This window comes from Paenibacillus humicola, assembly GCF_028826105.1.
Taxonomy (GTDB): domain Bacteria; phylum Bacillota; class Bacilli; order Paenibacillales; family Paenibacillaceae; genus Paenibacillus_Z; species Paenibacillus_Z humicola.
The window spans coordinates 4,342,368-4,400,038 of record NZ_JAQGPL010000001.1 but is presented as its reverse complement, the minus strand read 5'-3'; the positions used below and the strand labels follow the sequence as shown (position 1 = coordinate 4,400,038).

Sequence of the window (57,671 nt, the reverse complement as noted above, 5' to 3'; positions counted from 1 at the left end):
CCCGAACGGCAACGGCAAAGCCGACGAAATTCCGCTGACGGGCGCCCCCAACAAATACGTCTGGAACGGCAATATCGACGCCTTCCTGATGAACGCGTTTATTTACAACGACAACGACAAATATTTGACGGTATCCGGGGGCAAAGTCGACTTCGCAGCGAACAAGCCGCAGTGGAAGGAAGGCTTGGCCTACATGCATAAGCTCTACAAGGAAGGGCTTATCGATCCGGCGTCGTTCACGCAGAACGACCAGGCGCTGGGGCAGCTCGGCAACCGCGAAGGCGACGAAATCGTCGGTTCCGTCACGACGGCGCTGGTCAGCTATCTCGTCAATGTGTACGACGATACGATTACCCGCCATAAGCACTGGGTGATCGTGCCGCCGCTGAAGGGGCCGGAAGGCGTTCAGCTCGCGGGCGAGTCGCAGGGCATCAGCGAGTTCGAGTTTGCGATTACGAACAAGGCGAGCGAAGCGCAGCAAATCGCGGCGATCAAAATCGCGGATTATGCGTTCAGCGAGGAAGGCGCGCTGTACAGCGAGTACGGGCCGGAGCAGGGCATCGGCTGGAACCTGGCCGGTCCGAACGAGAAAAATATCGAGGGCAAGCCGGCGAAATACACGTTTGAAAATTTGAAGCCGCAGGACCCGAACGCCGTGATCAACAACAGCTGGTCGCTGCTCGGCCCGAAGGATTTGTCCAAGGAATTCCGCGACCTGTTCGCTGCGTCGCAGGACCCGCTCAGCTCGAAAGGCTATGAGCGGAGGCTGGCCGACGCGACGAAGCAGTATGAGCCGTACGGACCGAAGGAGGTCTACCCGACCGGCGTCTACATCCGGCCCGAGGATGCGGACATGGCGGCTCAGCTGACGACGTCAATCAAGGATTATGTGCAGTCGAACATGGCGCAGTTCATCATCGGCGACAAGGATATCGACAAGGATTGGGACGCGTACGTAAAGGGCTTCGATGGCCTCAATCTGGCGAAATACATTCAAATTTACCAGGATGCGATCCAGAAATAATCATTGGCAGCGTTTGCAGCCCCTGAGTCCCGATTTACCGGGATTTGCCGCGTCACCCCCCGAAAAGAGGGACAGCCTCCCGAACGTTACTAGCGAAACCAGAACGTAAGGGAGAGTGACATCATGATGAGAAAAGGGACGATGAAGAAAGCCGCGATTACCTCGATGGCGTTGTTGACGCTTGCCGGAGGCGCTTCCAGTGCCTTTGCGGACGGCAAAGGCAAAGGGCACGGACAGGACGGCCACAAGGACGCCGTACGCGGAAACGGCAAAGCGGGAGCGTCGATCACCCTCCATTTCAAGGACGAGAAGGAGCTGAAATGGGCGCTGCAATATATCGTCCGCCTCGCGTCGAAAGGCGTTTTCAACGGCTATGAGGACGGCACGTTCAAGCCGCACCAATCGATTTCGCGCATCGAAACGATCGTGGCGGCGGTGAGATTGATGGGCCTTAAGGAACAGGCCGAGTCGCAGGCGGAGATGAGCACGAAGCTTAACTTCAAGGACGCCGACCTGCTGGCGAAAAAATATCCGTGGGCGGTCGGTTATGCCGCCGTCGCATTGGAGAAGGATCTGTTCGCCGAAACGGCCGATGCGATCCAGCCGAACAAGCCCGCAACCCGCCTGTATGCCGCGACGCTGCTCGTGAAGGCGCTTGGACTGGAAGCGGAGGCGCAGGCGAAAGCAAATACGCACCTTTCTTTCAAGGACGCGGATAAAATTCCGGCCGGCTCGGTCGGCTATGTCGCCGTCGCGATCGAGAAAGGCATCGTAACCGGCTACGGCGACAACACGTTCCGGCCGAACCAGCCGGTTACCCGCGCCGAGCTCGCGGCGCTGCTCGACCGGACCGATCAGGACATTCCGGATAACGACGGCACGGCGATTACGGGCAAGCTGAAAGCGGCCGCTTCGAACGGCGCGGTTACGATCGTGAAACCGGACAATACTGAAGTGACTGTCGCGGTCGATAACGGCGTGTTCATTTTCCGGGACAATATCCGGGTATCGCTCGGGGCGCTTCAAGCCGGCGACGAAGTGTCCGTGCGCACGGACGGCGGCAAAGCGATCTTCATCGAGGTAACGAAGGACGAGCCGCAAAGCGCGGTTGTCGTCCAGGCGGGCACGCTCAATTCGGTCATGCTGAACGCGCAGGGCAAAATCGCCTTCGTTTCGATTACGAAGGACGTTGCGAACGGGACGCAGGCGATTATCCTGAACGCGGACAAGAACGTTTCCGTCATCGGTGATACGGCGAAGCTGACGCAAGGCCAGGCGGTCGAATTGACGCTCGCGAACGGTCTCGTGACTTCGATCAAAATCGTATAACCGACCGGCTGACAGCACAAGCTCCCTGCCCTCGCTTTGGCGATGGCGCAGGGAGCTTGTTGGCGTTTAAGGCGTGCGTCCTCGACAGCCGCCCCGTTTCCATAGTATGGTAGTTGTAACCTGGATGAAATGAAGGGGGAGCGTGAAATGAACGGCTCGGAGACGCCCGGCAGGCCGTATGCCCCGGTGCGTAGACGGATGCTCGCTTTTTTGCTGGATTACATCTTCATTGCCTGCTATTTGGCGCTGCTGTCGGGAGCGGGGCTGCTCGCCCGTCCGGTTATGGTTTCACTGTTCACACACGGCGTGTGGACGGCCGAGCTGGCCGGTTTTCTGATGCTCACGCTGCCGGTCGCGCTTTATTTTGGTTTAAGCGAAGGCTCGGGGTCGCATGCGACCTGGGGAAAACGGAAAATGGGCATCCGCGTCGCGCGCGCGGACGGCAGGCCGCTCGGATTCGGCGTTTCGCTGCTGCGGTCGGCGGTCAAATTCGCGCCGTGGGAGCTCGCCCATTTTACGATCTGGCGGCTGGTACTGCCCAGCGGCTCTCCGGCATATGCGGTCAACGCGCTGCTGATCCTCGTTTATGTTCTCGTTCTGGCCTATCTGATCAGCCCGTTCCTGAACAAGCGCAGGCAGTCGCTCTACGACGCGGCTGCAGGAACGGTCGTCTGCCTGAACCGGGAGTCCGATAGCAGGCTGCTTCGCCAATGACGACGATTGGAGGAAAATGCTATGCCCTATACGCATTACGGGGAAATCGGGGACATTTGGAAGCACCTTCCCTTATGTTCGATTCTGAACGAGGAACGGCCGGCGTCCTATGTCGAAACGAATGCCGCTTATCCGGCCTATCGGCTGGACCGGACCGAGAACCGAAATTTCGGCATTTATTATTTGTTCGAGCAGGCTGGCCGCGATCACCGGCAGACGATCGGCCGGTCCGATTATATGAAGCTTGTCGGCCGCATTCCCGGCAACCAGGGAAATGAGCTCCATGCCTATCTCGGTTCTCCCGGCTTGGCCATGAACATGTTGAGGAATTCGAGCCGCTACCTGTTTTGCGATATCGAAAAGGAGCCATTGCAGCGGATTACGGAATACGCCGAACGGCAGGGACTGATCACGCAAGTGCGGACCATGCAGGGCGACTCGGTCGATCGTCTTTGGCATGACATCGACGGCATGGGGCCGGAGACGTTCCTTCATATCGATCCGTACCGTATTTTCGAGCGCAACGGCAGCGGCCGCTGTTATTTCGATCTTTTTGCAAAAGCCGCCGAACGCGGGATCAAAACGATGCTGTGGTACGGATTTGAAACGCTTGACGACCGGTCGGACCTCCATGCCAAAATGCGCGCCTCCCTGCCGGTTCGCGTCACGGAGCTGTACGGCCGGGAAATATATGTGGAGTCGATCGGGCAGTCCGTCATAAGCGTGAACCCCGGCGTGCCGGGATGCGGCATCCTGACCGCCAATCTGTCTCAAGCCTCGGTCACGGCATGCAGGAGACATGCGGCCGAGCTGGAGACCGTCTACCGGCAGGCCCGGTTTCAAGACCGGGCCGCGGGTTTGATTGTCGCGGAAATCCGCTTGTAAAACGACTGAATCGGCTCGCGGCAACGCGATTTCCGTTCCAAACGTCGAATTCGGTATAATGGTGAGCAGTGAGGTGAAGGGGCATGCATCCGGTATTGGAGGTTAAGGGGCTGACTGGCGGCTACAGCCAGCGGCGCCCGGTTCTGCACGAGCTGTCGTTTACCGTGAACGCCGGGCACATCGTCGGGTTAATCGGGCTGAACGGGGCGGGCAAAAGCACGGCGATCAAGCATATTCTCGGCCTGATGCATCCGCATCGCGGCGAAATTCGCGTGCTGGGGCATACGCTGGCCGAAAATCCGGAGCAGTATCGCGGCTCGCTCGCGTTTGTGCCGGAGACGCCGCTGCTGTTCGACGAATTGACGGTGGAGGAGCATTTGCGGCTGACGGGGATGGCCTACGATGTTCCGGAGGAATCGTACACCCGGCGGAGCGGGCAGCTGATGGACGAATTTTATATGACGGGAAAACGGAAGGCGTTTGCCGCCCATTTGTCGAAGGGGATGCGGCAGAAGGTCATGATCATGAACGCGCTGCTTGCCCGCCCGGCGCTGTATGTGATCGACGAGCCCTTTCTCGGGCTCGATCCGCTCGGCATCCGCTCGCTCCTGGACAAGCTGGCCGAGGTCAGGGAGGAAGGCTCGGCGGTCTTCATGAGCTCGCATATTTTATCGACGGTGGAGACGTATTGCGACCGTTTTATCGTGCTGCATCAGGGCTCGATTCTCGTGCAGGGAACGCTGGAGGACGTATGCGCCAAGGCGGGCGTCCGGACCGGCAGCGGCTCGCTCGAAGAAGCGTTCTACCGGCTGACCGCAAACGGAGGACCGCATGGACCGGTCGGCTAGTGCGCTCTGGCTCGCAAGAGTACGCGCGTTCCGGAGCGAGTCGCTGCCTTATTTCCGCGATATGGCGCGAAGCGGCGTGCCGAGCGTCGCCATGCTGCTGCTCCTCACCGGCCTGGCCGGTTACACGCAGCTGCTGCAAAACGTGCCGCCGTCCCTTCCGATTGCGGAGATCGGCACGGTGCTGCTGACGCTTGCCGTCTGCTGGAGTCCGCTGAGAACCTGGCTGCGCGAGGCGGACATTGTCTTTCTGGTTCCGCGCGAGGCGGAGATGGGCCTCTATTTGCGGAACTCTCTTCGCCGCAGCGCCGGCTTCGGCATCGCGCGTGCCGCCGCCGTCTGCGCGGCTTACCTGCCGCTGTACGCGCACGGCACCGGCCGGCTAGCGCCGCCGGCGGTGCTGGCGGCGGTGCTGGCGCTGAAGCTGGCGAACGACGCCGGCGCCTGGCAGGAGCGGCGTCTGGTGTGGAGCAGGCCGCGGCGCGGCATGCGCCTTTTGCGCTGGGCGGCGACGGCGGTCGCGCTGGCGGCGCTGTTGAAGGCCGCGCCGTGGTTTGCCGCCGCCTATATCGCGGCGGCTGCCGCGCTGGCGGCGCTGCTCTACAGCCGGCTGCAGCGTTACCAGCTGCCGTGGCTGCGGCTGATCGCCGAGGAGGCCCGGACGCGGCGGCGGTACTACGTCTTTTTCAGCGCGTTCGCCGACGTGCCGGCGGAGTCGGCGCGCGTCTCGGCGAGGCGGTACGCGTCTTGGGCCGCCGGGCGGATTCGCTACCGGCACCGGAGCGCGTTCGCGTATCTGTACGCGAATACCTTGATCCGTACGGAGATCGGCGGCGTCGTGGTCCGCTTCACGCTGTTCGGTACCTTTGCGGGCTGGCTCGCCGCCTATTCCGCGCTGTGGTCGGGCTGGGGCGCAGCCGGCGTTTTCCTGCTGTTCGTCTGGCTGACCGGCATCCAGCTCGGCGCGCTGGCCGGGGCGCACCGCCATTCCGTCTGGCGCCACGTCTACCCGCTGCAGGAGACGTACCGCCAAGCCGCGCTGCTTGCGATCGACCGCATCGCCATGCTGGCGTGCGCGCTTGTCCTCTGGGTGCCGCACGCGCTTCTGCTGCCTGCGCGGGGCGCCGGCCTGCCGGCCTGGATCGCGGGGCTGATTGCCGCTATCTACATCCTCGTCGCCCGGCCGGCCCGGCTGAAGCGGACATTCACCGCTATGGACGACGAATAGCGGCACGCAGTCATGCTCCGCGTGCCGCAATTTTCCCGCACGTGACGCTTAAATCGGAAAATTACTCCGCTTCTGCTTGAAGGTCACGCATTTCCAGCACGACGGGACAATGGTCGCTTCCGAGTACGTGGGCATCGATGCGGGCGTCGATCAGGTTCCCGCTCAGCCGCTCGGAAGCGAGAACATAATCGATCCGCCACCCGACGTTCCGCTCCCGGACGCCCGGCATGTTCGACCACCAGGAAAACGCATCGTCCCGCTCGGGATAAAAGTGGCGGAACGTATCGACGAAGCCCGCCTCCAGGAGGGCGGTCATTTTCCCCCGCTCCTCCGGCGTAAAGCCGGAATTGCCGTGGTTGGACTTGGCGTTCTTGATATCGATTTCCTGATGCGCCACGTTCAGGTCGCCGCACGCCAGCACCGGCTTCCGCGCATCGAGCTGTTCCAGGTAAGCCCGGAACCGGTCTTCCCATTCCACCCGGTAGGGCAGCCTGGCCAGGTCGCGCTTCGCGTTCGGCGTATAGACGGTAACGAGATAAAAGCGGTCAAACTCCAGCGTTATGATCCGCCCCTCCGGCTCGTGGTCCTTCTCCATTCCGTACCGGACCGAAAGCGGCTTGATTTTCGTAAATACGGCGGTGCCGGAATACCCTTTCTTTTGCGCGTGATTCCAGAATTGCTCGTACTCCTCGCCACACGCCAGCTCGATTTGGCCTTCCTGCAGCTTCGTTTCCTGCACGCAGAAAATGTCCGCGTCCGTCTGTTTGAAATAGTCGAGGAAACCCTTCTTCACGCACGCTCGCAGGCCGTTGACGTTCCATGAAACCAGTCTGATCATCGCGAATCTCCTTGCTCGTCATCGTTATAAGTTCGGCAAAGCTTCCATCCAAGTATACCACGAACGAACCGGCATTCGTCTCTCGGACTATGAGAATCGCAGACAAGCGAGATTCATAGCGGAATGGTGAAAATACCATAAAATACCATAAGTGAATCGATTCAGCTCCGTTCGGCCATGACGCCGCGGAGCTTTTTTTTTATCTTACAGGATGTAGTCCCAATATTTTACAATATCTTATCGTTTTGTTAAAACAGCGTAAATCATCCGGTCCCTATAATAAGGTCGGAGAGTGGACAAGAAACCAAAATTCGATCGGGAGGAAAACGATGAGAAAAAGTCTCGCATCCGCATCGGCGGCGGCCGTATTGGCAGCTTCGCTGCTCGCGCCGCTTTCGAGCGCGCAGGCGGTTCAGGCGCCGGCAGGCCTGAAATCGCCGATTAAACACCTGGTGGTCATCTATCAGGAGAACAGGTCGTTCGACAATTATTTTGGCACGTATCCGAAAGCCCCCGGGTTTATTGCGCTCCCCGGCACGCCTTCGGCGAACGTGATACCGGATGGCGCCTATAATCTGGACGAGAACGGCAGCAAGGTCGCACCGTTCCTGTTTTCCAACCAGGAGCTGCAAACGCTTGACGTCGATCACAGCTTCGACGACATGCAAAAAGCGGTCGACAGCGGAAAAATGGACGGCTTTTATATGTCGTCCGAAAATCATACGAAGGGCTCCGGCCGCATCGCGATGGGCTATTACGACTACAATTCGATTCCGGCTTACTGGCAGTACGCCCAGCATTTCAGCTTGGCCGACAATTGGTTCCAGCCGGTATTCGGTCCGTCCACGCCGGGCGCGCTTTATCTGGTCGCGGCGCAGTCCGGCAACGCCGGCAACCCGATTAAGGGCGATCCGGTTCCGGCATTCGGCCCGCTCGGCGGCGACGGCGGCAAACGATGGGAGCCGCTCACCTACAAAAACATCGGGGACGAGCTCTCCGCCAAAGACGTTTCCTGGGCATGGTATCAGGGCGGCTATGCGGCCGCGGACGCTTCTTATTCGTCGCATCATAATCCGTTCCAGTATTTCGCCAACTTCGATAAAGGCGCTTATACGAAAAATGTGAAAGATTATCACGATCTGCAGCAGGATATCGATGCCCATAAGCTGCCCGCCGTTACGTTCGTAAAAGGCGCTTACGGGGACGACGAGCATCCGGGCCTCGGCAACCAGAGCACGCCGACCGCCGAGGACTTCACGGTCCAGACGATCAATGCGATCATGAACAGCGATGATTGGAAGGATACGGCAATCGTCGTGACCTACGACGAGTCCGGCGGCTACTGGGACCATGCCGCTCCGCCGCAAATCAAGCCCGGTCCGGACGGGCTGGCCGGCGCAGGCCCGCGTATTCCGGCGCTGGTCATTTCGCCGTACGCAAAGCGGAACTATATCAGCCATACGCAGTACGACACGACGTCCATTTTGAAGTTCATCGAATGGAATTGGGGCGTAAGCGCGCTGAACAACCGGGACGCGTCGGTCAACAACATCACCGACATGTTCGATTTTAACCATCCGGATTTCCTGCCCTATCTGTATCAGCTGCAGAGCATCCGAAGCAATGCGAACGGGACGGCGGCTCCGGTCATGTTCAACAACGCGCCGCTTGCGCAGACCATTGACGGCGAGTATGCGTTCTATGACAAGGACCAGGACATTATGATTCCGATTACGGATATTGCCCGCAGCTTGAACGCCGACGTCTCGTTCGACGCCGGTACCCGGACGGTGACGCTGTCTTATGCCGGCCATAAAGTGTCTTTGAAGCTGAAATCGGATCAGGCTTCGGCCGACGACAAAGCGTTCGCGCTGGAAAAAGCGGTCTGGCTGAGCGGCAGCGGCCACGGCTATATTTCGCTCGGGGCGCTTCACCATTTGCCCGGCTTGACCGTGAACAAGAACGAACAGGGAACGCCCGTCATTACGGCCGGTTAAGCGCCGCAGCCGATCACGCGGGAAAATAACGCAAAATCCCTCCCGGCTTCGCAGCCGGAGGGATTTTTCATAAGGCAGGAGACAAAAGTATGCTGCGTATATGGAAAATAACTTCAATTTTGGCGGCGGCGGCTTGCCTGCTGCTTGGTACTTCCGCTTATGCGGATTCCGACGAAGCTTCGATGGGAATGGGAGTCAGTCCGGTCATGCAGCTTGCCGTCAACGGGAAGCTTATTGCCGGCATTCAGCCCGTCTGGGACGCCTCGATGGCCGACGAGATAGTTCCCCTGCGTCCGGTGGCGGCGGCGATGGGCATGACGGTCGGCTGGGACCGAAAGGACGGCGCCGTCGTGATCGACACGTTCGGCGCGCCGGTCATAACCGACCGGTCGGTCAAGCTGCCCGTCCTTATCGGCGGCAAACAGGCGCCGGCGGACATCAACGCCGCCGTCGTGAACGGAATCGCCATGGCTGCGGCAAAGCCGCTCGCCAAAGCGCTGGACGCCGATACCGCCATGAACGGCAATACGCTGCAGTTTACGTCGCATGCGGCGCTGAAGGAGTTCGACGCGGAGAACCGGGCGGTCGACGACGTTTTTAACGGGGTAGGGCTGACCCCGCATATCGCGGCCGACGGGACGAAGGAATTTACGCTGACGGCCGGGCTGCACGCCTGGGAACCGGAGAAGGGCGTCGAGGCGGCGGCCTGGACCTTCAACGGGCAGGCTCCGGGACCGACGATCCGCGTGAAGCAGGGCGATCATGTCCGGATTACGCTCGTCAACAATTTGCCCGAGCCGACGACGGTTCATTGGCACGGCCAGACGGTCCCGAACGCGATGGACGGCGTACCCGATATTACGCAGCCGCCCGTGGAGTCGGGTCAAAGCTTCGTCTACGATTTTACCGTCCGATCATCCCCCGGCACTTATATGTACCATTCGCATTACGACGATATGATGCAGGTCGGCAGCGGTTTGTACGGGGCGTTTATCATCGATCCGAAGGATGGCGCCGGCGCACCCGAATACGATCACGATTACACCTATCTGCTCAGCGGCTTCAGCATCAATTCGCCGATCGGCTCGGAAGAGGACGATTACACGATGGACGGGCGAAGCTATCCCTATACGCCGGATATCGTCGTCAAGCAGGGCGAGACGGTCCGCATCCGGCTCATCAATATCGATACGATGGAAATCCATGCCATGCATTTGCATGGGATGAATTTCCGGGTGATCGCCAAAGACGGGCAGCCTTCGGACGACAAGCAGGAGATGAACACGCTGCTGATCGGCCCGGGCGAGACGTACGATATCGCGTTTACGGCCGACCAGATCGGCACCTGGATGTTCCACTGCCATATGCTCGATCATACGATGCATCCGGACGGCACGATGGCCGGACTCGTTTCGCTGGTGAAGGTGCTTCCGGACTGATAGCGGTTCGGCAGATGCGCTTTTCGGATGGACGAGCCTTTCCAAGTTTCTGTACCGGGCGGCAAAAACAGGACCGGCTCGGCGCATTCTGCGCTTTGCCGGTCCTGTTCGTATGTCCGTCTATCGGATGCTGCGTGAAGCCCTTTTCTTCGCCGCCGAGGACGACGTTAGCCGTCAATCCCAGGACTGCGAACGCTTATTTGCTGGCCACGGTCACGTCCTGCACCGCTTTGTAAATCGTGTCGAACAGCTCCTCCAGGTTCGGCTCCTCGATACAGGAGAACGCGACGCGCAGGTCGGAACCGCCGAGCGCAATGGTGCCGACGCCGTATTCGTCCAGCAGTCGCTGCCGCACCGTTTCGGCTTCGGCCCCTTTCAGCTTCAGGCACATGAAGTAGCCGGAGTTGAAGGGGTAATAACCCCATACGTCGCCGTAGCGGCCGCTGTCGAGCAGCTCCTTGACGCGGTTGGCGCGGCCTTTCATGATGCGAAACTTCTCTTCCTTCTGCGCCTCGAAGTCCGGCGACTGCAGCGCGTGCAGAACGAACGTCTGCGACGGGTGAGAGCCGCTCGATATCGTTGCGCGGATGATGCCGAGCGTCTTCTGCTCGAGCGCACCCAGCAGCGCGGCGGAAGACGACGCATAGGTGATGAAGCCGACCCGGAAGCCCCAGACGTACTCTTCCTTCGTCGCGCCGTCGACCTTCACGGCGAGCACGCGCGGATGAAGATCGGCCAGCTTGCCGAACAGCGATTGATGCATGGAATTTTCGAAAAACAAACCGAAATAGGCGTCGTCCGTCACGACGACGACGTTGACGCCCGCTTCGGCGGCATCTTTGACCGCGGCGACGATCTCGTCGCCTTCCTGCGGGCCCGGCGTATAGCCGGTCGGATTGTTCGGGAAGTTCAGCACGACAATCGCTTTGCCCTTGCTTTTCTGAGCGAGCAGCGCATCGCGGAGGCCTGCGCTGTTGAATCGCATCCGGTCGTTGTACAGCGGGTATTCGACCATGACCGCACCCCGGCGCACGCCGAAGGTCAGCTCGTAGTTCTCCCAGTTTTTATTCGGAATGATGACCGCATCCCCCGCATCGGCGAACAGGTCGGCGACGATGGATAGCCCATGGGTGAGCGCGTTGGTGACGATCGGGTTGCCGAACGATTTGCCTGCGAGCGCCGGATTTTCCTTCACCATCTTTTCGCGCCAGGCGGCGCGCAGCTGCGGTTTTCCTTCCGGCGGTGCATACGGGTACAGATCGGCCGGCTTGTACGCGGACAGCGTATCCTGTATCGCCTTCAGATGCATCGGCTGGCCGCCCTCGGTCGCGATGCCGATCGTGGCGTTGAATTTATTCGCCTTCGTCTTCGCTTCGGCCGATTGGCTCAAAATGCCTACCTTCGGGAAATACATCGCTTTTCCGAGTGCGGACAGCATCGCATGCACATTCGCGTTCTCCCGCTCGATCGTCGCGTTCAACTGCTGGGCAAGTGGGTTCATGGACCTCATTCATCCTTCCAGAATTTTCAAGTCTAAGGTAAGATTCCGCTTGGAATCCGATTAGGTGCTATTATATCACTTTTCGAAGACGGAAGGCCATGAAACGGACTCGTTTTTGTAAAAAATAGCCGCGGGTCCGCGTCCGCTTGCGGGCGGCGTTTCGGGCGGTGTATGATGAGGGCGGGCAAAGAAGCGGGCCGTTCCCGGACACGAGGAGAAGGAGGTCGCCGTGATGCTGTATTGTTCGCCGTCGTCGTTCGTTTTGAAGCCTTCCTTCGCGAAAATCGTCTGCGAGCCGGGATGGAAATGGCAGAAGCGGGAAAAGCCGATGGCCAATTTCGATCTGTTCTATGTCTGGAGCGGGCAGGGCGAGGTCGTGCTCAACGGCACGCCGTTTCCGGTCGGCAAAGGAAGCTGCTTCCTGTTTCGGCCGGGCGACCACACGAGCGCGACGCACAATCCTCAGAAGCCGCTTGTGCTGACCTACATCCATTTCGACGTCGCCGAACCGGTCGCGCTGGTGCCCGAGCCGTATCGCGTGCTTCGCGACACGGTCGATTTCGAGCACCTGCTTTCGCGCTACGTCCGGCTTTTTCTGGTCAAAACGTATGCCGCCGAGGAAGAGGCGCAGCTTATCCTGAAGCAGCTTATGATTTACCTGCTGCGCGAAGACAATGAAAGCCCGGTCGAGCGAAAGGCGAGCAACCAGCTGACCGAGGCGATTCACGAGGTGGCCAACTACATCCGCCAAAATCCCGGTGCGCCGCACCGCGTCGAAGATTTGGCGATGAGGGCGCAGCTGTCGCCGCGGTATTTTTCCATTAAATTCAAGGAAATGATCGGGTCGTCGGTGCAAACGTATATGATCCGCATGCGGATCGAGCGGGCGCAGCATCTGCTCAAGCACGCCGGCATGAACGTCACGGAGGTGGCGGACGCGCTCGGCTACCGGGACATTTTCTTCTTCAGCCGCCAGTTCAAGCAGTATACCGGGAAAAGCCCGTCCGAAATCCGGTAGCGGGCGCTTTGCCGGCGCGATGCCGTGTCGAAGATGGGCCCCGGGATAACCGTCGTCAATCGCCGATGGCATGCGGGCAGTAGCGGCGCATCAGCTCGATCGTTTCGATGTCGAGCGGAAGGGCGCGGCCGGCGAGCCCGTCCGTGACGGCTTGTCTGCTCGTATCGGACAAATTTTGGCCGAACTTGAATTTGGCGCTGATCCGCTCGGCATCGAGACGCAGCACTGCTACTCCCTTCAGACGCGGAGCGTAATCGGGATCGCTGGCGTCGATCGGCTTGTGGCCGCCTTCCGGCTGCAGCTTGCGCATCAGCGCGCCGAGCGCCTCGGCCTTTTCCTGCGGGTCGTCCACGATACGGACCCGGCCGTCGATACGAACCGACTTGAAATAGGACGTTGCCGGACAAGCGAGCAGCGGGTCGGTAAAATAAGACGGGATCACCGCATACTCCTTCGCGGCTGCGAACGATACCCGTTCGTTCCCGGCAATGCTGCGCATTTTTTTCCCGATCCGGCTCCCGTGAAAATAAACCGTTCCTCCGGTGTACACAAAATTAAGCGGCGTTACCGCCGGATTTCCCTCGCTGTCGATCATACCGATGAACCCGAAGCTCATCTCCTCCAAAAATGCCTCAAGCTCTTCCGGATTCGTTTCCGGATCGACCGCAAATTCCGCTCTTCTCATCGTTTTCTCCTCCTTTGATCATGGGCTCAGTATAAAATGGCGATTGACAAAGAAAAAGATCCAATTATGATCAATTTTATTGGACCAGTTTGGATAAGCTCAGGTTCGAATGCGGAGCTTCGTTTGGAGGAGAGGCAGGGTGGATTTTCGTATTGCGTTCGACCGATTTTATATGGAGCTCGGCCATAAGACCGCGGCGCTGTATCAGGCGCTTCGCCATGCGATCGTAAGCGGAACGCTGACGGAAGGCATGCGGCTGCCTTCGAGCCGCGAGCTGGCGAAGCTGTACGGGATATCCCGCGGCTCGGTCAACCAGGCGTACGATATGCTGCTGGCGGAAGGATACGTCCGGACCGAGAGAGGGCTCGGCACCTTCGTGGCGGTCGAGCTGACGGGAGCGGACCGGAACGCGGAAGCAGGCGGGCGGGGTGATGACGAGCCGGAGCGGCGACAGTCGAGTGCGGAAAGAAGCGGAACGGATCAACCGTTCACGCGCGCACGAGGTCTCGGAATGGATGTCCCCGCAGGCAAAAATGAGGCGTACGAGAGCCGTCAATACGGGACAGCTTCGGAGGCGGGCTTCGCAAAGGCTGACCATACAGCCGAATCGCGGCCTTTTGTTCAATGGCAGGGTCCGGCATCCGCTTCAACCGTCCCGGCGCACGGCAGACCTGCCGCAGAGCGGCTGAAATTGTCGGCATGGGGCTCCAGGCTGCCGGAAGCTGCGCCTGAGCAGTACAAGGAGGCGGAAATAGGCGGCTTCGATGACCCCGTCGATTTTACCATCGGGAATTCCGATCCGAACCAGCTCCCGCTCGGGGAATGGCGGTCGATGCTTTACGGCGAGGTTCGCGCGATGACGGACGGGCTGCCGTTTTCGTCCGTTCCCGTGGAAGGCCATCTGCCGCTTCGCGAAGCGATTGCCAAGGAGCTGCGAAGAGAGCGAGGGATCCGGGCGGATGCGTCCCGGCTATTCATTACGAGCGGCTCGATGCAGGCGATCGCACTTCTGCAGATGCTGCTCCTCGAGCCGGGCGACCGGCTTGTGCTGGAAAATCCGTGCTACATGGGCACGTTTCGGGCAGCACAGGCGGCCGGTGCCAAGGTCGTGCCGGCTATGGTTGACGACCGCGGCATCGTACCGGACAATTGGCCGGCCGAGCTGCTGATCGTGACGCCGACGCGGCATTTCCCGACCGGAGCGGTGCTTCCCGTCGAGCGGCGAATCGAGCTTCTGGACTGGGCGTCGCGGCGGAACGCCGTTATTGTCGAGGACGATTACGACAGCGAGCTGCGCTGGGGCGGCCGGCCGGTCGAGCCGCTGAAGGCGCTCGACCGGGAGGATCGGGTCGTTTACGTCGGCACCTATTCGAAAACGATGTATTCGCAGCTGCGAATCGGCTATGCGGTGCTGCCGGAATCGCTCGCGGGTCCGTTCAAGCGGGCGAAAGCGCTGCTGGAGCCGCAGCCGCCCGGCGTGCCTGAGCAGCGGGCGCTCTCGCGGTTTATGGCAAGCGGCGGGTACGCCCGCCACATCCGGCGCATGCGCCGCAGCTGCGGACGCCGGCTGCTGCGCTTCGAGGAGGAAGCGGCGGCGAGGCTTACCCGCTGGTTCCGCTTTGTGCCGTCCGGCGCCGGGCTTCACCTGTGCGCGGTTTGGCGCGGCTCCGCCGAAGCGTACGCCGAGCTGCGCACCGCCTGTGCCGCGGAATACGGAGTGCGCTGGTCCGACGGCGCACGCTTCTGGATCGGGAAGCCGCCCTGCGAGACGGCGTTGTTCGGCTTCGCGCATTTGCCCGAGGAGCGCATCGCCGCAGGGGTGAAGCGGATCGAGGCCGCCGCTCGCGTCCTCTTCGGCGCCGAATAAAGCGTTGGCGGCATAAAAAGCGCCGGCGCTATTTTTTATTACAGGTAAAGGGATCTCAATAGATCTTATTCCGTTACCAGCATGCCGAGCTTTTCGCCCATCCGCACCTTCAGCCCCGGCTGCAAATCGTTCCGGGGGACAAACGTGCCGTCCTCGGTCAGCAGGACGACGGTGGAGCCGAATTCGAAGTAGGCAAGCTCTTCGCCTTTCGAGACCTGGTCACGCTTCGGCTCGGCGTATTTGATGCTGCTGACGTTCATGGCGCCAACCTTGACGACGGCCGCCTCGCCGCTGCCGTGCCGGATATAGGTGATGAGCCGCTCGTTGCGGCTGAGCACCCGGCGCATCTGCCGGAGGCCGAATTCGTTGACCGGGTACACTTTGCCGGGGACATGTTCCCGCTCCACAATGACGCCGTCCACGGGCGTATGGATTCGGTGGTAGTCGGTTGGACTCAAATAAAGAACGATATAATAGCCATCCTTATAGCTCTCGGTGCGCGGGGAACGGTTCAGCAGCTCGTCGATCGTATAATCCTGTCCTTTGACGTTCAGGATCGTTCCCGTCCGGATCGGGCCGGCCCCCGTAATTAGCGCGTCGACAGGGCTGATGAGCGCCGCCGGATCGGAGTCGACCGTTCGCATGCCGGGCTTCAGCCTTCTCGTAAAAAATTCGTTCAGCGTCGCATATTCGTCCAGCCGCTTTTCGGCTTCCTCCGTGCGGATTCCATACATTCGGGCAAATCTCGGGATAAAACGCCGGCTGGCAGGCGACTGGGCGAAACGGCCGGTCAACCGCGAAATCCATTTGCGGGAGCTAAGCTCGGTCATCAAACGAAGCAGCCAGTTGGCCATACCGGGAATTCACGTCCTTTCTCCTGTGAAACAGCATGCATACCCTGAAACTCTCCGACTAGTTTGACACATCGAGCCTTATTAATCAATAGAACGTACCAGGTATTGCTATTCCATCATGTTTAAGGAAACGGACGGAGGCGCATGCTGGCAATGGGGGTGAAAAAACGATGACGGTTTTATTAACATGCGTTTTCGCTGCGGCAGGCCTGCTGCTCCTTTGGCTGCGCGGTTTAAACCGCACCGCCCGGGCAATCGTCGACGGCGCTGCGGCGCTCGGCTTTCTGATTTTGTTCGTGCTCTCGGCCAAAAGCGTGCTGCTGACGCTGCTGCACGGCACCGTTTATTTAACGGAAGTGCACGGCTTTCTGCGGAAGCCGTTGTTTTTGCTCAGCGGGGCTTATCTGGGTCCCTATGTATTCGCATTAATTGCGGGCACGGCGTGGTCGGCGGGCAAACAGGCGGCAAGGCATTCGTAAAGGCATTCGTAAAGGCAGTCTGCTGTTACTGGCCGGGGCATCGAACGGACGGCGTGCCGCATGCAAATCCTTTGACTTTTTTCATCTGATCTGGCTGACGGACCGATTGGATAATACAGGGATATGGCTCAAAATACGAAGAAGTGTCCTTTTGTGCGCGACCAAGAAGCAAATGATGGGACAATGCCGGATTCGGCGGCGCACGCTGCTGCGTATGCTATAGCAACAAGCTTTCTGTTGAAGAGAGGAGTTGGTTGTTGGCATGCCGTCGCGACCGAAAATCGCCTTCGTGACGCCGGGGGCGTTTCCGCTGCCTTCCCCGAATAGCGGCTCCGTTGAGCGCGTCGTGGAAAAATTCGTCCCGCTGCTCGTTCCAACGATCGAGGCGCGGATTTACGGAAGACTGGGCGCGTCACTGCGCAGGAAAGGGATGCTCGGCGGCGCGGTGTGCGTGCGTTATCCGGCAGGGGACAAGAGCCGGTATGTCCTGAAGGTCGGCCGTTCGCTGAAACAGTACAATCCAGCCGTTACGCAGGTCGAGAACCGGCCCGGGCTGCTGCTGAAATTGAAAAAGATCCGGCCCGGAAGCCGTTTGTGGCTTCACCTGCACTCCGTAACGTTTATCAGCCGGAAGGCGATTCGGCCGGCGACCTTGAAACGAAGCTTCCGGGCAGCCGAGCGGATTATCGTGAACAGCGAATTTTTGCGCGATACGGTCGCTTCGCAGGCGCCGGAAATTGCGCATAAGCTGCGGGTCGTCTATCCCGGTGTCGATACCGGGCGGTTCATATCGCAATACAGTGGGCAGGGGAAGGCCCGCCGCGATCAGCTTCGGGAAGCCCGGGGCTGGAAGGGCAGAAACGTCATTTTATTCATGGGCCGGCTGCGGCGGATCAAGGGCGTTCATCATCTGCTGTCGATCATGCCCGAGCTGATCGCCCAACATCCGAACGTGCTGCTGGTGATCGTTGGCGGAGCCTTTTACGGCTCCCGGAGAGAAACACCATACGTGCGCGAGCTCCATCGCATGGGAAACCGGATGCGCAAACATGTGCAATTCGTTCCCTATGTGCCGCATTCCAAAGTGCAGGACTGGTTTTTGGGAGCAGACGTCGCCGCCGTGCCGTCGGACCGGCGGGAGGCCTTCGGCCTCGTCAACGTGGAAGCGATGGCCTGCGGGCTCCCGGTTGTCGCGACCCGCGCGGGAGGCATGAAGGAAATTATCGTGGACGGCGTTACAGGTTACCTGGTGGATCCGGAGCACCTCCGGGAGGAACTGAAAAACCGGCTGCTCACCCTGCTGAAGGATGACGCTTTGCGAAACAGCATGGGACAGCAGAGCAGGGCGCGGGTGGAGAAGCATTTTACCTGGCGCCATTCCGCCGACCGCTGGCTGGAGCTGCTTCGCGAAAGCGGGGAACAACTTTAAAAACAGGTCTTGAATTTTTGCCGCATGTGGCACTATAATTGGAAATAGATTTCGTAATTGTACCATTCCATGGAAACAGGAAGCACCTGTTTGCAGGCTTGTTTAAGCTTGCTGACGGTGCTTTTTTTATTGTTTTTTATGCCGGGACGAGGCGAGAGAGGGTAGAATGTGCCGAACAGATAACCGATAGAAGAACTATTCGAAATCAAGGGAGAGGTCTTTAGATGAAAAAACAAATAATTGCAACGCTGTTGGCATTGTCTTCGCTACTGTCCGTTGGAGTGGCAAATGCAGGTGCACCGATAAAAATCGTGAAATCCGATCTGCCGATCAAAGTTTTGTACAACGCAAGAAAACTTGCGTCTGATGTTGATCCGATCATTGTAAATGGAACGGTTCTGGTACCGATTCGTTTTGTTGCGCAGAAATTCGGCGCTTCCGTTCATCTCGATGGGAAACGAATTACGATCACGAAGGACGATAAGCAGCTTGTATTGAACATTGGCTCGAAAGACGCAACCATTAACGGTAAAGCACAACTGCTCGTTCAACCGGCCACGGTTATCAAAGGAAGGACGCTCGTGCCTATACGGGTGATAAGCGAAGGACTCGGATTGCCCGTTCGCTGGGATCCGGTTGCGCGATTCGTTTGGGTTGGAAATGAAGACATTCCTAACGCCAAGGATATTGCTAAAGAAGTCAATGTTGATCCATTCCGACCTTATTTTAGAGGGAGTGAGTCGATGTTAAATGTTTACGGCATCCCGGCTACGAATGCCTACATCCTAAAGGGTGAGGATTTTCCGGTCATAATTGGTGAATCCGTTTACTACCGAATGGATCTTGTGAAAGCTACAGACGGCAGTTCTTTCATCAAATATACGACTACGCAAGGTGGTGCGATGGGGGTTAATCTTTTTTATCTTATTAAAAAAGATTATGTGAAAGATTACACGATGAGGTTTCGCCCCGAAATTCCAAATTTACGCGAATCTATCGATGCGTTTCGAATTCATTATTATTCTGTTGTTGATTGGACAGATCGAGAAACAATTAAGGATGATCATTACGATAAATTTAAGATTAGCGATGCCGACTATATTGGAATGACGGCTGATATCACGGATAGAAGTTCCGATCCTGTTCTACTAGTTAATCCGTTTAAATAAGGTGATGCTGTGAAACGATGTTTAAATTTACTACTTATATTCTTGATCCTTGTAGGAATTATTCCACTTGTGGCTCCTATTCAAGCGGAAGCGGCACTTGGAGATAATGCGAGTGTTCAGACGATACTTGATAAAAATCAATTCGGTCAAGCCCGGTATTTTGCTGTGGCGTTTATGTATTACGAGGCTTGGAGTAAAAACGATGGGACATGGGACCCTGCAAAAGTGGGTCCCGGTTCCACGCCGAATGTTACTTTTCCATATACTTTTTCGTTTCCAGGGCGCAAGGTTCGCAATGTCATTATTTCAAAATATGATTATCAAGCAGATTCCACTGACTTATTTAATCGGTCACGGGCTGGTGATGCGAGCTATCGGCAGTATCAAAATTTTATAAGCACAAATATAAAGAATTACAATATCAGTAATAAAACTGGAATCGGGTCATCAACTATTAGTTTTACTGCTTCGGTTGATGCCCTGTTAGATTATCCTACTAAGCAAGTTTTTAATATGAATGCGCCTGGTAGTAACTATTGTCCAACAACTTGTACACCTTCAACGTTAATTTACCGTTATTTTATTCCGATTCTCATTGAATTCCAGTTAGACGGAAAGCTGGAGGTTCACCATTATACAACTGATGGGGCAAACATCGATAGCAGCTTTACGGATCAAAGTAGGGATATGCAACAAGGCTCACCCGTAAGCATTACGCCAGCGACTGATGCTGCTTACACCTATGCGGGCTACAAAAAAAGCACTGTCAGTCCTCCGACCTCGGGCGTCACTTTAACAACCGGAAGTCCGCCTATCTTTACCTATGACGGTACTTACGACAAATATTATTTGAACCTGTATTATACGAAAAAACAGGCTCAAACCGATAAACCCGATTTGGAAGCGACGAATATTTCGTCTTCGTCAGCCATTCAAGTCGGGCAGCCGACATCCTTTACGGGCACCTTTACCAACAACGGGACGAATATTAACACACCATTTAATGTCAAAGTGACGGATGAACGGGGGACCGTCGTAAAGCTTCAAACCTTCAGCAGTGCGGCGAGCGGTGCAACACTCCAATTGCCTTTTTCGTACACGTTTCCGAATACGAATTCCAAAACGTTTAAATTGTATGTGGACAGCGCCAATGCCGTTTCGGAATCGGACGAAACCAATAACGATGTGTCCGGAACGTTTACGCCCGGTCAATCTCCGGCACAAACTGACGTTACAGGCGATTTTGATGTACTGCCTAATACCATCACGTTCCGGGACCCATTTAAATTTCAGCCCAAAAATTTTCAGCTTCAAGGATGTACCTACCAATACCACTACTACAAAATCGAACGAAACGGTCTTTCTTGGACAAGCCCTAATGTTTACGGGCAAACGACAGCGACTTCTTTTACGAGAAGTACCTATCCGTCCGTCATCGGAGTCGGAACGCATGATGTTTATATGAGAATTGTTACAAGCTGCGGGACGACGAATTGGATCGGACCGAAACCGTTGGAGGTCACGTCGCCCACGACCAATCGCCCTCCGCAATTTCAAATTGCGTGGGTGCATCCTAATGCCGAAACGGTACCGGTCGATACCGCTGCCGAGGGACAAACGTTGAGTCTGGTTGTGATCCAAAATCCCACAATCCCGACGCCTTACGATCCGGACGGCGATTCGTGGACCTTTGACGGCTTTGATTTCGCCGGAAGCGGCGATGACTGGCTGCAACAAATCCCAGCGAAGTACCCGCAGCATCCGTATTTGTCTTATGAAAGCATTAAAATGGATGGAATCGGCTACCACCTGATTAAAGCGCAAATGCACGATCAATGGGGCGCGGTTGCTACCGCGTATGCCTCGATTACCGTTCTTCCGCCAAACCCCGTTCCCATCATCGACGGGCCGGAGAAGGTGGTGGAAGGCCGGCCTCTTTCCGAGCCGGTTACGGCGGATCGGAGCTACAGCCCGGCAGGCCGGAGCATTAATCACAGCCTTGATGAATGGACGAACAAAAAGGACGTCTATACGACGCCGGGTACTGAGATCATCAAGCTGGATGTGTATGACAGTATCGGATTAAAATCGCTTCAACCGGCGCAGCAGACGTTAACGGTTTTGGAGGACCTGCCGCCCGTCCCCGTGCTTCAATTTGCCTCGCCCTCCATTCGCGGCGCGACGACAACGTTCCAGGAGCGTTCGTACAGTCCGGACGGCGACAACATCGTTAAAACGGTTGTGTCGTATCGGCGGGATTCGGATAACGACGGCAATTTTGACGAGGAGACTGCGGTCAATGTGACGCTCGACGGCAGCCGAAACTTTACGCTGACGCCGACGAAAGTCGGTAAATACAAAATGACGGTTTATGTCAAAGAGGATTGGGGCAAAGACGCCAGCAAAGATTTTGATTTCGATGTGGTCAACACCAGTCCGAACGTATCGTTTGAGGTTTCGTCGGAAAGCAAATCCCCTGAGCCGATTGTGACCGTGCCGCTCAAGGCGAACGTACTGACGAATCCCGCAAGCGGATGGACAAACAGCGATTTCAGGAATGCATCGAAGCCGCCCAGCTGGGGGGTAAATCCAAGCAGCGGCGCACTTACGCTGGCCCAAACGTACAGGAATCGCTATTCGTTGTCACTCGGGCCGTCATCGAGTAATGTAACGATGATTCAAACGAACAATGAGTACCATGGTTATTACGCTAAACTTAACAACAATTATTATATTGGCACAAGTTATTGTGGGAATAGATGCCAGGTCCTTCGTGTTTACCGATGGACGAAAGATCCGGCGTCGACGATTGGAGGTTTCGGCGACAATGCGGTTGAAGTGGCGAAACATGATAACAACGGGGAGACCTACGGTGAAGGATTGGTCTATGTTGATTATTTAAACCAGATGGTTTATACCGAAACCCGTTCGCCAAGTTGCCGGATGGATCAACAGTGTAAAACCTTTGATACGTACAATCAATACACGTTTACGGACTTTATAAAGCCAGGAGGGACACCGATTCGGTCGTCCTCGGTCATGCGGATTAACGGCAGAATTTATGACGGGGCTGTTATGAAGCATTATGATAGTGCTTCTCCCCATTATGTTCCGCTGCCATACGGGGATGCCATTTTCGCTCTCGATGAGAACGCAGCCTATCCCAACTACCAAAAGAAATTTACGTATGCATGGGATAGCGAAGTACCGACATCCATTCAAACGCTGTATAGTTCAAATATTTATCAGAACCAACAGTACGATGCAACTTATAATTCAGATGATGCGGTGTCAGACAATCAATTAAAACAATATTCATTTTATTATCGCGACGGTACGGGCTCACAGGATTACGGATACATCATTTATAACCCTGTGACAGATAAAAACGAATATGGGGCAGGCGATTACAAAGAAAAAACTTCTGAAATTCAAGTGGGCTATTATTCTTCTCCCGAATCCTTAATCCCGAGCGGCGATGGGAAATATGTTATTGAGAGATATAGCAGTCCAGTGACCGTTTATCAGGCTTCGTCCGGCAAGAAAGTCAGCCATTTGCCCTCTGGGGAGAATTTTATGAATTTGACTGTGGATAATCGGCTGTTTTCCTCTACACCTATTGATACTTCAGGGAGGCAGACAATCAAGGAGTATCGATTGCAAAACGATGGCAGTTTATCGCTGCTCCAAAGCTTAGTGTTTAATCAAGCGGCTAGTGCCGGCACCGGGTCGGATAGTTTTAATGTCTATTCATCCACGCTAGATAACGGGAATAACTTTTATTACACGGTGTATGATCCCAATTTTACTGGCGTATCCGTGAAGCGAATGAATTTGGACACAGGGGCCGTTACAACACTTGCCACGGGAATACAAAAAGGGTCCAAAGAGGGTGTGGCTGACATTAATGTGCTGGATAACGGGGAACTGGAAGTCACCTTTTTCTATACATCCGGCTCGCTCTCTGGGCATGAACGCAGGATTTACATTGTACCGAACGATACTTCCCACAATAGGGATGGCTCGGACTCGCTTTTGTCTCAGAACCAATTATTGAGCGGGACTTCGATGAACAATATCCAGCTTCGGTACGCGATCCGGATGAATAGGAGCGTTTCCGGCAATGTGTTCTCCGGCTTCAGCTTCGGTGCCCAGGATAACTCGAATATGTATCGTGTCGAACAGAACCATGAAAAAATTCAGTTGACGAAAGTAGTCGGCGGCAAGCGGTATGTGCTGCAATCCGTGCCATATCCGTTTACCGATCATCAAACGTACGGCATCACCGTCTCCGATTTGGATCACCGGATTAAAGTCAGCGTCAACAATGTTCCGGTTATCGATTTGACGGATATGACCTATGACGGCGGGAAGTTCGGGCCGTTTGCGGAGCTGCCGGAAACCGAATTTCTGGCTATGAGCTTTGCGAACCTGGACGATCTTAGTTCGTCGTCCCATGTTAACGGCGTCGCCATCGTCGATCAGCCGGTTGTATATACCTTGACAAGCAGCGACCTTGAAAACGACCCGTTCATTTCGGATAAAACGGAATGGACGTACACGAAAACGGACGAAAAATTCCTGGATGCCGGAGACGGGAAATCCGGTCCGTCGCCGCTAGAGGGGAATCTATACCACGCTCCCGTCACGAAAATCGGTAAAGTGGGCGTGTACCAAATTACGGAGAAGACCGAGGACGATCCGAACCCGGATTATCCGTATCCTTCGATGACCTTTAACAGCTATCGTCAGCAATCGAATGTGGCGGTGAGGAACCTGATCGTGCATCGGCCTCCGGTCGTCGATTACGATCTTGGACTTAACCCGGATCATACGATCAAATGGACCGACCGCAGCCACGACCCGGACCGTTACTTAAGTTCAACAAATTTCTCGACGGAGAACACCGGAATCGATTATAAAGCGACCAAGGGCATTATGGAGAAAAGGTTTTATTACGTTACGCCGTCCGGCGATACGGTGCAGACGAAACTGGTGACGCCAACGGAAAAAGGGACTTATCTTGTGGGGATGGCCGTGAAGGACGAGTACGAAGCGTGGAGTCCATTTCTGGAGAAGTCCATCACCGTTAACGCGCTTCCGTCGCCTGACGACCCGCCGCAAGCGGGGTTTACGGTTACACCGGGCACGACGTACCGCGGGGTTAATGTGACGATGAATTCAACGGCCCGCGACAAAGAGGACGGCGGGCGCGAGAATTTACCGCACGAATATTACATCAAGAACGTAAACGGCGGCACCGAAACGCTGCAAAGCACGGCTCGAACGACGTGGACCAAATCGTTCAGCAGCTTGGGTACGTTTCAAATCCGGCAGGTCGTGGAGGATCATCTGGGCCAAGTCGACCAGTCCGTGCAAACCGTGAAAATCGTGAACCGAATTCCGGCTGCGAACGTTACGGACCCGGCCAGTTCGGACTCAAACAACCCGTCCAAGCTAACGGTTCTGCGGCCGACATTCCGGTGGACGTACGGCGACGCGGATTCCGATCCGGAGACTAAATACCAGATTAAAATTTACCGCTATGGCGGATATTTGGAGCAGGACTCCGGCATTCAATCCGGCAATGCCGTCTCTTGGGCTTCCGTCTCCGATTTGCCGGAGCATGTCAATCTGTATGTGCAGGTCAGAAGCTACGACGGCTACGATTGGAGCGACTGGAGCCCGGCGAAGTTTTTCTATATTGAAACGAATCGGCCCCCGGCCGCCGATTTTGACTGGGCGCCTAAGCCGGTTTACGAGGGCGATACGGTTGCGGTCAGTCTTGCGGTCGAAGATCCGGACAACGACAAGCTTGCCGTGCAGATGACGATGACCGGCCCCGACGGTGAAGTACAGACCTTCGGTGACAATCTCATGCCGCCATACGGGAAAACAGGCCCGGTGTTGAACGGCGTGAAGGCCGGCAATTATCGGCTGAAGCTGACCGTTTCGGACGGTAAAGCCGCGCCGGTTATCGTCGAAAAGACGCTGTCTGTGCTGCCGCTGTCCGTGACCGGACAAGTGAAGCATACCGTTTTGTGGGATGAGCGCCGAAAGCAGTACAACAAACAGGCAAGCGGCAGCGAGGACAGCCCGCGCGGGTACAACGTTTTTTGGGCCGGCGAGAAGTTCGTATTGGCTGCGAAAACCACGGAGACCGGCACGGCTACGATGACCGAGCGCGTGGAAGTCACGATGAACGGAACGACCGTCGGTCTGAAGACCGGCAGCCCGGCACAAACCGCATGGACCGGAGAAATGTGGGAGGAAAGCTACATCGACCTGCCGGACGGTCCGCTAACCTTTGTGTTCAAGGCGACCTATACGAACGGTACGGTTAAAACGGACAGCGTGACCGTTACGCTGGATGGCAACGTCCTGGAAACGGTCGGCGTGCATCGCAGGCAGTAGCGGGGCTTTGCGGCATGTACTGCGGTGTCCGTCCCGTCTTGAGAAGAGCGTCCGCCAATCGGCTGGCGCGCAGCTAGGGTCCGCTAGACTGCACAAGATCCCGAACAATTCTTGACAATCGTTTCCGCCAGCGGTATAGTCGTACCAGGAAATCCACTAGGGGCGCCCGCACGGGCTGAGATAAAGCGCTTGACCGCTTTGGTCCCTTTGAACCTGATCTGGGTTATGCCAGCGTAGGAAAGTGGGAACGTGTGCGACGAAAGGCATTCGGCGAAGACATGAGGCAAACGGATATTGCCTGCTAAGCCTGAATACCTTGACCCGGGAACGAAGCGACCGTTTCGTTTCCGCGGGATGGACCGCGACATGGACCGCTCCTTCGCCGGAGCGGTTTTTTTCGCTTTCGGCGGCAAGAGCGCGTTTCGGAAAAGTGTCGCTGCGGAAAACCGCCGGGCTTGCATCGGCGGACTAACGTATCTTTTTGGGAGTCCGGCGTTCGTAACAACATCCATTTCACCTTGCGAGCCTCCTGGGGGATTTTCCAATCCAACCCTTGGGAGGTTTTATTTGTTATGGCCATTTTGACGACGCCGCTGCCGGGAAGCCGGAAAGTTTATGTAGAAGGAAGCCGCCGCGATCTGCGCGTGCCGATGCGGGAAATTGAATTGAGCCCGAGCACGGGGCGATTCGGCGAAGAGCCGAATGAGGCGGTGCGCGTTTACGATGCCAGCGGGCCTTATACCGATACCGATTATTCCAGCGATGTCCGCAAAGGACTTCCGGAACTTCGACGTGCCTGGATCGAAGAAAGGGGAGACGTCGAGGCTTACGAGGGACGTTCGATTCTACCGCAGGATAACGGTTTTCATTCGGAGGATACGGCGACCGAGAAAGGCGCCGAAATTTTTCCCGGCCTCCATCGCAAGCCGCTTCGAGCCCGGGAAGGACGGAATGTGACGCAGCTTCATTACGCCCGTCAAGGTATCATAACGCCGGAAATGGAATTTATCGCCATACGCGAGGGGATGGATCCGGAATTCGTGCGCGACGAGGTGGCCGCGGGACGCGCCATCATACCGGCCAACATCAATCACCCGGAAAGCGAACCGATGATCATCGGCCGGCATTTTCATGTTAAGATCAACGCCAACATCGGCAATTCCGCCGTTGCGTCCTCCATCGAGGAGGAAGTGGAAAAAATGACGTGGGCGACCCGTTGGGGCGCCGATACGATCATGGACTTGTCGACCGGCAAAAACATCCATACGACGCGGGAATGGATCGTCCGCAATTCGCCGGTTCCGGTCGGCACGGTTCCGATTTACCAGGCGCTCGAGAAAGTGGACGGCAAAGCCGAGGACCTGTCGTGGGAGGTGTTCCGCGATACGCTGATCGAGCAGGCGGAGCAGGGCGTCGACTATTTTACGATCCATGCCGGGGTGCTGCTGCGCTACATACCGCTTACGGCGAAAAGAGTGACGGGCATCGTGTCGCGCGGCGGTTCGATTATGGCTGCGTGGTGCCTTGCGCATCACAAGGAAAATTTCCTGTATACGCATTTTGAGGAAATCTGCGAAATTATGAAGCGTTACGACGTCTCCTTTTCGCTTGGGGACGGCCTGCGGCCGGGTTCGATCGCCGATGCCAACGACGAGGCGCAGTTCGCCGAGCTGGATACGCTGGGCGAGCTGACCCACATCGCCTGGAAGCATGATGTGCAGGTGATGATCGAAGGACCCGGCCATGTGCCGATGCATTTGATCAAGGAAAATATGGACCGCCAGCTCGAGGTGTGCAAGGAAGCGCCGTTCTATACGCTCGGGCCGCTGACGACGGACATTGCGCCGGGCTATGACCATATCACTTCGGCGATCGGTGCGGCGATGATCGGCTGGTTCGGCACGGCGATGCTGTGCTACGTGACGCCGAAGGAGCATCTCGGGCTGCCGAACAAAGAAGACGTCAAGGAAGGGGTCATCACGTACAAAATCGCGGCTCATGCGGCCGACCTTGCGAAAGGTCACCCGCGCGCCCGTCTCCGCGACGACGCGCTCTCCAAAGCACGGTTCGAATTCCGCTGGCGCGACCAGTTCCATTTGTCGCTCGACCCGGAGCGGGCGATCTCGTACCACGACGAAACGCTCCCCGCCGAAGCGGCCAAATCGGCTCATTTCTGCTCGATGTGCGGACCGAAGTTTTGCAGCATGCGGATTACGCAGGACATCCGCGATTACGCGGCGGAGCACGGGATGGAAACGAAGGAAGCGATTGAAGCGGGCATGAAGGAAAAGTCGGATGCGTTCAAGGCGGCGGGCAGCTCGATTTATGCGTAACGAGCGGAAGTCCGCGGGCCCGGAACACGAGCTGACGGACAGCCGGCCGGACCTGGCCGCCGACCAGGATCAATGGGCGGACCGATATTCCCGGCAAACGCGGTTCACCCCGATCGGGGCGGCCGGCCAGCAGCGGCTCGGCGGAGCCTGCGTCCTGATTGTCGGCAGCGGGGCGCTTGGCGCCTCGCTGGCCCAGCATATGACGCGCGCCGGCATCGGCACGGTCCGCCTGGTCGACCGCGATTTTGTCGAGCCGAGCAATTTGCAGCGGCAGATGCTGTTCGACGAAGCCGATGCGCTGGCTTCGCTGCCGAAAGCGGTCGCCGCCGCTGCCAAGCTGCGCCGCATCAACAGCGAAATCGTCATCGAGCCGCATGTTGCCGATGTGACGGAGGACAATGTGGATACGCTGGCCGCCGGGGCCGATCTTGTGCTGGACGGGACGGATAACGCCCGAACGCGGCTCCTGCTGAGCGATGCCTGCTTCAAGCTCGGCATCCCGTTCCTGTACGGCGGGGTTGCCGGCGCGCAGGGCATGAGCGCCGTGCTTGTCCCCGGGGAAACGGCATGCCTCCGGTGCCTGATCGGCGGAACGGAGGACGGCGAAGCGGTCGATACGTGCGATACGGTCGGCGTCATTTCGCCGATTGTGGAATGGATCGCTGCGCTGCAGGCTGCCGAGGCGCTCAAATGGTTGAGCGGAAATCGGGGTGCGCTGCGCCGCACATGGCTGACGGCCGATCTGTGGCCGTTCCGCATTCATGAATCGGCGCTTCCGGGCCCGTCGGCGAGTTGCCCATGCTGCGGATTGGCGGAAATTAGCGCTTCCCAGCCAGGCACCAAGGAAATGGGGGCTTCCATTCGAGGGACAGAAGGAATGGGGGCTCCAATTCGAGCCGAACAAAAGCTGCCGGACGGGCAAACCGCCATCGAGCAGCGGAAGACGGCCCTGCGTACTAAGTCGGCCGAATCGGCCGGGCAGGATGCCGGTTCCTTGGAACCGGTCCCGGTCGCGGCAGAGCGCGGGAGAAATGGTATGGAACCGGCCGCGACAGAAAGCGGGAGAGCCGGTAAGGAACCGGACGCGGCAGAGCGCGAGCGAAATGGCATGGAACCGGGAGCGGCAGAGTGTGGGCGAACTGCTACGGAACCAGCTGCGGTTGTGCATGGGCAAACCGGTAAGGAACCGGTCCCGGCTGAGCGCGAGCGAAACGGCATGGAACCGGCGGGGCGCGATGCCGTGGAAAGCGACGCCGGGATTTACCCGGAACCGCCGCAATACGAGCCGGACCGTACGGCCGATCTGCCTCCGCGAAGCGCCGCGATTTGCGGCCGGGATTCGGTACAGGTGACAACGGACCGTTCCGTTGACCTGGAACGGCTGCAGGGCACGCTCGAATCGGCAGGCTGCGCCGTGACGTCGAACCCGTATTTGATCCGCGTTTCGGTCCCAGACGGGCTGCGGCTGGCTATTTTTCCGGATGGGCGCGTTCTCGTCCAGGGAACGCAGGATACGCGGCTTGCCGAGACGGTCTGCATGCGTTATTTGACGCCTCAGCGGATGGAAAGGAGCGAGACAGGTTGAAAAGGGACTGGAAAGATTTTCAGCTGTACGTCATCACCGGTGAAAATTATCATCCCGGCCGTCCGGTGACGGACGTGATGGAGCAGGCGCTGCTCGGCGGAGCGGATGTTGTGCAGCTGCGTTCGAAGGACGCGCCGAAGCGCGAACTGCTGGCCCAGGCTTATGCGCTGCGGGAGCTGACGCGCCGGTACGGCGTGCCGCTTATCGTGAATGATCATATCGATATCGCGCTGGCCGTGGAAGCCGACGGCGTCCATCTGGGGCAGGAGGATTTGCCGCTGGCCGAAGCAAGGAGCATCCTCGGTCCGGGCAAAATCATCGGCATCTCAACGCACAGCATCGGGCAGGCGCTGGAAGCGCAAGCGGCCGGGGCCGATTATATCGGCGTCGGTCCGGTCTACCCGACCGGGACGAAGCCCGGCCGGAAGGCGGTCACGACGTCATACGTCAAGGAAGCGGCCGGGCAGGTCGCCATACCGTTCGTCGCCATCGGCGGCATTACGCTGGACAATGTCGATGACGTCCTGGAGGCGGGCGCGCGCCGGATTTGCGCCGTTTCGGCCGTGGTCGGCAGCGAGGATGCCGCCGGTACATGCCGCGCTTTTTTGCACAAAATCCGGGCGAAGCAGACGGAAGCGGCACCGGCTGCCGCCATCGAGGTTCGGCTGAACGGCCGTCCGGAACGCACGACTTCGCGAAGCGTAGCCGAAATGATCGGGCAGCTCGGACTTGCGGGCAAACGAATCGTCGTGGAAATGAACGGAGCGATCGTCGCCAGGGAAGCCTGGGAGACGACGAAAATCGAAGAAGGCGCGGCGCTGGAGCTGGTGCATTTTGTCGGAGGAGGATGACGAACATGACCGATTGGAAAAGACCTGGCGACCCGCTTGTCATAGGGGGCAAGCGCCTGTTGTCCCGTTTGTTTCTCGGAACGGGCCGGTTTCCGAGCCCGGCCGTGCTGCAGCAGGCGCTGGCCGCGTCCGGCTCGGAGGTCGTGACCTTCGCGGTCCGCAGGGTTAACCTGGACGAAGTGGAGGACGACTCGGTTTTGCAGCATTTTGCGGACCGGGAGCTGACCTATTTGCCGAATACGTCGGGGGCGGCGAACGCCGACGAAGCGGTGCGGATCGCCATGCTGGCGCGAGCGGCCGGGCTCGGCAGCTGGATTAAAGTGGAAATCAGTGCCAATTCGCGGACGCTGCTGCCGGACCCGGTCGAGACGTTAAAGGCGACGGAACGCCTCGTCAAAGAAGGCTTTACCGTTCTGCCGTATACGTCGGACGATCCGATTTTGTGCAAAAGGCTGGAGGAAGCCGGAGCGTCCGCGGTTATGCCGGGCGGCGCGCCGATCGGCACGGGGCTCGGCATCCTGAACCCGTACAACATCGGGCTGATCGCCGAGGAAGCCGGCGTGCCGATCATTGTCGACGCGGGCATCGGATCCGCGGTTGACGTCGTCCAGGCGCTGGAGCTCGGAGCGAGCGGCATTCTCGTCAATACGCCGGTCGCCAAGGCGCAGGACCCGGCCGCAATGGCGGCTGCGATGCGGATGGCGGTCGAAGCCGGCCGCTTGGCGTACCTGGCCGGGCGCATTCCAAAGAAGCGGTACGCCTCCGCCAGCAGCATGGAAGAGGGCGTATCCAAGCCGACGATTCAGGCTGCCGGGACAAAAGACAACCCGGCTTACGCCGGTGCGGCGCCGGCAGCCGGAGCAGGTCTGCCCGCTGCCGCAGCCGAAAGGGGCGTCTGAGCCATGCCAGCTTCGGTCGTTATTTTGGGCGGCGGCATTATCGGGCTGAGCTGCGCGTTCGAGGCCGCGAGCCGGGGCAAGCGCGTCACGGTCGTGGAGCCCGGCGCGTTCGGCGGGCAGGCGTCGGGCGCGGCGGCCGGGATGCTGGCGCCGTATACGGAAAATCCCGAGCAGCCGGATCCTTTTTTTCACTTGTGTCTGGATAGTCTGAGACGTTATCCCGACTGGATCCGCCGCGTCGAGGAAGCGTCAGGCAAACGCGTCGAGCTGCTGCATACGGGCAGCCTGACGGTCGCGATGCACGAAGCGGACGTGCTCCCGCTGCAAACCCGGCTCGCCTGGCAGCGGGAGCACGGCGCGGAAGCGGAGCTGGTGGCGGGCGAACGGCTGCGGCAGCTCGAGCCGCTGCTCTCCAAGCAGGCGGCTGCGGCGCTTTATTGCCCGGGCGAGAGTCATGTCCATGCGCCGAAGCTGGTCGTCGCTCTCGCAGAAGCTTGCCGGAAGCTCGGCGTCCGGCTGCTTGGCGGTGCGGGGACGATTGACCTGACGGATCCGGGAAGCGCCGGCGGCGTTGCCGTAACGACAGGCGCCTACGGCGTCGTCGAAGGCGACAGCCTGCTTATCTGCGCGGGCGCGTGGGCCTGCCAGTACGCGGAAACGCTCGGATTTCCGGTTCCGGTACATCCGATTCGCGGGCAAATCTGCTCCTTCGACGTGCCGTTCGGCGGCGTCCGCCACATGGTCTTTTCCAGTCAGGCGTATTGGGTCGGCAAAATGGACGGCGCGCTCGTATGCGGCGCATCCGAAGATGTGGCCGGCTACGACGCGTCCGTCACGGAGCGCGGCATTGGCCGGCTCGTCCGCTGGGGGCCGCGGCTGTTTCCGTTTCTGGAGGGAAGACAGCCGTCGCTCAGCTGGGCTGGACTTCGTCCCGCAACGCGCGACGGCTGGCCCTTGATCGGTCCCGTACCGGGGCGGCCGGAAATCGTGATGGCGGCGGGACATTACCGGAACGGCATCTTGCTCAGTCCAGCCACGGCGGCGCTTGCGGCGGATATATTGGAAGGCAAAGCTTCGGCGGCACGTTCGGCGGCGTTTGCGCCGGACCGGTTTGCGCAGACGGCGGGGATCGCGTCGTTATGAACGGACGAAACGGCTCCAGCGATAACGGGGCAAGCGGCGGAGCGCAGCGGACGTATGACGTAACCGGCATGCCGGGCGCGGCCGGCGCGGACGTCCAGCCCGGCGCATCCGCCCAAACCGGCACAGCCGCCCAGCCCGGCGCATCCGCCCAAATCGGCGCAGCCGTCCAGCCCGGCACATCCGCCCAGATCGGCTCGGCTGCCCAAACTGGCACAGCCGCCCAACCCGGCGCATTCGCCCAGCCCGGCACAGTCGTCGGACAGGGACCCGCCGGCCCCAGCCGGGCGTTTCCGCCCCGCGCGCTGACGGTCGCGGGCTCCGATTCGGGCGGCGGCGCCGGTATCCAGGCCGACCTTAAGACGTTTCAGGCGCTCGGCGTGTTCGGCATGAGCGCCATTACGGCAGTGACGGCGCAGAACAGCCTGGGCGTGCAGGCCGTGTACGCGCTCCCGCGTGAAGCGGTGCGGGCTCAGCTCGATGCGGTGCTCGGCGATATTGGCGCGCATGCGCTAAAAACCGGGATGCTGTGCTCGCCGGACATCGTTGAGACGGTGGCCGAGGTTATCGCCGATTACGGCATCCGGCATGTTGTCGTCGATCCTGTTCTGCACGCCAAGGACGGCTCGGCGCTGCTGCGCAGGGAAGCCTTATCGTCGATGCGCGGCACGCTGCTCCCTCTCGCCGAGGTCGTCACGCCGAACATCCCGGAGGCGTGCGAGCTGCTCGGTCTTCCGGAGGATTCGATTCGCACGATGGGGGATATGATCCGGGCCGCGCGCGAGCTGCTGCAGTTCGGTTCCCGCTGGGTGCTGCTGAAGGGCGGGCATCTGCTTGAGGAAACCGAGTCCGGAACGGGACTCTCTCCGCAGTCGACCGACATACTCGTCGGCGCCTCCGATCCGGCGGCGGAGCCGATTTTGCTGCAAGCTGATCGGCTCATCACGCGGCATACGCACGGCACCGGCTGCACGACGGCCTCGGCGATCGCCGCAGGCTTGGCGCTCGGCTTGACGCCGCCCGAGGCCGCGAGGAAAGCCAAACGCTATGTAACGGCGGCTATTGCGGCCTCCGTCCCCCTGGGCGGAGGCATCGGCTCGTTATGGCACAATGTCAGCGTCGAATGACGAATTCCCAAACAAAACGGAAGAAACCCGGCCGTCACGAGTCGTGAATGCCGGGTTTCCCCTGAGATCCCCTCCGCCCGGGCAGGCGCCATGAACGCCATGGCGCCTGCCCGAAGCGAGAGGGGATTTTTAACGTTTCAGCCGCCGAAGGCGTCGCGGAACGCTTTGCACAGCTTGCCGCGGTCGACGCCGAGAATGTCCGCGATATCGGCGCTGACATGGTCGTCCCACCAGTCGGCGAGCTTTTTGCGATTGCTGTAATTTTCGTGAATCCACGGCAGGTTGAGCGCCACTTTCTCAAAATAATGTTTCTCGGCCTTTTCGATTTGCTCCTTCGGGATGTAGACGCCGAGCCGTTTGACGGTGCGGTACAGCTCGTTTGCGCAGGCGCGCCGGATTTTGCGGGCGGTGGGGTAGCTGCCGCCCTGCTGCTCGGCAGAAGAATTCATCGTGAACGACTCCTCTCTCTACCCCTATATATGCGTCCCGCATCCGGCAGGTCACTGTCCTACTGTACGACGATATAGCCGACCATCGGCCCGCCGTGGTCCATCGTATCGTGCGTCTGGCAAACAATCGGGTAGGTGCCTTTGCGTTCGGCCGTAAACCGGACGACCGTGACCTGGCCTTTGGTCACCTGGCCCTTCACACCCAGCCCTTCGATGACGAAAGGATGCGTGTCCCCGCTAATGCCGGAAATGCGCAGCTCCACCTCGTCGCCCTGATTCACGATTACCGTGCCTGGATCCCAGCGGTACGCCTCGAGATTTTTGCCGTCCGACGTGCGCGTTTCAAATTCGCCTGTAACGAGCTGGATCACCTTCGTTTGACCGGGAACGCCCATGACGGCGGCAAACGATTTGTTCCATTTCAAATAGGCTGCAGCGCAGATCAGAACGAGGAGAAGTACGGCGAAGAGACGGATTTGCTTTTTGCTGATGACAAAAATTTTGGACATGGAAACCTTCACCCCCACAAATTCGTTACCATTACAGCTAGTCTATGCGGGAGCTTGTCAGCGCATGACTGCTATAGAGGCATGGCCGCAAGTATGCTAGAATACCGTAAGAGAACCGCCATCTTAAATGTCCGATAGGAGAGGAAGAATGAACGCGATTCATAGCATGATCGGCACCCTGCTTCAGTGGGTGGAAAGTTTGGGTTATTTCGGCATTTTCATCGGCTTGGCGATCGAGGTGATACCCAGTGAAATCGTGCTCGGCTTCGGCGGTTATTTGGTCAGCAAGGGGGAGATTTCCTTCCTCGGCGCCGTAATCGTCGGGACTGTGGGCGCGATCGTGCAGCAGTGGATTTTATACGCTATCGGCAGGTTTGCCGGCCGGCCCTTCTTCGACAAATTCGGCAAATATATTAAAATCAAGCCGAAGCATCTCGATATTGCCGAAGGCTGGTTCAACCGCTATGGAGCCGGTATCGTGTTCACTGCCAGGTTCGTGCCCGTCATGCGCCAGGTGATCTCCGTTCCGGCCGGCATCGCGCGCATGAATTTCTGGTTTTTCACGCTGCTGACCGGCCTCGCTTCGATCCCGTGGACGTTCTTGTTCGTCTACCTCGGCTGGAAGCTCGGGGACCAGTGGCAGAACATCGGGGAGAAAGCCGCTCCGTACGTGCAGCCCGCCATTCTGGTGGCGCTTGCGCTGCTGGTGGCCTACGTGCTGATCAAATATTTGCGCAGCCGCGGCAAATCGGTGTAAACGCATTTGTAGGAAGCAAGTTCCGTTTGGTACAATAAAGAGGAAGAGGTACATATTTGCAAAAGGCGAAGGAGGCCGTGAACGATGGGTACGACTGTGGCGGAAAAGCTGAACAAGGGCATCAGCCCGCAGCAATTTATCGATTCCATGCAAAAAAATAAGGAAGCGTTCGTGGACTGGCACAGCCGCTTTGAATGGGGCAGTGAAGAGGACCGCGAATTTTTCGAATCGCTGAACAACCGCGACGATCTGCGCTGCGTCATCATCGCAGCCGATTGGTGCGGAGACGTCGTGCGCAACATGCCGGTCGTATTCAAGCTGACGGAAGCGGCGGGCATCCCGACCGAGGTGCTCATTATGGAGGAGCATCTCGATACGATGGATCAATTTTTGACGATGGGCGGACGCTCCATTCCGGTCGTTCTGATTACGGATACCGGCGGTCACGTGCTCGGTCAATGGGGCCCTCGTCCGACCTACGTTCAAGAGCCGATGGTGGCGTTCAAGCAGGCGAACCCGGACCGCGAAGCGAGCGATTACCAAACGAATCTGGCCGAAACGCGCAAAGAAATCGGACGCCGGTACGGCGAAGGCGCAGGCTATCAGCAGCTGGTCGTTCAGGAAATGCGCAAGCTGCTCGCATCCGTCTAAAACGAATGCTCAAAATCGAAACCTACACCCTGGGGCCTCTGCAGACGAATTGCTATCTGGTCACGGAGGAGACCGGCGAGCGAGGCTTTATTATCGATCCCGGCATGAATCCGAAACGTTTGCTTGAACGGATCAAAAGCATTCACATTGAAGCGGTCGTATTGACGCATGCGCATTTCGATCATATGGCCGGTGTTGGCGAGGTCCGCCAAGCGGCCGGCTGCCCGGTCTACCTTCACGACCTCGAAGCCGACTGGCTGACCGACGCGGGTAAAAACGGCTCGCTCCAATGGCCCGACGTAACTCCGCCGGCGACGACGGAACCGGCCGAATATGCGCTTGCGGAAGGACAAAAGCTGACGCTGATCGGCCATACGTTCTCGGTCATGCATACGCCCGGGCATTCCCCGGGCAGCGTCAGTCTGCTGCACGACGGACATCTGTTCAGCGGCGACGTGCTGTTCCGTTTGTCCGTCGGGCGGACGGACCTGCCCGGCGGCCGCGAGCGCGATCTGTTCGACTCGATCCGCGGCAAATTATATAAGCTTGATTCGAACGTACGCGTCTATCCGGGTCACGGCCCGCAGACGACGATCGGCTTCGAAAAGGCAAACAACCCTTACGTGCCGGCCTAGCGCCGGCTATTTTTCTCGAATCGGAGCAATTGCGTCCGCTTTAAGCATGAAAACGGAGCGGTATTTTGCAGGCGGCGTTACTTAACCGCGGTCGCTCATCTTCAATACGCCTCAATATCGATTTTCTTACTTAATAACGCTAGCTTGGATGGAGGAATTGGTGGCCAGTGGCTGAGACGAAGCAATCGATCGGGAAGGAAGACATGCAGACAGGCTTGGCGGCGGATGTGCACGAGCCGACTCCCGAGGAGCGTGCCGCAGAACAACAAAGCATCATCAAACGAATCGCGGCCGAGCTAAGCATCCCGCTGTCCAAGGTGAAAGCGGCGGCCGGCCTGCTGGATGAAGGCAACACGATTCCGTTCATCGCCCGCTATCGAAAGGAAATGACCGGCGAGCTGGACGAGAACGAACTGCGGTCGATCGAAGAAAAGCTGCAGTACATGCGCAATCTGGAACAGCGCAAGCACGAAGTGATCCGGCTGATCGACGAACAGGGCAAGCTGACGGACGAGCTCCGGCAGTCGATATCGGCTGCCGCCAAGCTTCAGGAGGTCGAGGACCTGTACCGCCCGTACCGGCAAAAGCGCAAAACCCGCGCCAGCGTCGCCAAGGAACGCGGGCTCGAGCCGCTTGCGGCGTGGCTGCTGTCGCAGCCGCGCCAAGGCGAGCCGCTGCGCGAGGCGGAGCGTTACGTCGACGCGGAGAAGGGCGTAAGCACGGCCGAGGAGGCGCTGCAGGGGGCGATGGATATCATCGCCGAGCAGATCGCCGACGATGCCAAAATTCGCTCCTGGGTACGACGGTTTACATTCGACAACGGGCTGATCCGCACGGAAGCGAAGGATGCCGCCCAAGAATCCGTGTACGAAATGTACTATGCCTACCAGGAACCGGTCAAGCGGCTGCCGCCGCACCGCCTGCTCGCCATCAACCGCGGGGAGCGGGAGGAAGTGCTGCGCGTGATGCTGGACGTGGCGGCCGAGCGCATCATCGATTATATCGACCGTCAAATCGTCCGCGGCGGAACGGCGCAGCCCATCCGCGACATCCTCGCCGCCGCGGCGCAGGACGCTTACAAGCGGCTGATCTCTCCATCCATTGAGCGGGAGGTGCGCGGCGAGCAGACGGAAAAAGCGGAGGAGCACGCGATTCAAATTTTTTCCGCGAACTTACGCAACCTGCTGCTGCAGCCGCCCGTGCGGGGGAATGTCGTACTCGGCGTCGACCCGGCTTACCGGACCGGCTGCAAGCTTGCCGTCATCGACGAGACGGGCAAGCTGCTGGAGGTTGCCGTCTCGTACCCGACGCCGCCGAACAACAAGGTGGCGGAAGCGGAGCGGATGATCGGCGGCCTGATTGACAAATACAAGGTGGAGCTGATCGTGATCGGCAACGGCACGGCGTCGCGCGAAACCGAGCAGTTCATCGCCGGCTTGATCGGCAAGCGCAAGGCGGAGGGAGCGGATAAGGGACGCGAGCTGAAATATATTATTGTGAACGAGGCGGGCGCGAGCGTTTATTCGGCCTCCAAGCTGGCGCAGGAGGAATTCCCTTCGCTCGACGTGGCCGAACGAAGCGCCGTCTCGATTGCACGGCGGCTGCAGGACCCGCTTGCCGAGCTCGTCAAAATCGAGCCGAAAGCAATCGGCGTCGGTCAATACCAGCACGACGTCAGCCAGAAGCGGCTCGAGGAGAGCCTCGGCGGCGTTGTGGAATCCGCCGTTAACCATGTCGGCGTCGACGTCAATACGGCTTCTCCGTCCCTGCTGTCGTATGTCGCGGGCATCAATGCGACGATCTCGAAAAATATCGTGAAATTCCGCGAGGAGCACGGCAAATTTGCCGACCGGAAGACGCTGGCGAAGGTGCCGCGGCTCGGCGCCAAAACGTACGAGCAGTGCATCGGCTTTATCCGCGTGCCGGAAAGCGCCAATCCGCTCGACCGGACGCCGATTCACCCGGAATCGTACGGCGTGGTCGACGCGCTGTGCAAGGAGCTGGGACTTCGGCTGCAGGCGCTTGGCACGGAGCCGTTCAAAACGGCGCTGGCCGCGGTCGATCCGGAGCAGGTGGCGCCGAAGCTGGGCGTCGGCGTGCCGACGCTGCGCGATATTATCGACAGCCTGCTGCGGCCTGGACGCGATCCCCGCGAGGAGCTGCCGCAGCCGATTTTCCATACGGACGTGCTCGATATCGAGGACCTGAAGCCGGGGATGGAGCTGCAGGGGACGGTCCGCAACGTCATCGACTTCGGTGCATTCGTCGATATCGGCATCAAAAACGACGGACTCGTGCACATTTCGCAGATGAGCGGCCGATTCGTGAAGCATCCGATGGACGTCGTATCGGTCGGCGACACGGTAACGGTCTGGGTGCTCGGCGTCGATGTGAAAAAAGGCCGCGTCAGTCTCACAATGCGCAGGCCCGACTGATTTTCCGTTTGAATCAAAAAGGGCGTTATCGCCGGGCAGCCGAACCGCTGCCGGGGGATAACGCCCTTTTTTGAAAGATAAGCATTTATTCCGAATCTAGCTATTTTTTCTCCAGGAAAAAACGTGTTCCGCCGCAAAAAACGCCGTCAGCCGTCCCTTTTTGCCTGCTATATGTTCACCAACTATGGCTTCGACGCCATAGAGCGGCGCCAGCGCGTTATTTCGCGTTCGCGAGTGCGGTGGCTACAAACTGGCGGAATCATCGTCCGGACGCTGCTTGGTGCGGTAGAAATACCAGCAATCGTTGAGCAGACGGATCTGCCAGCGGTCTTTTTTCAGAAATGCCCGCATCAATTGATTGCAAAGCCACTGAGGCATCGTCATCGCCCTCCTTCCAGCCGTCACTTGGGTAGTAACTAGCATATGGAATTAGGCGGATGTCCGTGCAGGTCCAAGCAAAAAACTTAAGCCTCCAGCTCCTCCTCGTACCACTGCTCCAGCTGAGCCTGCAGCGCGCGGATTTCGGTCAGGAGCGAGACGAGCGGATACGTTTTCTCCTCGATCGCCGAAAAGCCTTTCTCCAGCTCGTTCATATAATCGAGTCCCTGCTGGACGTGAAGCGTTTTGTCGTGCAGCTCGAGATCGGCGCATTCCGCAATAGCTTGCGGCAGTTCCGGCACGTTGCCGGCCGTCAGCTTGTCGATTTCCTTGTGCAGCCGCAAATTGAGCGCGCTGAGCTGGTAGGCGTGCGATTCCGGCATTTCGACGAAAAAAACGCCGCCGCTGCTTTTCATTATAATATACCTCATGACTGCCATGGCTATGCTCCTCCTCGAATCGGACAGGTGAATACTACTTGACAGTTTAGCGTATCCATCCTTTAAAATTCAAGTAGGACAATCAAGTTCGCAAAACAAGCTCATGCTTCTGAATCGAGTTTTTGCTTTGCAAAGACGCGGATTCACGGAAGCGGCGCAAAAACCAAGCGTATGCTTCCGAAGCAAGTTTTTGCTTTGTAAAGATGCGGATTCACGGAAGCAGCGCAAAAACTAAGCGTATGCTTCCGAAGCCGTTTTTTGCTCTGCAAGATGCGGATTCAAGGTAGCATCACAAAAAACCAAGCGTATGCTTCCGAATCGAGTTTTTGCTTTGCAAAGGCGCGGATTCACGGAAGCGGCGCAAAAACTAAGCGTATGCTTCCGAAGCCGTTTTTTGCTCTGCAAGATGCGGATTCAAGGAAGCATCACAAAAAACCTTAGGAGTCTCTCGACATGCAAAACGAAACGCTGCAGGCTTGGGTGGAGAAGGTGTCGATACGTTACTTTGGCTTGCCGTTCCGGCACAAAGCAACGTTTAACCGGAGGCTGACCGCCACCGGCGGCCGCTACTTCACGAAAACGCACAATATTGAAATCAGCCCGCATCAGCTCGAAACGTTCGGTACGGATGAAACGGAAAAAATCATCAAGCACGAGCTCTGTCATTATCATTTGCACTTAATGAAGCGGGGATACCGCCATCGGGATGCCGAATTCAAGCAGCTGCTCGCTCAAGTGGGGGGGACCCGGTTTTGCAAATCGCTGCCGGGCCGTCTCGAGAAAAGGCAGGCAACGCCCTACAAATACAAGCTCACGTGCCGCGACTGCGGGACGGAATATTTGCGCAAACGCAGGGTGGATCCGCGCAAATTCGCGTGCGGCAAATGCCGAGGAAATTTATTGCTTTACGCGCTTGACTTGAAAAACGAATCGTGATACATTATTTCTTGTCACTGCGAAATGCAGGACAGGTTTGGATAATGTTCCCTGATAGCTCAGTTGGTAGAGCACTCGACTGTTAATCGAGTTGTCACAGGTTCGAGTCCTGTTCGGGGAGCCAGTTATGGAGAGATACCCAAGTGGCTCAAGGGGACCCTCTGCTAAGGGGTTAGACTGCGCAAGTGGTGCGAGGGTTCGAATCCCTCTCTCTCCGCCATTCAAGTTCGTCAAGTACGGACCGGGCACACGGTCCTTTTTGTTTGTCGCCAATGTTTCCGGTTTAGACAAGCCTGATCGCCGAAAACACTTGCACGGAACTTTGAAATTGGCTATAATCGATCTTGTTGTTTACATGTACGTTTTGCGGCCCGTTGGTCAAGGGGTTAAGACACCTCCCTTTCACGGAGGTAACAGGGGTTCGAATCCCCTACGGGTCACCACCCGAGCCATTAGCTCAGTTGGTAGAGCACCTGACTTTTAATCAGGGTGTCGTAGGTTCGAGTCCTACATGGCTCACCATTTTTACCGATATGTCATCGGCATATCTTTTATTATGCGGTCGTGGCGGAATGGCAGACGCACCAGCTTGAGGGGCTGGCGGTAGCAATACCGTGGAGGTTCGAGTCCTCTCGACCGCACCATACTTAAAATGCTGAAATCCCTTGCGGCGCAAGGGATTTTTTGATTTATCCGGCATGTTCTTCGTTCGGGCTGGTGGGGGACGGCTCAAGGTTTGGGGACGGTCCTAACTTGCTAGCCGGCATTTTACCGCTTAGAAGGAGTGATTCGCGACCAAGCTTCCTCTCCCATCGGTCCAGATTAAACAGCGCCCCCTCACAATGCCCCTTAAATCCTCAAAAATGACTGCTCGTCCCGAAAAAAGCGTTTCATTGCCGAGGGGCGCTTCAGGAGTGCGATTTCCCACGGAACACCGTTTTCCTTGGCGATGTCCACCAGCGAGCGTCCATCAAGCAGCAGCTCGTCCGGGATCATAAGCTCGGCCGCGAATTCGTTCGCTTCCCGCTCAATCCGGTCGATCGACACAAGCGTGTGGCGCCGCAGAAAAGGCGTGTTCAATTTTGGATGAAGTATCGCGTGGCCCAGCTCGTGCGAACAGGTAAACCGCTGATCCATCTCACTTAATCGGTTGTTGATATGAATCATGGGAATCCGTTTATACGTGTTGAAATACCCCATAATGCCGCCGAGCGGCTCGAACAGAACCAAAATGTTTCTCTGCGCTGCGATGATGAACGGGTTGTTTGAGCCGTGCCTGCGCGTCAGCTGGCTGACGATGCGATGTATACCCATTCAACTCGCTCCTTATTTATGTTTATTTGGGTTGAACTTCTGTTTGGCCATTCCTTTGGCCAGCCGAAGCGAATTTTCAAGCGAAATGCGCATCAGCTCTTTCGTTTCCTCGTCCATCGGCTCCCCGTGAAACGCCAGCGCTTCGTCCGATTCCAGCTCGTCGATCATCCGCTCCAAATCCGCCGCAATATCGCGTTCCTCCCTGGCCGTCAGCTTTGGCGCCAACTCTTCCTGGGGCGAAAGGTCCAGCAAATAATCGACCGATACCTGATGATATTTGGCAATAGCCGCCAGCATCGTATGATCGGGATTGGAAATGCCGTTCTCCCAGGCGTTATAACGGGCGCGCTTGACGCCTAACGCTTCCGCCAGCTGGTCCTGCGTAAGATGCTTGCGCTTTCTCAATGCGGCGATTCGTTGCCCTAATTGCATGTCCGGTACCGACCTTTCTGATATGATAATAATATTAGCAAACCATATTGACGATAAAAAAATTATCAAATATAATCGGATTACGGCAAGTGAGTGGACATAAGGGTGAAAGTTTGGTTTGATTGATAAAAATTTTATCTTTAATCATTGTAATAGATAATTATTTTATCGTCAATCTCAAATTCTCATCTGCTGCTAAAACCGGCGGACTTTTCGATGAGCGGAGGCGATGCGGAGCCGGAAAGGCGAATCCATCCGATGAAGGATTAGATTGCGGGGAGATGCATTTGACAGTAATCGATGAAGCGAAGATCAATTTGAAAGGAGGAGTGAGAGAATGGAATGGACCATATTAATTGGATCGGTCGCTACGCTGAGCGGCATTATATTGGGCTGGCTCAGCCGGGCTCGTTCCGTCCGGAAGGATTTCGAGACGGAGGCCGGAAGAGACGGCTATCTGCGGGCGGATGTGGAGCATATGAAACGCGGGCTGGACGATTTGCTGCGCGAGCATCGGATACGGGGGCAGCAGCTCGACGCCTTGATCGAACGCGTAACCCGGGTCGAAGAATCGAACAAGCAGACGGACCGCCGTCTCGATCGGCTGGATGGCAGGCGGCAATGAAATCGGCGCAGGGCGACTTGGCGGCATTGTATTCCGGAGCAGCGGTATCCGAATAGATGAATATATCACACCCAGGGAACTCCCCGCCGGTTTTACCGGGGCGGGGAGTCTTGACTTGTCAGCGGTTTCCGTACCGCCCCGGCAGCCAAGCATCGGATAAAAACGGCCTTTTCCTCTAGTCCGCGCCGATACGGAGCTCAAAACCGACCTCGAACATTCGTTTCCACGGCAGCTCGACACGTTCCAGCCGGATCCGGGCGGGCTCGAAGTCGCGCAGCTCACGCTCGATGAAGGCGAGCATGCCGCTGCGGATCCGTCCCGCCACCTCGTCGTGAACGGCGGAAACGTCGAAGGTGCTGCCGCCGAGTCCCGGCAGCTCTTCGCGAGCGATCCGGGAGCGTAGAATCGCTTGATAGCCCCAGTCCTCCACGAAGCGGGAAAGCAGAAACGCCTCGCTGTTTCGGGCGCGCGCGCTTCCCGGAGAAGCCTTCTCCGCCTTTCGGTAATACGATTCCACCACCGCGTGCGCAATGACCGTGCCCAGCGTATTGCCCGCCGTGTTCCATCCGGCATAGGCGGACAAATGCTTCAACAAACCGGACCCGGACAACAGTTCCATCAGCACCGTATCGGCTCCGTTGCAAACGGCAGCGTCGGCGAGCGCGATCGTCGCGCCTTTTTCCGCATAACGGCGGATGGCATGGGCGAATTCGCGCACATTAACCTCCGAGAAGTACGCGGCGTTGCGGCCGGCCAGGCTGTCCGACGTCTCCGCCATGAGGTGCTGGCCGACGGGCGGGGAATGGATCATCAGCACAACGTCCGCTTCGGAGGCATGGTCGCAGATGGCGCAGCCCGCCGCCGTCAACTGGCTTTTCACGCTTTCGCCCAGGCTGCGGTCCTCGTATTTCGGAATAACGCCGAGGCCGGCGGTCGACGAATACCGGACGAAGACGTTCGGCCGGTAATGCATCGTATCGCAAAAAACGCGCGCGAACAGCGTGCATCCGACTTCATCCGCACCGGGATACAGGTGAACCCGGTCGAGAACGCGCCTGCCCGCAGCCTCAAGCAGCAAACGGCGCTGCTCGGCGGAGGAATACCCAAAGCGGGCGTTGTCGTCCAGCGGAACGACAAGCATGTCGATCCAGCCCTCGTCCGCCATCTGCACCGCCATCCGATTGACCGCCGCATTGACCTGACGCCGGCCTGTAAAATCGCTCAGCACCTCCCGCGGCAAAACGGCAAGCAGCCGTTCCCATTCCTGCCGCTCCGCTTCGCTTAGGCCATCCCGCTCCTGTTTGTCCTGCAGCCAGCCATTCCTGGCGATCTCGGCGCCGTACTGGGCGTAATAATCGGGCTCCTCGTCGCTGCTGCTGTATGCGGGTGCTCGCATGATCAAGTTGAAGGCGTAGATGCGGAGCTTGGGATTTCTTTTTTTGCATTCGACGATCGTTTGCAGCCGGGCGCGGCATTGGACGGCGGAAAGCCGGTGGAGCCTGGACGGGACAATTCCTCCGTATACGAGCATATCGAGGGATACGATCAGCGCATGCGCAGCGGCCGTCTCTTCCAGCAGCCATTCGGCAAGCAGCTTCGTGTCGGCAGGACGTTTCTTCGCGCCGAGCATCCGCAGGGGCGGAGAAACCGGCTCCAGCTCCGTGGCGGCGGCGATTTGCAGCGGGAACCGGGCATTGCAGGGCCTTTCATCCAGCGGCAGATAGACGATTCGCGGCATAGCGAAGCCTCCCGTTTTTATACCTGACAGAACGTTTGCATTCGGGCATTCGGTTATCCTTTGGGCTTCGGTGTCGGAGGAAAAAACGATGCAAAACTCGCCAAAAGGATGACGAGAACCGTTTTCCTTGCATTATAGCATATGGCGTGAATGGTTCATCCAGAATAATTCCTAAAAGTGGAATATTTCTTCTTAAATCATTCGACTAAACGCCTTGTTCGGGATAAAACGGCTTTATACCGACAAAATGTAAGTTTAGAATGATAACCGGCAAAAAAAAAGAGGTTCGCAGGACGATTGATGCCCTTTTTTTGGCGCAAGAACGTGATACAATTAACAGGGATACCTACCGGAAAACGATTGGCAGACACTTGGGAGGCCGACCTGCATGCAGCCGGGCTTGCGATTCAGATTCAATGCGTTTAGAAGGCCGCGGACCGCCGTCGCGCCGGAGCTGCAGCTGGGAAAAGAAGCGGTAATCGCGCTTGCGATCCACGGCTGCTTTCAATTCGGAGCGTCGATGGCGGGGCTGTTCCTCAATTTGTATTTGTGGCGGTTGACACAGGACCTGGCCGTCAACGGCCTGTACAATATCATTGTCTTTTTCGTGACGCCGGTCGGCTTTGCCATCGGGGGCTGGATCACGAAGAAAAAGGACCGGATGGTAACGTACCGGATCGGTATCGCATCGATTGCGGTATTTTATTTGCTGGTCGTTATCGCACAGCGGCAGGTGGCGGTGTGGTACGTTCCTTTTGCCGTCTTTAACGGACTCGCCGCCGGCTTTTACTGGACGGCTTACCTGGTGCTTCAATATGAGGTGTCGACGGAGTCGAACCGGCTCCGTTTTCTCGCGGTCAATATGGTCGTGTTCAACACCGCGGGCCTGCTCGGCCCCGCTCTTGGCGGTTATCTGATCCGGCACGGCGAAGGACTGCAGGGGTATATCGTGACGTTTATGATCGCTTTCGTCATGTTTGTCGCCGCCGCCGTCATCAGCCTGAAAATCCGCAGCAACGCTACGCATCACAAGGCGTATTACCTGCGCATGATGGGCCTGCTGATGCGAAAAAACAGGCGATGGCTGATGGGGCTTGCGGCTTTCTTCGTGCTCGGTCTGTTTCAGGGCATCATGCTGTTTCTGCCGAATATTTTGCTGCTGCAGACGGTCGGACGGGAAGATATCGTCGGTTATCTCGGCGTCTTTTTCTCATCGCTGACCGTCGCGACGGGTTATGTCATTTCGCGGAAAGCGAAAAAGGACTACGTGCGCTTGTACGTGCTTTCCTCCTCGACGGGGATCGTGCTCGGGGCGTCGCTGCTGCTGATCGACGTGCGGTTCTGGAGCGTGCTGGTGTTCATGATTCTGTTCTCGATCTTCAACCCGCTGGCCGTCAATACGCTGACGTCGTATTATTACCGGCTGATCGGCACGCTGCCGCTGAAGGGCCAGCTGAAGGTGGAAGCGGTCGTCATGCGTGAGCTGTTCCTGAACTCCGGCCGGGTGGTGTCGATTACGCTGCTGATCGTATTCGCGAGCGATCTGCAGTCCGTATGGCTGCCGGTCGTGCTCGTCGCGGCAGCGGCTTTGCAGTATACGTTATACGGGCTGCTGCGGGAGGAACCGGCCTTATCGCAGTCTTGAGTCTGCCGGCCCGCTGGCGGAAACGTCCGCCTTCATGATCACGAAAAAACGCCCCCGCAGGCTGCATAAGCAGGCTATTCGGGGGCATTTTTATTGCCGGTCGCGATTATTTGAAGAACAGGAAGTGCGTCGGCACCGGTCGCAGCTGGCCGTCCGACGGATGATTGACGACGCGGCCGTTGAAGATGAGCGACGACGATCCGCCGCCGTCCAAATTATAGCCGTCGACCGCGCCGAAGCGCTGCAGCAAAATTTGCACTTCCTTGAGTGTCGCGCCTGAGCTTCCGTTTTCGCTGCGGCCGTCGATGACAAGAAAGAGCAGCTGATTGTCTTTGTAGTTGGCGATGACCGTTCGCGGCGCCCGAAGCGGGTTCGTCTGCCATTTGTCGGGAATCGGCAGCGGCAGGCCGTTCTTCAGCAGCATCGGTACGAAGGAGGCGCCGAATTTCGGCTTCAGCTTGTCGAGCTGGCTTTCGCTGGTGAATTGTCCGCCGATCAATTCCATCTTGTCATTCAGGCCGACGAAAGACAGATCCTTGAACGAAGGCTCGAAGCCGTTCAAATAATGGCCGTTCATCACCGTCGTGCTGAGCGGATACCGCTTGCCGCCGTCGTCTGCGAAGCCGCCGGCATTGACGCCGGCGATCGCCCCGTAGCGTTGGACTGCCGCAAGCGTCGTCTCGGCGCCGCCGTATTCGTCCTGGCCGAGCACCATCTTCATCGCATCGGGCGACTTCAGCTTCACCTTGAGCGCATATCCGTTAAAATGCTGAGCGTGTATCGTGAACAGCTGCGCGCGGATGATGCCGGAGGTGATCTGTTCGGCAGGGGCGCCGATTTTGCGCGTAATGCGCCGGTCGTAAATCTGGTAAGGCCTGTCCGCCTGCCCGGCGGCAATCGATACGATAATACCGATGCTTTTGTTCGTAGCGCTATAGAGGGCAATCGATTTTTTCAGGGATGCGGCGGTTTCAAGGGCCGTCTGCTTCGCATGGTCAAGACCGGCCATGAGCTTGCCCGTAATCGCAGGAACCCCGGCATTCGCCAGCGCCGGTTCGGGATAAGCGCTGCCCGGCAGTGTGACCGATATATTCGAAGCCATCAGCCAAACGAGCATGCCGAAAAACGGCGCGGAGGCCAGAAGACAGAGCCGGTTAAGCTGTTTAACGGTCAGCGTCATTTCAGCACATCCATATTTTTCTGCAGTTCTTCCAGTTTCTTCTGCACATCGCTCAGCTGCGTAAACAGCTTGTTGCTGTTGTCGGTTTTCGAATTCGTATTATCCTTCGTAAATTCCAGCAGCTCGTTCAGCGCGTCCACCTTGCTTTGCACCTGGTCCAGCTCACCGTTAAAATGCGTCTGCATCTGCTTCAGCTGCGTCTCGTAATCCTTCTGCATCGCCGTAATTTGCTGCGAGGTCTGCGCACTGATTTCCTTCGTCAGCCGCTCCTTCAGCTGGCCGGCATACCATATCGTCCCGAGGACGCCGCACGCAATCAGCAGAACCCATACCGCGAGGAAAACCGCCACGGATGGTTTGGACCGGCGGCCCGATCTTTCCATGGATCGCTGAGCCGTCGTCTGGATGTTGGTTTCCATGTCGTTCAATCTCTCCTCTTTCTTTCATTGCAGGAACAAACTGCCGTTTTCGACAAAAGCCGCAATCTCGTAGAGCCTATATTCTACCACAAAAAAGAAGAAAAGGCAGATTGTAAAAAGCGTGATCCGATAACTTTAACAATTTCGACATGGATTGGATCGGAGCGGCGCCGCGAAGGCTCCGGCCGGTTGTTCCGGGTTTGCTGCGTCTCTTGCCCGGATGAAGGGTAATAGAATACAAGCCCCCGGGAAGGCGGTTTCCAATAAGCGAAAGGAAGTGGACCTTATGACGACGAACGAGGCGAAAAAGGTAGCTTTCTTGCTAGCCGACGATTTTGAAGATTCCGAGATGCTGCATGCATTCGAAGCAATTTCAAAAAACGGGCATGAGGCCGTTATTATCGGTCAGGCTCGGGGCACGGAGCTGCAGGGAAAAAATCGGACGATCGCGTATACGACGCATCTGTCGATCGACGAGGCCGATCCGGCCGAATATGACGCGGTCATTATCCCAGGCGGGGAGTCGCCGGCGAATTTGACCGGCGATGAACGCGTCGCCGAGTTTATCCGCCGGATGGACAAAGACGGCAAAACGATCGCCGCCATCTGCCGCGGCCCGCAGCTGCTGGTTGAAGCGCGGCTGCTCGATGGACGCAACCTGACCGCCTACCCGGAGCTGCACATTCATATTCATGACGCAGGCGGGCGTTTCTTCGACAAGCCGGTCGTGGTCGACGAGAACCTGATTACGTCGCGCGCGCCGGAGGACGAGCCTCATTTTATACAGGAGACGATCAATAAACTGGGTTCCGCATCGTATTGATGAGGAATCCCCGCACAGGCAAGCTAGGGTAGAGGATGGGATCGGTTATGGCCAACATAACGGATCCTTTTTTTTTGTCCGCGGGTTCAGCGGATCGTTCGGCTTACGCCTGCTTTTATCCTGGAGGATTGACGGCCTTCGGCGCGGCGGACCCGCGCCGGACGTTGTGCTCCGGTCATCCAGCATATAACATTATGGCAAATGATTTGGTTCCAGGCAGGAGGCTCCTCGCGGCGGCAAGCTAAAGGGGACGATCGCCTGGTTTTTAAACATTTTTTTATGTCCGGTCCTGTTTTGTGATATGATTCTCGTGAGAGAACCATAATCGATGAATAGGCAGGATATGATAATATGGAACAGATCGCCCGGCGGAAGGAATGGGTTATCGAAGGACTGCGGCGCCGGTTTCTGTTTGCGACCGGAGAGAATGAGCTTCCGCTATACGTCGAAAGCATCGGATTTAATCCGGCCCAGGAGCCGGTTGCGAGGAGCAACGGCTACAATTACTTTCACTGGCTGCAAACGCTGGAAGGCGAAGGGGATTTCGAGCTGAGCGGCAAACGCTTCTCGCTGCCCCGCGGCAACGGCACGCTGCTGTTCCCGGGAGTGCCGCATGTTTATGTCCCGAAAGGGAAAGCGTGGTCGACGCTCTATATCACCTTCGGCGGGACGCTTGCCGTTTCGATTCTGGCGTCGCTCGGCATTCGCCATACGGAATGGTTTCAGTGGCACGACGACGCGCCGCTGACCGCCCATCTAATGCAAATGATCGAGGAGGCGCAGCATGACGAGGACCGTTCGGGACTCAACGCCTCGTCACAGCTGTACCGGTTTTTGACCTATATTAAAATTTACGGCCGGACGGGCGGCCGCTCGTCGCTGTTTCAGCATTTGGAAAAGCTCGACCCGCTGCTGCTCTGGCTCGACCGTCATTACGGCGACCCGGAAATCGGGCTGACGGATATGGCGGAGCAGCTCGGCATCAGCCCGCGGTATTTGAATGCGCTTTTCCGGCAGGCGTTCGGCATTACGGCGTACGCTTATTTGATCCGGCTGCGCATCCGCAAAGCCAAGGAGCTCATGAGCCGCAGCGACCGCAAATCGGTGAAGGAGATCGCCCAGCTGTCCGGCTACCGCGACCCGAGCCATTTTATCGCCGCCTTCGGCAAAACGGAAGGGATGACCCCCGAACAGTTCCGGAGGCTGCACGGATTGTCGGTTTGAATGCCGCCCGGACAGGCGGTCACCAGTAAATGAACGGAGTAGAACAATAATGGAGATGAAAATATGCGCGGCTTGCGGCGCCGATAAGCCGTTGTCCGCATATCCGCGGCGCTCGGGCGGCGGCCGGCGCGGTACGTGCAGGGCTTGTATCCGCAAGCGCGGCAGGATAGACGGAAACGGCGAAAGCCGCGATAACGGGGGGCACAACGATGCCGCTGCCGGTTTCGAGATGGCGCCGGAAGCGGAAGCGCCGGCAGCGCTGAAGGCCGGCGGGATGACGCTGGTTCCCGGGAACGCGGCGGCAGCGTCTGCGGAGGCGGACGGGACGGAGGGATCCGGCGGCGAATCGCCGCTGCAGCCGGTCGGAGAACGGGTGCAGCCGAAACGAAAGCGCAGGCACCGGAAAGCGAAAAGAGCGGTGGCGGTGCTTCCGGTCGATGCGCCGGCCGATGCCGGCGGGATAAGCCTTGACGGTGACGGAGACGGGGACCGGGAAGATGGACTGGAGGCTGGCCGGCAGCGGACAGCTGCTGCGGACGCGGGCGGCGAACGCGCAGGTGCCGGTGAATCCGAGCCGGAAAAGGCGGTCATCGCCGCCTCGGCGGAGGCTGCCGGCGAGAGCGGGCCGGCGAAGAAAAAGCGAAAGCGCAAGCGCCGGCGCAAACCGGCACCGGCTGTGCTTCTCGCGGAAGAGCCGGAACGCGGCGATTCCGATTCCACGGCCGGCGGGCAAACGGCTTCGCCGGACGAGCCGTCCGTCTCCGGCACAGGTGAACGGGCGGAGCTCAGCGGGGCGGCTTCGCCCGGTCATGCCGCCCAAGCCGAAACGCATGACGCCGGACTACCCGCCCCGGGCAGCAGAGAGCAGGAGCAAAAGCAGGAGAACCCGCGCAAACGGAAGCGAAAGCGGCGCCGCAAGCGCAAAGCGACCGTTCACATCCTTCCGCCGGGCGGCGGCGAGACAGCGCCGCCTGCGAAGCCTCCGTACAAACGGATTGTACCGCTGAAAGGCCCGTTCTCCTTCGATCCGGCGAAGCTGAACGACCGGGGGACGGGCATGATCCGGCTGCGCGGCCGCCGCGAGACGGGAAAACGGTGGTCGACGGAAATTCCGACGGAAATGGCGGTGCGGATGGTCGCGGAAGGCGCGGCGGGCATTATTAACCCCGGCCTGATTCATAAGCTGTATACGAAGACGGATTTCCGGCTGCTCATCCTGCAGCGGGACCATTATATATGCCGGTACTGCGGCCGCTTCGGCGATACGATTGACCACGTCCTGCCGAAGTCGAAGGGCGGGCTGTCGACGCCCGATAACTGCGTCTGCGCCTGCGCCGACTGCAATTTGAAGAAAGCGGACAGCCTCGATTTCGTATTCGACGATTTGTAATGCGATCAGGTACCGAGCGGAGTTTGCAAAAGGGGAGAGGATGGCCATGGATCAGATCATGGACGACCGGACAGCGGACGAATCGCTGGCGGAAAGCTTTCCGGCGGCGGTCCGGGCCTTGAAAACGGGGGACACGGAACGATTAAAAAGGCTCCTGACCGACCGGCCGGCACTTGCAGCCATTCGCTCGATGCAGGGGCGGACGCTGCTGCATCACCTGTGCGACTGGCCCGGGCATTACCCCGGGCAGCTGGAGTCGGCCCGGGCGCTGATCGCCGCGGGGGCCGACGTCAACGCCCGCGCGATCGATCCGGAACGGGGCGAGACAGCTTTGCAGTGGGCGGCGAGCAATGATGACGCCGCCATGGCGGAGCTGCTGATCGACGCCGGAACGCCGGTCGACGGCTTGAACGGCGACGGCCGGCCGCTCGCGCAGTCGATCTGGTACGGCTGCCCGCAGGTGACGGAGCTGCTGCTGCGCAGAGGCGCGGCGCTTGATCTGGAGCTTGCCGCGGCGGTCGGCCGGGTAGATTTGCTGCCCGGTTTTTTTGGCGCACACGGGGAACTGCTCCCGGCAGCAGGCAGGCATCACGAACCGATCAACGACTCCCTCCGGTCTGAACGGCCGTGCGATGAGCGGGTGGAGCAGGCGCTCGTATACGCGGTGCTTGGCGGGAGCGCGGAAGCCGCCGCGTGGCTGCTGGCCCGCGGCGCGGATGTGAACGCCCGGCCTTCGGGCTTCGGCCGTATCCGGGCGGCGGCGCTGCATTGGGCTGCCGGCGGCATCGGCGCGCGCAGCGCTTCCGAAGCCGCTGACGAGGAATCCGGCATCCGGATGGCGGAGCTGCTGCTCGACCACGGCGCCGACACGGGGCTGACCGATTCGCAATTTGGCGCAACGCCGCTCGGATGGGCTGACCATTTCCAGCGGCGCGGGATCGCCAGTCTGCTGCAGGAGCGCGGAGCGGTCCGGTAAGCGATTGACGTGATCCGGACTTGCGCTTCGCCCCGCCGAAACAAATATACCGGCCTGCGGCCGGTGGCTTCCGGATCATCACGCTTCGGCCGGAATTTGAACCTATTCAAGCTCCGGCCGCAGCCTGAACCTTATTACGCTTTGACCCCCGACCGCTGCGTTACACCTTCTCATCGTCATACATCGACCGGATCGAAAGCTTGGCCCGGCCTCCGAACCGATTCATTTTCGACCGGTTTCACTGGTTCGACCGGTGCCGCGTGTTCAATCGCACAGGATTACTGCCTCGCAGACTACCGTATGCTTTTATTCCTCTCCGGTTTGTTTCGTCAGCTTCAGCTCGAATTCGGGGAGCGTTTCCGTCCCGGAAACGATTCGCCGTTTCAGCAGGAACGGGTCCTGCCGCGAATCGGTCAGCCCGTCGTCGAAGGTGAAGGCGTAGTCAAATCCGCTCTCCCGCACGAGCCGGTACGTGATGCCGCTTCGGTTGCCGTACGGGTAGGCGAAAGCGATTGCCGGTTTGCCGAGATGGGATTCGATCGCCTGCTTCGACCCGAGAATCTCCCGATTTTGAACGTTCTCCGGCAGCAGCGGCAAATGCGGATGCGTCTCCGAATGCGCCATGATGTCCCACCCGGCGTTCTGCAGCGCGGCGGCTTGGTCCCAGGTGACGAACGACGGGCCGCCCGCCCAGCTCGTAATCAGAAACATCGCTGCCGTAAAGCCGTATTGGCGCATAATCGGATAAGCGACGCTGTAGACATTGCGGTACCCGTCGTCGAACGTGAGGAGGACGAGCTTCTCCCCCGGCTTCGGATGCGCGGTTCCTTTCATATAGCGGTCGAACTCGGCCATCGTAACGGTCCGGTAGCCGAGCTGCGCGAGCGTCTTCATTTGCTCGGCGAATTTCGCGGGCGTAATGTTGTATTCCCCGTCCGTCCGGGCCGAAACCGAATGATAAGCCAGCACCGGAATTTCGAAATGGTCCGGGGACGGCGCGGCTTCCGCATGCGTATAAGCCACTTCGTCCTTTACATAAAACAAACCGTAAGCGAATAAATAAACCAGGGCCGTTAACAGAACGATTTTTCTCCGGCTGCTCATGGCGGGGCACCTCAATCTTGCGCAAATTCATACGAGTCGTCTTCGGATATTATAAGCCGGCGGTTCGCGGAAAAGGAATGCTGAATGTTGACAATTTCGGACAAATAACGGCGGATGAAAGCCGCGGATTGTTGTATGCTATGGAAAAAAGACGTTCAGCATGCGTTTGTTTACGATTTGGAAACATTTCCGATTCGCTGCGGATACAATCGTCGTGTAGCGTAAAGGCAGGTGAATGCGAAAATGAGCCACATGGACAAAAAAATTCTCGTCGTCGATGACGAGGTGAGCATCGCGGGAGCGATCGCTTATGCGTTCCGACGCGAAGGCTATCAGGTAGAGCTGGCTCACGACGGGGAAGCGGCGCTGCAAAAGGCGGAGACGTTCAAGCCGCATGTCATCGTGCTCGACGTCATGATGCCGAAGCTGAGCGGCTACGACGTGTGCCGCAGGCTGGAAAACCGCAGCGGCATGGGGATCATCATGCTGACGGTCAAGAACGATATCGTCGACAAGGTCATCGGTCTCGAGCTCGGGGCCGACGATTATATGACGAAGCCGTTCGATCTGAGAGAGCTGGTCGCCCGGGTCAAGGCGCTGCTGCGCCGATTGGAAAGCAAAACGGGAGAAGAACCGCGCCAGGCGGAAATCGGCGGGCTCCGGCTCCACGTTCCGAACCGGACCGTCAAGCTGAACGGGGAGACGCTGGACCTGACGCCGAAGGAGTTCGATTTGCTGTCGCTGCTGCTGACGCATCCCGACCGGGTATATACGCGCGACGAGCTGCTCGATTTCGTCTGGAGCATCGATTATGCAGGAGGTACGCGAACCGTGGACATCCATGTCCAGCGGCTGCGCAAGAAGCTCGGCGAACCGTACCAGCAGCTGCTGCAGACCGTTTACGGCGTCGGCTATAAGGCGCTGAAGGAGCTGCCGGAATGAAAGGGCGCCGCGGCTTTCATTTCAGCCTGAGGTGGCGATTTACGATTGCGCTTGCGGCCGTGCTGCTGCTGATCGTCTCGGTTATCGGCGCCTACATTTTGCGAAGCATCTCGGATGAACAAGCGCGCAAGGTTGAAAGCAGCCTTGAGCAGCGCGGCAATTTGGCGAATTTGCGCGTGCGGCAAATCTATTTGAGCGCGGGCGCTTACAATGGCGCCGATACTTTCCTGCGCCGCCAAGGTCCGGAGCTGGCGGCGGACTTAAGCTCGCTGTTCGACAATTCGCGCGTGCTGCTGTACGGCGCCGACGGCGTCCAGGTCGGCGATTCGCAGCCGCAGTCCGCCGGCCCGGATATCACCGATATTTTGCCTTATGCGAAGCGTGGAAAAACCGTCTACGAAACGACCGGGGATTCGGTCGTCTATATGGCGCCGCTCGTCTGGTCCGTCGGTCAGGTCGGTATCGTGCAGCTGCAAACCTCGATCCGAGCGGATAACGACTTTTACGCTTCCATTCAACGCTCCCTGCGCACGATCGGCGGAGCTTCGCTGGTCCTCAGCTTCCTTCTCGGCTTTTTGTACGTCAGCCGGGTTACGCGTTCACTGCGCAGGCTTCGCAAGGCCGCCGACGATATCCGCGACGGGCGCTTCATTAAAGACCCGCCGGTCCGCCGCCGCGACGAGCTCGGCGAGCTGAGCGAAGGGATTGCGTATATGAGCCGGGAAATCGAACAAAGCTTTGCGCGGCAAAAGCAGTTTATCGGCAATATCAGTCACGAATTCAAGACGCCGCTGACGTCGATCATCGCGTATGCCGATCTGCTTGATATGTACCGCGACGATCCGTCGCTGCTGGACGAGGCGAGGACGAATATCCGCAAGGAGGCGGACCGTCTGCTCGACATGATCGAGAAGGTGCTGCACCTGTCGGCGATGGAGCAATACGAGTTCAGCCTGAGCGCCGAACGAGTCGACGCGAGCGAGACGCTGGCGGAGGTTTGCGCCCGGATGCGGGGCAAAGCGGTGCAGTTCGGCGTGGCCGTGCAGACCGATTTGCTGCCGGCGCCGGTCCGGGCGGACCGCGAGAGCCTGACGCATATTTTCATGAATATGCTCGATAATGCGATCAAATATAACGAGCCGGGCGGGAGCGTGCTTGTTTCGTGCCGGAGCGCGGGAGACCGGGCGGTGATCGTCTTTCGGGATACCGGCATCGGCATTCCGGAGGAAGCGAGAGCGAAACTGTTCGAGCCGTTCTTCACCGTCAGCAAGGACCGGGCACGGCTGACCGGAGGCACGGGGCTCGGCTTGTCGCTGGTCAAACGGCTGGTGGAGCTGCAGGGCGGTACGGTCGCGGTTGCGCCAAGCGGCGCCGGCGAGCGGGGAACGACGTTCACGGTCACTTTTCCGCTGGCGCCCCTCAAACGTTTACAGTCTTGAAACAAGCGGCGCGTCTTGTTGAAACAGTCGTCCGTTATGCTGTAAAGCAGAAACGACGAAAGGAGCTTCTGCATGTACAAACAACAAGGGTCGTTCAAACGATTGGCCGCTGCCGCGGCGGTGCTTACTTTCTGCGCGCTGTCCGTTTCGGCGTGCGGGGGAGCTTTTTTAAACGGAGGGGAAACGTCCGATGCGGGCGATGCCGGGCGTGAGGTCATCAAGAAGCCGGACAAAACGATTACCGTGATCGATACGAAGCCGCCGGCGCCCGCAGACGACGGGATGGAAGCGTCCAAAATCGATCAGCTGAAAGGCGTCCGCGGCATGGACTGGCTGAGCGAGAACCGGATCCTCATCGGGAAAGACAATCCGAACGTGAAGCCGGTTTCCGCCGAAGGCGAGAAACGAAGCCCGATTAACCTGTATATCCGGGATTTAAGCGGAGCGCAGGCACAGGATGAACCGCTGCAGGAAACGGCAGGCAATCAAAATTTCGCCGAGGTGTCACCCGACAGGAAGCATGTGTTCTATAAGGCGAACAGCGAAGAAACGGCGAGGGGCTATATCATGGATTTGGAAACGCGGAAAATCGTGCCGATCGGCAAAGAGACGCTTCAGGCGAATGCCGGCGAGTGGGCCGATAATGAAAGGGTGATCTATCCGCTCTTCAAAGGCGATATTGCGGCCACTGATGTAAACGGCAAAACGGAGACGCTTCTGCACACCTCGAGCGCTTACGTGAACAGCGTCTCGCAGCGGGGAAGCAAGATCTATTATGTGAACCGGGAGATTTTGTTCGTTTACGATCCGCAAACGAAGGAAAAAAATATGGCGCTCGCCAAGCCCGTGACGTCGTTCGTGCCGTCGCCGGACGGCAAGCAGTTTGCCGTCGTCAAAAAAATTTCCGATTCGGAGGTGGAACTCACGATAACGGATGCCGAAATGAACAACAAATTCACCTTGGGGAGCGGATCGCAAATATCGAGCCTGGCCTGGTCTCCCGACGGCTCGAAGCTGGCATACGCGGCTACTTCGCAGGACGACGAGGGCGTATCGGGCATGTTCATCGCCGATGCCGTATCCGGCAAAACCGCGCAAATCTCGGTCGATATGCAGTACGGTCCCGCTTATCCGCCGCGGTGGAGTCCGGCGGGCGATAAGCTGATGACCTCTTCGGTGACGCTCCAGGGCAGCGATTATGTCTTCAATACGTACATCATCTCGTTCTGAGACGGCTATGCTGCGGCGTAAGAAAGAAGCGTACAGTTCGCTGGCGCTTTGACGGCGGCGCATGACGGCGATGGACCACAGATGTAAGTTGAAATCTAGCGGGAAAAGCGGCGGTTAAGGCAACCGGCCGCTTTTTGGTTTTGACTTAAAATTTCTTTTAATTCCGTTGTCTGGTACCTGTGGCTGTGATACATTAAAAAAAGATTTTGGAGAGGGGGGATACTATCCCTGCGTATCAACGAAATCGATTCGCGATTGTGATGGTCGTCCTCCTGCTCGCGTGGCTGGCGGCGGGATGTACATCCCATAAGCCGGATGCGCCTGCTTCGGCACAGAACGAACACAGCCTG

The 57,671-nt window shown here is 58.1% G+C and carries 49 protein-coding genes, 5 tRNA genes and 1 riboswitch (2 of these 55 cut by a window edge); of the genes, 40 read left to right on the top strand and 14 right to left on the bottom strand.

Features of this window, described 5'->3' with window-relative positions; genetic code table 11:
* From PD282_RS20220 to PD282_RS20195, 6 genes are all read left to right on the top strand, one after another.
* Positions 1-1,024: the 3' portion of a type 2 periplasmic-binding domain-containing protein gene (locus tag PD282_RS20220; protein WP_338045210.1), read on the top strand. It extends 644 nt beyond the left edge of the window; the window shows 1,024 of its 1,668 coding nt (coding positions 645-1,668); its start codon lies off the left edge, out of view; its stop codon occupies positions 1,022-1,024.
* Between the two features lie 123 nt (positions 1,025-1,147).
* Complete coding sequence (locus PD282_RS20215; protein WP_274652605.1) at positions 1,148-2,353, top strand: S-layer homology domain-containing protein; 1,206 nt, start codon at positions 1,148-1,150, stop codon at positions 2,351-2,353.
* Between the two features lie 147 nt (positions 2,354-2,500).
* Complete coding sequence (locus PD282_RS20210) at positions 2,501-3,067, top strand: RDD family protein (protein ID WP_274652603.1); 567 nt, start codon at positions 2,501-2,503, stop codon at positions 3,065-3,067.
* Between the two features lie 21 nt (positions 3,068-3,088).
* Positions 3,089-3,952 (top strand): class I SAM-dependent methyltransferase, encoded by an 864-nt coding sequence (locus tag PD282_RS20205; RefSeq protein ID WP_274652601.1) that lies wholly within the window; start codon positions 3,089-3,091, stop codon positions 3,950-3,952.
* 83 nt (positions 3,953-4,035) lie between these two features.
* The gene (locus tag PD282_RS20200; RefSeq protein WP_274652599.1) at positions 4,036-4,800 is read left to right on the top strand and encodes an ABC transporter ATP-binding protein; all 765 of its coding nucleotides are present in this window, start codon (positions 4,036-4,038) and stop codon (positions 4,798-4,800) included.
* The gene (locus PD282_RS20195; RefSeq protein WP_274652597.1) at positions 4,784-6,025 is read left to right on the top strand and encodes an ABC transporter permease; all 1,242 of its coding nucleotides are present in this window, start codon (positions 4,784-4,786) and stop codon (positions 6,023-6,025) included. The genes PD282_RS20200 and PD282_RS20195 overlap by 17 nt, the downstream gene beginning before the upstream one ends.
* Before the next feature lie 61 nt (positions 6,026-6,086).
* Here PD282_RS20195 and PD282_RS20190 read toward each other — a convergent pair whose 3' ends face one another.
* Complete coding sequence (locus PD282_RS20190; RefSeq protein ID WP_274655380.1) at positions 6,087-6,860, bottom strand: exodeoxyribonuclease III; 774 nt, start codon at positions 6,858-6,860, stop codon at positions 6,087-6,089.
* A gap of 332 nt (positions 6,861-7,192) precedes the next feature.
* On the opposite strand from PD282_RS20190, the gene PD282_RS20185 reads away from it, so the two are divergent.
* Complete coding sequence (locus PD282_RS20185) at positions 7,193-8,860, top strand: alkaline phosphatase family protein (RefSeq protein WP_274652596.1); 1,668 nt, start codon at positions 7,193-7,195, stop codon at positions 8,858-8,860.
* Positions 8,861-8,949: 89 nt separating this feature from the next.
* Positions 8,950-10,299: a multicopper oxidase domain-containing protein gene (locus PD282_RS20180; RefSeq protein WP_274652593.1), complete on the top strand. Its 1,350-nt coding sequence runs from the start codon at positions 8,950-8,952 to the stop codon at positions 10,297-10,299.
* A 196-nt stretch (positions 10,300-10,495) separates the two neighbouring features.
* Here the strand turns inward: PD282_RS20180 and PD282_RS20175 are convergent, their stop codons facing one another.
* On the bottom strand, positions 10,496-11,800 hold the full coding sequence (locus PD282_RS20175) for an aminotransferase class I/II-fold pyridoxal phosphate-dependent enzyme (RefSeq protein ID WP_274652591.1): 1,305 nt from the start codon (positions 11,798-11,800) through the stop codon (positions 10,496-10,498).
* A 232-nt stretch (positions 11,801-12,032) separates the two neighbouring features.
* Here PD282_RS20175 and PD282_RS20170 point away from each other — a divergent pair, with 232 nt between their 5' ends.
* The gene (locus PD282_RS20170) at positions 12,033-12,818 is read left to right on the top strand and encodes a helix-turn-helix domain-containing protein (protein WP_274652589.1); all 786 of its coding nucleotides are present in this window, start codon (positions 12,033-12,035) and stop codon (positions 12,816-12,818) included.
* 55 nt (positions 12,819-12,873) lie between these two features.
* On the opposite strand, the gene PD282_RS20165 is transcribed toward PD282_RS20170, so the two are convergent.
* A complete protein-coding gene (locus tag PD282_RS20165) occupies positions 12,874-13,503 on the bottom strand; it encodes a pyridoxamine 5'-phosphate oxidase family protein (protein ID WP_274652587.1) in 630 nt (209 codons plus the stop codon).
* Between the two features lie 139 nt (positions 13,504-13,642).
* On the opposite strand from PD282_RS20165, the gene PD282_RS20160 reads away from it, so the two are divergent.
* A complete protein-coding gene (locus PD282_RS20160; RefSeq protein ID WP_420832315.1) occupies positions 13,643-15,370 on the top strand; it encodes an aminotransferase-like domain-containing protein in 1,728 nt (575 codons plus the stop codon).
* Between the two features lie 65 nt (positions 15,371-15,435).
* Here PD282_RS20160 and asd read toward each other — a convergent pair whose 3' ends face one another.
* Positions 15,436-16,224, bottom strand: a complete 789-nt coding sequence (asd, locus tag PD282_RS20155) for an archaetidylserine decarboxylase (RefSeq protein WP_274652584.1) — start codon at positions 16,222-16,224, stop codon at positions 15,436-15,438.
* Positions 16,225-16,394: 170 nt separating this feature from the next.
* Here asd and PD282_RS20150 point away from each other — a divergent pair, with 170 nt between their 5' ends.
* From PD282_RS20150 to thiD, 10 genes are all read left to right on the top strand, one after another.
* Entirely contained in the window at positions 16,395-16,703 is a 309-nt protein-coding gene (locus PD282_RS20150; RefSeq protein WP_274652582.1) for a hypothetical protein, read from the top strand.
* A gap of 262 nt (positions 16,704-16,965) precedes the next feature.
* On the top strand, positions 16,966-18,132 hold the full coding sequence (locus PD282_RS20145) for a glycosyltransferase family 4 protein (protein ID WP_274652580.1): 1,167 nt from the start codon (positions 16,966-16,968) through the stop codon (positions 18,130-18,132).
* A gap of 224 nt (positions 18,133-18,356) precedes the next feature.
* Positions 18,357-19,301, top strand: a complete 945-nt coding sequence (locus tag PD282_RS20140; RefSeq protein WP_274652579.1) for a copper amine oxidase N-terminal domain-containing protein — start codon at positions 18,357-18,359, stop codon at positions 19,299-19,301.
* Positions 19,302-19,370: 69 nt separating this feature from the next.
* Positions 19,371-25,715, top strand: a complete 6,345-nt coding sequence (locus PD282_RS20135) for a CARDB domain-containing protein (RefSeq protein WP_274652578.1) — start codon at positions 19,371-19,373, stop codon at positions 25,713-25,715.
* A gap of 148 nt (positions 25,716-25,863) precedes the next feature.
* A riboswitch (TPP riboswitch) is annotated at positions 25,864-25,972 on the top strand.
* Between the two features lie 315 nt (positions 25,973-26,287).
* Positions 26,288-28,048 (top strand): phosphomethylpyrimidine synthase ThiC, encoded by a 1,761-nt coding sequence (gene thiC, locus PD282_RS20130; RefSeq protein WP_274652577.1) that lies wholly within the window; start codon positions 26,288-26,290, stop codon positions 28,046-28,048.
* Complete coding sequence (locus PD282_RS27395) at positions 28,041-29,633, top strand: ThiF family adenylyltransferase (RefSeq protein ID WP_338045209.1); 1,593 nt, start codon at positions 28,041-28,043, stop codon at positions 29,631-29,633. Before thiC ends, PD282_RS27395 begins: the two co-directional genes overlap by 8 nt.
* On the top strand, positions 29,630-30,484 hold the full coding sequence (gene thiE, locus PD282_RS20120) for a thiamine phosphate synthase (protein ID WP_338045208.1): 855 nt from the start codon (positions 29,630-29,632) through the stop codon (positions 30,482-30,484). Before PD282_RS27395 ends, thiE begins: the two co-directional genes overlap by 4 nt.
* Before the next feature lie 5 nt (positions 30,485-30,489).
* Positions 30,490-31,383, top strand: coding sequence for a thiazole synthase (locus tag PD282_RS20110; protein ID WP_420832314.1), 894 nt, complete (start codon positions 30,490-30,492; stop codon positions 31,381-31,383).
* 3 nt (positions 31,384-31,386) lie between these two features.
* Positions 31,387-32,526, top strand: a complete 1,140-nt coding sequence (gene thiO, locus PD282_RS20105) for a glycine oxidase ThiO (protein WP_274652575.1) — start codon at positions 31,387-31,389, stop codon at positions 32,524-32,526.
* 302 nt (positions 32,527-32,828) lie between these two features.
* Positions 32,829-33,650 carry a bifunctional hydroxymethylpyrimidine kinase/phosphomethylpyrimidine kinase gene (gene thiD, locus PD282_RS20100; protein WP_274655348.1) on the top strand — a complete coding sequence of 274 codons (822 nt, stop codon included), beginning with the start codon at positions 32,829-32,831 and terminating at the stop codon, positions 33,648-33,650.
* Positions 33,651-33,787: 137 nt separating this feature from the next.
* On the opposite strand, the gene PD282_RS20095 is transcribed toward thiD, so the two are convergent.
* Together PD282_RS20095 and PD282_RS20090 are read right to left on the bottom strand one after the other, a co-directional pair.
* Positions 33,788-34,099 (bottom strand): dehydrogenase, encoded by a 312-nt coding sequence (locus PD282_RS20095; RefSeq protein ID WP_274652574.1) that lies wholly within the window; start codon positions 34,097-34,099, stop codon positions 33,788-33,790.
* 59 nt (positions 34,100-34,158) lie between these two features.
* Positions 34,159-34,608, bottom strand: a complete 450-nt coding sequence (locus PD282_RS20090; protein ID WP_274652573.1) for a cupredoxin domain-containing protein — start codon at positions 34,606-34,608, stop codon at positions 34,159-34,161.
* Positions 34,609-34,756: 148 nt separating this feature from the next.
* On the opposite strand from PD282_RS20090, the gene uptA reads away from it, so the two are divergent.
* The 4 genes from uptA to PD282_RS20070 all read left to right on the top strand — a co-directional run bounded on the left by uptA (position 34,757) and on the right by PD282_RS20070 (position 39,086).
* Entirely contained in the window at positions 34,757-35,365 is a 609-nt protein-coding gene (gene uptA / locus PD282_RS20085) for an undecaprenyl phosphate transporter UptA (RefSeq protein WP_274652571.1), read from the top strand.
* A gap of 84 nt (positions 35,366-35,449) precedes the next feature.
* Positions 35,450-36,016, top strand: coding sequence for a thioredoxin family protein (locus PD282_RS20080; protein ID WP_274652569.1), 567 nt, complete (start codon positions 35,450-35,452; stop codon positions 36,014-36,016).
* A gap of 5 nt (positions 36,017-36,021) precedes the next feature.
* Positions 36,022-36,651 (top strand): MBL fold metallo-hydrolase, encoded by a 630-nt coding sequence (locus PD282_RS20075; RefSeq protein WP_274652567.1) that lies wholly within the window; start codon positions 36,022-36,024, stop codon positions 36,649-36,651.
* A gap of 203 nt (positions 36,652-36,854) precedes the next feature.
* Positions 36,855-39,086, top strand: coding sequence for a Tex family protein (locus PD282_RS20070; RefSeq protein ID WP_274655347.1), 2,232 nt, complete (start codon positions 36,855-36,857; stop codon positions 39,084-39,086).
* A gap of 243 nt (positions 39,087-39,329) precedes the next feature.
* On the opposite strand, the gene cmpA is transcribed toward PD282_RS20070, so the two are convergent.
* Together cmpA and PD282_RS20060 are read right to left on the bottom strand one after the other, a co-directional pair.
* On the bottom strand, positions 39,330-39,464 hold the full coding sequence (cmpA, locus tag PD282_RS20065) for a cortex morphogenetic protein CmpA (protein WP_274652565.1): 135 nt from the start codon (positions 39,462-39,464) through the stop codon (positions 39,330-39,332).
* An 86-nt stretch (positions 39,465-39,550) separates the two neighbouring features.
* Positions 39,551-39,904: a hydrolase/acyltransferase gene (locus PD282_RS20060; protein ID WP_274652563.1), complete on the bottom strand. Its 354-nt coding sequence runs from the start codon at positions 39,902-39,904 to the stop codon at positions 39,551-39,553.
* A gap of 453 nt (positions 39,905-40,357) precedes the next feature.
* On the opposite strand from PD282_RS20060, the gene PD282_RS20055 reads away from it, so the two are divergent.
* The 6 genes from PD282_RS20055 to PD282_RS20030 all read left to right on the top strand — a co-directional run bounded on the left by PD282_RS20055 (position 40,358) and on the right by PD282_RS20030 (position 41,484).
* Positions 40,358-40,840, top strand: coding sequence for a SprT family protein (locus PD282_RS20055; protein WP_274652561.1), 483 nt, complete (start codon positions 40,358-40,360; stop codon positions 40,838-40,840).
* 48 nt (positions 40,841-40,888) lie between these two features.
* Positions 40,889-40,964, top strand: a tRNA-Asn gene (locus PD282_RS20050).
* A gap of 5 nt (positions 40,965-40,969) precedes the next feature.
* A tRNA-Ser gene (locus PD282_RS20045) sits at positions 40,970-41,060 on the top strand.
* A gap of 148 nt (positions 41,061-41,208) precedes the next feature.
* Positions 41,209-41,283: transfer RNA gene (locus tag PD282_RS20040), tRNA-Glu, on the top strand.
* 3 nt (positions 41,284-41,286) lie between these two features.
* Positions 41,287-41,362, top strand: a tRNA-Lys gene (locus PD282_RS20035).
* Between the two features lie 36 nt (positions 41,363-41,398).
* Positions 41,399-41,484, top strand: a tRNA-Leu gene (locus PD282_RS20030).
* Between the two features lie 205 nt (positions 41,485-41,689).
* Here PD282_RS20030 and PD282_RS20025 read toward each other — a convergent pair.
* Together PD282_RS20025 and PD282_RS20020 are read right to left on the bottom strand one after the other, a co-directional pair.
* Positions 41,690-42,154, bottom strand: coding sequence for an ImmA/IrrE family metallo-endopeptidase (locus PD282_RS20025; RefSeq protein WP_274652560.1), 465 nt, complete (start codon positions 42,152-42,154; stop codon positions 41,690-41,692).
* Positions 42,155-42,166: 12 nt separating this feature from the next.
* A complete protein-coding gene (locus PD282_RS20020) occupies positions 42,167-42,586 on the bottom strand; it encodes a helix-turn-helix domain-containing protein (RefSeq protein WP_274652559.1) in 420 nt (139 codons plus the stop codon).
* A gap of 337 nt (positions 42,587-42,923) precedes the next feature.
* Here PD282_RS20020 and PD282_RS20015 point away from each other — a divergent pair, with 337 nt between their 5' ends.
* Positions 42,924-43,211 (top strand): hypothetical protein, encoded by a 288-nt coding sequence (locus tag PD282_RS20015; protein WP_274652557.1) that lies wholly within the window; start codon positions 42,924-42,926, stop codon positions 43,209-43,211.
* A gap of 175 nt (positions 43,212-43,386) precedes the next feature.
* On the opposite strand, the gene PD282_RS20010 is transcribed toward PD282_RS20015, so the two are convergent.
* Positions 43,387-44,949 carry a DUF4127 family protein gene (locus PD282_RS20010; protein WP_274652555.1) on the bottom strand — a complete coding sequence of 521 codons (1,563 nt, stop codon included), beginning with the start codon at positions 44,947-44,949 and terminating at the stop codon, positions 43,387-43,389.
* Between the two features lie 388 nt (positions 44,950-45,337).
* Here PD282_RS20010 and PD282_RS20005 point away from each other — a divergent pair, with 388 nt between their 5' ends.
* A complete protein-coding gene (locus tag PD282_RS20005; RefSeq protein WP_274652553.1) occupies positions 45,338-46,594 on the top strand; it encodes an MFS transporter in 1,257 nt (418 codons plus the stop codon).
* Positions 46,595-46,700: 106 nt separating this feature from the next.
* On the opposite strand, the gene PD282_RS20000 is transcribed toward PD282_RS20005, so the two are convergent.
* Positions 46,701-47,774 carry a phosphodiester glycosidase family protein gene (locus PD282_RS20000; protein WP_274652551.1) on the bottom strand — a complete coding sequence of 358 codons (1,074 nt, stop codon included), beginning with the start codon at positions 47,772-47,774 and terminating at the stop codon, positions 46,701-46,703.
* Positions 47,771-48,193, bottom strand: coding sequence for a hypothetical protein (locus PD282_RS19995; protein ID WP_274652549.1), 423 nt, complete (start codon positions 48,191-48,193; stop codon positions 47,771-47,773). Before PD282_RS19995 ends, PD282_RS20000 begins: the two co-directional genes overlap by 4 nt.
* A 286-nt stretch (positions 48,194-48,479) precedes the next feature.
* Here PD282_RS19995 and PD282_RS19990 point away from each other — a divergent pair, with 286 nt between their 5' ends.
* The 4 genes from PD282_RS19990 (at position 48,480) to PD282_RS19975 (ending at position 52,606) form a co-directional block, all read left to right on the top strand.
* Positions 48,480-49,016, top strand: a complete 537-nt coding sequence (locus tag PD282_RS19990; protein WP_274652548.1) for a DJ-1/PfpI/YhbO family deglycase/protease — start codon at positions 48,480-48,482, stop codon at positions 49,014-49,016.
* Positions 49,017-49,367: 351 nt separating this feature from the next.
* Positions 49,368-50,240: an AraC family transcriptional regulator gene (locus PD282_RS19985; RefSeq protein WP_274652547.1), complete on the top strand. Its 873-nt coding sequence runs from the start codon at positions 49,368-49,370 to the stop codon at positions 50,238-50,240.
* Between the two features lie 49 nt (positions 50,241-50,289).
* Positions 50,290-51,630: an HNH endonuclease gene (locus tag PD282_RS19980; protein ID WP_274652545.1), complete on the top strand. Its 1,341-nt coding sequence runs from the start codon at positions 50,290-50,292 to the stop codon at positions 51,628-51,630.
* Between the two features lie 46 nt (positions 51,631-51,676).
* Entirely contained in the window at positions 51,677-52,606 is a 930-nt protein-coding gene (locus PD282_RS19975) for an ankyrin repeat domain-containing protein (protein WP_274652543.1), read from the top strand.
* A 306-nt stretch (positions 52,607-52,912) separates the two neighbouring features.
* Here PD282_RS19975 and PD282_RS19970 read toward each other — a convergent pair whose 3' ends face one another.
* Positions 52,913-53,710 carry a polysaccharide deacetylase family protein gene (locus tag PD282_RS19970; RefSeq protein ID WP_274652541.1) on the bottom strand — a complete coding sequence of 266 codons (798 nt, stop codon included), beginning with the start codon at positions 53,708-53,710 and terminating at the stop codon, positions 52,913-52,915.
* A 252-nt stretch (positions 53,711-53,962) separates the two neighbouring features.
* On the opposite strand from PD282_RS19970, the gene PD282_RS19965 reads away from it, so the two are divergent.
* The 4 genes from PD282_RS19965 to PD282_RS19950 all read left to right on the top strand — a co-directional run.
* Entirely contained in the window at positions 53,963-54,652 is a 690-nt protein-coding gene (locus PD282_RS19965) for a response regulator transcription factor (protein WP_274655345.1), read from the top strand.
* Positions 54,649-56,091 carry a sensor histidine kinase gene (locus PD282_RS19960; RefSeq protein ID WP_274652539.1) on the top strand — a complete coding sequence of 481 codons (1,443 nt, stop codon included), beginning with the start codon at positions 54,649-54,651 and terminating at the stop codon, positions 56,089-56,091. The genes PD282_RS19965 and PD282_RS19960 overlap by 4 nt, the downstream gene beginning before the upstream one ends.
* A gap of 72 nt (positions 56,092-56,163) precedes the next feature.
* Positions 56,164-57,321, top strand: coding sequence for a TolB family protein (locus PD282_RS19955; protein ID WP_274652537.1), 1,158 nt, complete (start codon positions 56,164-56,166; stop codon positions 57,319-57,321).
* Between the two features lie 257 nt (positions 57,322-57,578).
* Positions 57,579-57,671: the 5' portion of a hypothetical protein gene (locus PD282_RS19950; RefSeq protein WP_274652535.1), read on the top strand. 531 nt of this gene lie beyond the right edge of the window; 93 of the gene's 624 nt are visible here — the first part of the coding sequence; it begins with the start codon at positions 57,579-57,581; its stop codon lies beyond the right edge, outside the window.

Excerpts from the sequence above, each read along its gene's own strand:
- PD282_RS20215 (WP_274652605.1), top strand. The coding sequence starts at position 1,148 with ATGATGAGAAAAGGGACGATGAAGAAAGCCGCGATTACCTCGATGGCG.
- PD282_RS20210 (WP_274652603.1), top strand. The coding sequence starts at position 2,501 with ATGAACGGCTCGGAGACGCCCGGCAGGCCGTATGCCCCGGTGCGTAGA.
- PD282_RS20205 (WP_274652601.1), top strand. The coding sequence starts at position 3,089 with ATGCCCTATACGCATTACGGGGAAATCGGGGACATTTGGAAGCACCTT.
- PD282_RS20200 (WP_274652599.1), top strand. The coding sequence starts at position 4,036 with ATGCATCCGGTATTGGAGGTTAAGGGGCTGACTGGCGGCTACAGCCAG.
- PD282_RS20195 (WP_274652597.1), top strand. The coding sequence starts at position 4,784 with ATGGACCGGTCGGCTAGTGCGCTCTGGCTCGCAAGAGTACGCGCGTTC.
- PD282_RS20185 (WP_274652596.1), top strand. The coding sequence starts at position 7,193 with ATGAGAAAAAGTCTCGCATCCGCATCGGCGGCGGCCGTATTGGCAGCT.
- PD282_RS20180 (WP_274652593.1), top strand. The coding sequence starts at position 8,950 with ATGCTGCGTATATGGAAAATAACTTCAATTTTGGCGGCGGCGGCTTGC.
- PD282_RS20175 (WP_274652591.1), bottom strand. The coding sequence starts at position 11,800 with ATGAACCCACTTGCCCAGCAGTTGAACGCGACGATCGAGCGGGAGAAC.
- PD282_RS20170 (WP_274652589.1), top strand. The coding sequence starts at position 12,033 with ATGCTGTATTGTTCGCCGTCGTCGTTCGTTTTGAAGCCTTCCTTCGCG.
- PD282_RS20165 (WP_274652587.1), bottom strand. The coding sequence starts at position 13,503 with ATGAGAAGAGCGGAATTTGCGGTCGATCCGGAAACGAATCCGGAAGAG.
- asd (WP_274652584.1), bottom strand. The coding sequence starts at position 16,224 with ATGGCCAACTGGCTGCTTCGTTTGATGACCGAGCTTAGCTCCCGCAAA.
- PD282_RS20150 (WP_274652582.1), top strand. The coding sequence starts at position 16,395 with ATGACGGTTTTATTAACATGCGTTTTCGCTGCGGCAGGCCTGCTGCTC.
- PD282_RS20145 (WP_274652580.1), top strand. The coding sequence starts at position 16,966 with ATGCCGTCGCGACCGAAAATCGCCTTCGTGACGCCGGGGGCGTTTCCG.
- PD282_RS20140 (WP_274652579.1), top strand. The coding sequence starts at position 18,357 with ATGAAAAAACAAATAATTGCAACGCTGTTGGCATTGTCTTCGCTACTG.
- thiC (WP_274652577.1), top strand. The coding sequence starts at position 26,288 with ATGGCCATTTTGACGACGCCGCTGCCGGGAAGCCGGAAAGTTTATGTA.
- PD282_RS27395 (WP_338045209.1), top strand. The coding sequence starts at position 28,041 with ATGCGTAACGAGCGGAAGTCCGCGGGCCCGGAACACGAGCTGACGGAC.
- PD282_RS20110 (WP_420832314.1), top strand. The coding sequence starts at position 30,490 with ATGACCGATTGGAAAAGACCTGGCGACCCGCTTGTCATAGGGGGCAAG.
- thiO (WP_274652575.1), top strand. The coding sequence starts at position 31,387 with ATGCCAGCTTCGGTCGTTATTTTGGGCGGCGGCATTATCGGGCTGAGC.
- PD282_RS20095 (WP_274652574.1), bottom strand. The coding sequence starts at position 34,099 with ATGAATTCTTCTGCCGAGCAGCAGGGCGGCAGCTACCCCACCGCCCGC.
- PD282_RS20090 (WP_274652573.1), bottom strand. The coding sequence starts at position 34,608 with ATGTCCAAAATTTTTGTCATCAGCAAAAAGCAAATCCGTCTCTTCGCC.
- uptA (WP_274652571.1), top strand. The coding sequence starts at position 34,757 with ATGAACGCGATTCATAGCATGATCGGCACCCTGCTTCAGTGGGTGGAA.
- PD282_RS20080 (WP_274652569.1), top strand. The coding sequence starts at position 35,450 with ATGGGTACGACTGTGGCGGAAAAGCTGAACAAGGGCATCAGCCCGCAG.
- PD282_RS20075 (WP_274652567.1), top strand. The coding sequence starts at position 36,022 with ATGCTCAAAATCGAAACCTACACCCTGGGGCCTCTGCAGACGAATTGC.
- PD282_RS20070 (WP_274655347.1), top strand. The coding sequence starts at position 36,855 with ATGCAGACAGGCTTGGCGGCGGATGTGCACGAGCCGACTCCCGAGGAG.
- cmpA (WP_274652565.1), bottom strand. The coding sequence starts at position 39,464 with ATGCCTCAGTGGCTTTGCAATCAATTGATGCGGGCATTTCTGAAAAAA.
- PD282_RS20060 (WP_274652563.1), bottom strand. The coding sequence starts at position 39,904 with ATGGCAGTCATGAGGTATATTATAATGAAAAGCAGCGGCGGCGTTTTT.
- PD282_RS20055 (WP_274652561.1), top strand. The coding sequence starts at position 40,358 with ATGCAAAACGAAACGCTGCAGGCTTGGGTGGAGAAGGTGTCGATACGT.
- PD282_RS20025 (WP_274652560.1), bottom strand. The coding sequence starts at position 42,154 with ATGGGTATACATCGCATCGTCAGCCAGCTGACGCGCAGGCACGGCTCA.
- PD282_RS20020 (WP_274652559.1), bottom strand. The coding sequence starts at position 42,586 with ATGCAATTAGGGCAACGAATCGCCGCATTGAGAAAGCGCAAGCATCTT.
- PD282_RS20015 (WP_274652557.1), top strand. The coding sequence starts at position 42,924 with ATGGAATGGACCATATTAATTGGATCGGTCGCTACGCTGAGCGGCATT.
- PD282_RS20010 (WP_274652555.1), bottom strand. The coding sequence starts at position 44,949 with ATGCCGCGAATCGTCTATCTGCCGCTGGATGAAAGGCCCTGCAATGCC.
- PD282_RS20005 (WP_274652553.1), top strand. The coding sequence starts at position 45,338 with ATGCAGCCGGGCTTGCGATTCAGATTCAATGCGTTTAGAAGGCCGCGG.
- PD282_RS20000 (WP_274652551.1), bottom strand. The coding sequence starts at position 47,774 with ATGACGCTGACCGTTAAACAGCTTAACCGGCTCTGTCTTCTGGCCTCC.
- PD282_RS19995 (WP_274652549.1), bottom strand. The coding sequence starts at position 48,193 with ATGGAAACCAACATCCAGACGACGGCTCAGCGATCCATGGAAAGATCG.
- PD282_RS19990 (WP_274652548.1), top strand. The coding sequence starts at position 48,480 with ATGACGACGAACGAGGCGAAAAAGGTAGCTTTCTTGCTAGCCGACGAT.
- PD282_RS19985 (WP_274652547.1), top strand. The coding sequence starts at position 49,368 with ATGGAACAGATCGCCCGGCGGAAGGAATGGGTTATCGAAGGACTGCGG.
- PD282_RS19980 (WP_274652545.1), top strand. The coding sequence starts at position 50,290 with ATGGAGATGAAAATATGCGCGGCTTGCGGCGCCGATAAGCCGTTGTCC.
- PD282_RS19975 (WP_274652543.1), top strand. The coding sequence starts at position 51,677 with ATGGATCAGATCATGGACGACCGGACAGCGGACGAATCGCTGGCGGAA.
- PD282_RS19970 (WP_274652541.1), bottom strand. The coding sequence starts at position 53,710 with ATGAGCAGCCGGAGAAAAATCGTTCTGTTAACGGCCCTGGTTTATTTA.
- PD282_RS19965 (WP_274655345.1), top strand. The coding sequence starts at position 53,963 with ATGGACAAAAAAATTCTCGTCGTCGATGACGAGGTGAGCATCGCGGGA.
- PD282_RS19960 (WP_274652539.1), top strand. The coding sequence starts at position 54,649 with ATGAAAGGGCGCCGCGGCTTTCATTTCAGCCTGAGGTGGCGATTTACG.
- PD282_RS19955 (WP_274652537.1), top strand. The coding sequence starts at position 56,164 with ATGTACAAACAACAAGGGTCGTTCAAACGATTGGCCGCTGCCGCGGCG.